48 protein-coding genes and 1 tRNA gene (1 of these 49 running past the window's edge) are annotated in these 57,671 nt (G+C 71.7%); 32 read left to right on the top strand and 17 right to left on the bottom strand.

The window, feature by feature from the left end; genetic code table 11:
• The 3 genes from IH50_RS0130400 to IH50_RS0130390 form a co-directional block, all read left to right on the top strand.
• Positions 1-861: the 3' portion of a LysR family transcriptional regulator gene (locus IH50_RS0130400; protein WP_030869400.1), read on the top strand. It extends 57 nt beyond the left edge of the window; 861 of the gene's 918 nt are visible here — the last part of the coding sequence; its start codon lies beyond the left edge, outside the window; its stop codon occupies positions 859-861.
• Positions 862-1,199: 338 nt separating this feature from the next.
• Positions 1,200-3,044 (top strand): glycoside hydrolase family 3 protein, encoded by a 1,845-nt coding sequence (locus IH50_RS0130395; RefSeq protein ID WP_030869398.1) that lies wholly within the window; start codon positions 1,200-1,202, stop codon positions 3,042-3,044.
• 145 nt (positions 3,045-3,189) lie between these two features.
• Complete coding sequence (locus tag IH50_RS0130390) at positions 3,190-3,831, top strand: hypothetical protein (protein ID WP_051767508.1); 642 nt, start codon at positions 3,190-3,192, stop codon at positions 3,829-3,831.
• Between the two features lie 16 nt (positions 3,832-3,847).
• Here the strand turns inward: IH50_RS0130390 and IH50_RS0130385 are convergent, their stop codons facing one another.
• From IH50_RS0130385 to IH50_RS0130370, 4 genes are all read right to left on the bottom strand, one after another.
• Positions 3,848-5,281, bottom strand: a complete 1,434-nt coding sequence (locus IH50_RS0130385) for a S28 family serine protease (RefSeq protein ID WP_030869391.1) — start codon at positions 5,279-5,281, stop codon at positions 3,848-3,850.
• Positions 5,282-5,377: 96 nt separating this feature from the next.
• Entirely contained in the window at positions 5,378-5,764 is a 387-nt protein-coding gene (locus tag IH50_RS0130380; RefSeq protein ID WP_030869388.1) for a hypothetical protein, read from the bottom strand.
• A gap of 110 nt (positions 5,765-5,874) precedes the next feature.
• Complete coding sequence (locus IH50_RS0130375) at positions 5,875-9,582, bottom strand: ABC transporter ATP-binding protein (protein WP_030869385.1); 3,708 nt, start codon at positions 9,580-9,582, stop codon at positions 5,875-5,877.
• Between the two features lie 77 nt (positions 9,583-9,659).
• Positions 9,660-10,703, bottom strand: coding sequence for an esterase-like activity of phytase family protein (locus IH50_RS0130370; RefSeq protein ID WP_030869381.1), 1,044 nt, complete (start codon positions 10,701-10,703; stop codon positions 9,660-9,662).
• A gap of 300 nt (positions 10,704-11,003) precedes the next feature.
• Here IH50_RS0130370 and IH50_RS0130365 point away from each other — a divergent pair, with 300 nt between their 5' ends.
• The 4 genes from IH50_RS0130365 (at position 11,004) to IH50_RS0130350 (ending at position 13,448) form a co-directional block, all read left to right on the top strand.
• Positions 11,004-11,543 carry a hypothetical protein gene (locus IH50_RS0130365; protein WP_234328264.1) on the top strand — a complete coding sequence of 180 codons (540 nt, stop codon included), beginning with the start codon at positions 11,004-11,006 and terminating at the stop codon, positions 11,541-11,543.
• 105 nt (positions 11,544-11,648) lie between these two features.
• A complete protein-coding gene (locus IH50_RS0130360) occupies positions 11,649-12,464 on the top strand; it encodes an endonuclease I family protein (protein WP_030869374.1) in 816 nt (271 codons plus the stop codon).
• Positions 12,465-12,509: 45 nt separating this feature from the next.
• Positions 12,510-12,878, top strand: a complete 369-nt coding sequence (locus IH50_RS0130355) for a hypothetical protein (protein WP_030869372.1) — start codon at positions 12,510-12,512, stop codon at positions 12,876-12,878.
• A 213-nt stretch (positions 12,879-13,091) separates the two neighbouring features.
• Entirely contained in the window at positions 13,092-13,448 is a 357-nt protein-coding gene (locus tag IH50_RS0130350) for a peptidase inhibitor family I36 protein (protein WP_030869369.1), read from the top strand.
• Between the two features lie 10 nt (positions 13,449-13,458).
• Here the strand turns inward: IH50_RS0130350 and IH50_RS0130345 are convergent, their stop codons facing one another.
• Together IH50_RS0130345 and speB are read right to left on the bottom strand one after the other, a co-directional pair.
• Positions 13,459-15,144 carry a thiamine pyrophosphate-binding protein gene (locus tag IH50_RS0130345; protein WP_030869366.1) on the bottom strand — a complete coding sequence of 562 codons (1,686 nt, stop codon included), beginning with the start codon at positions 15,142-15,144 and terminating at the stop codon, positions 13,459-13,461.
• A complete protein-coding gene (gene speB / locus IH50_RS0130340) occupies positions 15,141-16,109 on the bottom strand; it encodes an agmatinase (RefSeq protein WP_030869363.1) in 969 nt (322 codons plus the stop codon). The genes IH50_RS0130345 and speB overlap by 4 nt, the downstream gene beginning before the upstream one ends.
• Positions 16,110-16,261: 152 nt before the next feature.
• On the opposite strand from speB, the gene IH50_RS0130335 reads away from it, so the two are divergent.
• Both IH50_RS0130335 and IH50_RS0130330 read left to right on the top strand, forming a co-directional pair.
• Entirely contained in the window at positions 16,262-17,989 is a 1,728-nt protein-coding gene (locus IH50_RS0130335) for a PucR family transcriptional regulator (protein WP_030869361.1), read from the top strand.
• 100 nt (positions 17,990-18,089) lie between these two features.
• A complete protein-coding gene (locus IH50_RS0130330; RefSeq protein WP_030869358.1) occupies positions 18,090-18,881 on the top strand; it encodes a phosphatase in 792 nt (263 codons plus the stop codon).
• A 67-nt stretch (positions 18,882-18,948) separates the two neighbouring features.
• Here the strand turns inward: IH50_RS0130330 and IH50_RS0130325 are convergent, their stop codons facing one another.
• From IH50_RS0130325 to IH50_RS0130310, 4 genes are all read right to left on the bottom strand, one after another.
• Complete coding sequence (locus IH50_RS0130325; RefSeq protein WP_030869357.1) at positions 18,949-19,464, bottom strand: DUF4232 domain-containing protein; 516 nt, start codon at positions 19,462-19,464, stop codon at positions 18,949-18,951.
• Between the two features lie 283 nt (positions 19,465-19,747).
• On the bottom strand, positions 19,748-20,617 hold the full coding sequence (gene tesB, locus IH50_RS0130320) for an acyl-CoA thioesterase II (protein ID WP_030869356.1): 870 nt from the start codon (positions 20,615-20,617) through the stop codon (positions 19,748-19,750).
• 35 nt (positions 20,618-20,652) lie between these two features.
• On the bottom strand, positions 20,653-21,810 hold the full coding sequence (locus IH50_RS0130315) for an acyl-CoA dehydrogenase family protein (RefSeq protein ID WP_030869355.1): 1,158 nt from the start codon (positions 21,808-21,810) through the stop codon (positions 20,653-20,655).
• A gap of 186 nt (positions 21,811-21,996) precedes the next feature.
• On the bottom strand, positions 21,997-22,593 hold the full coding sequence (locus tag IH50_RS0130310; protein ID WP_030869353.1) for a TetR/AcrR family transcriptional regulator: 597 nt from the start codon (positions 22,591-22,593) through the stop codon (positions 21,997-21,999).
• A gap of 87 nt (positions 22,594-22,680) precedes the next feature.
• Here IH50_RS0130310 and IH50_RS0130305 point away from each other — a divergent pair, with 87 nt between their 5' ends.
• The 13 genes from IH50_RS0130305 (at position 22,681) to glmS (ending at position 38,714) form a co-directional block, all read left to right on the top strand.
• A complete protein-coding gene (locus tag IH50_RS0130305; RefSeq protein ID WP_030869351.1) occupies positions 22,681-24,297 on the top strand; it encodes a carboxyl transferase domain-containing protein in 1,617 nt (538 codons plus the stop codon).
• Between the two features lie 14 nt (positions 24,298-24,311).
• Complete coding sequence (locus tag IH50_RS0130300) at positions 24,312-26,321, top strand: acetyl/propionyl/methylcrotonyl-CoA carboxylase subunit alpha (protein ID WP_030869349.1); 2,010 nt, start codon at positions 24,312-24,314, stop codon at positions 26,319-26,321.
• On the top strand, positions 26,318-27,265 hold the full coding sequence (locus IH50_RS0130295) for a hydroxymethylglutaryl-CoA lyase (RefSeq protein ID WP_030869348.1): 948 nt from the start codon (positions 26,318-26,320) through the stop codon (positions 27,263-27,265). The genes IH50_RS0130300 and IH50_RS0130295 overlap by 4 nt, the downstream gene beginning before the upstream one ends.
• Positions 27,266-27,270: 5 nt before the next feature.
• Positions 27,271-28,431 (top strand): acyl-CoA dehydrogenase family protein, encoded by a 1,161-nt coding sequence (locus tag IH50_RS0130290; protein ID WP_030869346.1) that lies wholly within the window; start codon positions 27,271-27,273, stop codon positions 28,429-28,431.
• A 128-nt stretch (positions 28,432-28,559) separates the two neighbouring features.
• Positions 28,560-29,150, top strand: a complete 591-nt coding sequence (locus IH50_RS0130285) for a Uma2 family endonuclease (RefSeq protein WP_030869343.1) — start codon at positions 28,560-28,562, stop codon at positions 29,148-29,150.
• A 103-nt stretch (positions 29,151-29,253) separates the two neighbouring features.
• Positions 29,254-30,303, top strand: a complete 1,050-nt coding sequence (locus IH50_RS0130280; RefSeq protein WP_030869340.1) for an ABC transporter substrate-binding protein — start codon at positions 29,254-29,256, stop codon at positions 30,301-30,303.
• 192 nt (positions 30,304-30,495) lie between these two features.
• Positions 30,496-31,938 (top strand): lysine decarboxylase DesA, encoded by a 1,443-nt coding sequence (desA, locus tag IH50_RS0130275; protein WP_030869337.1) that lies wholly within the window; start codon positions 30,496-30,498, stop codon positions 31,936-31,938.
• Positions 31,922-33,214: a lysine N(6)-hydroxylase/L-ornithine N(5)-oxygenase family protein gene (locus tag IH50_RS0130270; protein ID WP_030869334.1), complete on the top strand. Its 1,293-nt coding sequence runs from the start codon at positions 31,922-31,924 to the stop codon at positions 33,212-33,214. Before desA ends, IH50_RS0130270 begins: the two co-directional genes overlap by 17 nt.
• A complete protein-coding gene (locus IH50_RS0130265; protein ID WP_030869331.1) occupies positions 33,211-33,750 on the top strand; it encodes a GNAT family N-acetyltransferase in 540 nt (179 codons plus the stop codon). Before IH50_RS0130270 ends, IH50_RS0130265 begins: the two co-directional genes overlap by 4 nt.
• Positions 33,747-35,519, top strand: coding sequence for an IucA/IucC family protein (locus tag IH50_RS0130260; protein WP_030869328.1), 1,773 nt, complete (start codon positions 33,747-33,749; stop codon positions 35,517-35,519). Before IH50_RS0130265 ends, IH50_RS0130260 begins: the two co-directional genes overlap by 4 nt.
• Before the next feature lie 143 nt (positions 35,520-35,662).
• Complete coding sequence (locus tag IH50_RS0130255; RefSeq protein ID WP_030869324.1) at positions 35,663-36,541, top strand: DUF4429 domain-containing protein; 879 nt, start codon at positions 35,663-35,665, stop codon at positions 36,539-36,541.
• A gap of 85 nt (positions 36,542-36,626) precedes the next feature.
• The gene (locus IH50_RS0130250) at positions 36,627-36,884 is read left to right on the top strand and encodes a hypothetical protein (protein ID WP_030869322.1); all 258 of its coding nucleotides are present in this window, start codon (positions 36,627-36,629) and stop codon (positions 36,882-36,884) included.
• A 12-nt stretch (positions 36,885-36,896) separates the two neighbouring features.
• Entirely contained in the window at positions 36,897-38,714 is a 1,818-nt protein-coding gene (glmS, locus tag IH50_RS0130245; protein ID WP_030869319.1) for a glutamine--fructose-6-phosphate transaminase (isomerizing), read from the top strand.
• Between the two features lie 141 nt (positions 38,715-38,855).
• Here the strand turns inward: glmS and IH50_RS0130240 are convergent, their stop codons facing one another.
• Positions 38,856-39,383, bottom strand: a complete 528-nt coding sequence (locus IH50_RS0130240; RefSeq protein ID WP_030869316.1) for a universal stress protein — start codon at positions 39,381-39,383, stop codon at positions 38,856-38,858.
• Between the two features lie 776 nt (positions 39,384-40,159).
• On the opposite strand from IH50_RS0130240, the gene IH50_RS0130235 reads away from it, so the two are divergent.
• From IH50_RS0130235 to IH50_RS0130220, 4 genes are all read left to right on the top strand, one after another.
• Positions 40,160-41,386 carry a helix-turn-helix domain-containing protein gene (locus tag IH50_RS0130235; RefSeq protein WP_030869313.1) on the top strand — a complete coding sequence of 409 codons (1,227 nt, stop codon included), beginning with the start codon at positions 40,160-40,162 and terminating at the stop codon, positions 41,384-41,386.
• 248 nt (positions 41,387-41,634) lie between these two features.
• Positions 41,635-42,237, top strand: coding sequence for an oligoribonuclease (gene orn, locus IH50_RS0130230; protein WP_030869311.1), 603 nt, complete (start codon positions 41,635-41,637; stop codon positions 42,235-42,237).
• Positions 42,238-42,355: 118 nt separating this feature from the next.
• Positions 42,356-42,428 (top strand) — tRNA-His (locus IH50_RS0130225).
• A gap of 136 nt (positions 42,429-42,564) precedes the next feature.
• A complete protein-coding gene (locus IH50_RS0130220; RefSeq protein WP_078914142.1) occupies positions 42,565-43,392 on the top strand; it encodes a hypothetical protein in 828 nt (275 codons plus the stop codon).
• Between the two features lie 4 nt (positions 43,393-43,396).
• Here the strand turns inward: IH50_RS0130220 and IH50_RS0130215 are convergent, their stop codons facing one another.
• Positions 43,397-44,452 (bottom strand): LacI family DNA-binding transcriptional regulator, encoded by a 1,056-nt coding sequence (locus tag IH50_RS0130215; protein WP_030869306.1) that lies wholly within the window; start codon positions 44,450-44,452, stop codon positions 43,397-43,399.
• 343 nt (positions 44,453-44,795) lie between these two features.
• Here IH50_RS0130215 and IH50_RS0130210 point away from each other — a divergent pair, with 343 nt between their 5' ends.
• The 4 genes from IH50_RS0130210 to IH50_RS0130195 all read left to right on the top strand — a co-directional run bounded on the left by IH50_RS0130210 (position 44,796) and on the right by IH50_RS0130195 (position 49,645).
• Entirely contained in the window at positions 44,796-46,154 is a 1,359-nt protein-coding gene (locus tag IH50_RS0130210; RefSeq protein ID WP_030869304.1) for an ABC transporter substrate-binding protein, read from the top strand.
• Positions 46,155-46,159: 5 nt separating this feature from the next.
• Positions 46,160-47,176, top strand: coding sequence for a carbohydrate ABC transporter permease (locus IH50_RS0130205; protein WP_030869301.1), 1,017 nt, complete (start codon positions 46,160-46,162; stop codon positions 47,174-47,176).
• Between the two features lie 12 nt (positions 47,177-47,188).
• Positions 47,189-48,094, top strand: a complete 906-nt coding sequence (locus IH50_RS0130200) for a carbohydrate ABC transporter permease (protein ID WP_030869297.1) — start codon at positions 47,189-47,191, stop codon at positions 48,092-48,094.
• Positions 48,095-48,205: 111 nt separating this feature from the next.
• Positions 48,206-49,645, top strand: coding sequence for a GH1 family beta-glucosidase (locus tag IH50_RS0130195; RefSeq protein ID WP_030869293.1), 1,440 nt, complete (start codon positions 48,206-48,208; stop codon positions 49,643-49,645).
• A gap of 110 nt (positions 49,646-49,755) precedes the next feature.
• Here IH50_RS0130195 and IH50_RS0130190 read toward each other — a convergent pair whose 3' ends face one another.
• From IH50_RS0130190 to IH50_RS0130180, 3 genes are all read right to left on the bottom strand, one after another.
• Positions 49,756-51,210 (bottom strand): cellulose binding domain-containing protein, encoded by a 1,455-nt coding sequence (locus IH50_RS0130190; protein ID WP_030869290.1) that lies wholly within the window; start codon positions 51,208-51,210, stop codon positions 49,756-49,758.
• A gap of 107 nt (positions 51,211-51,317) precedes the next feature.
• Positions 51,318-52,730: a sensor histidine kinase gene (locus tag IH50_RS0130185; RefSeq protein WP_030869288.1), complete on the bottom strand. Its 1,413-nt coding sequence runs from the start codon at positions 52,728-52,730 to the stop codon at positions 51,318-51,320.
• Entirely contained in the window at positions 52,727-53,455 is a 729-nt protein-coding gene (locus IH50_RS0130180) for a response regulator transcription factor (RefSeq protein WP_199822165.1), read from the bottom strand. Before IH50_RS0130180 ends, IH50_RS0130185 begins: the two co-directional genes overlap by 4 nt.
• A 110-nt stretch (positions 53,456-53,565) precedes the next feature.
• Between IH50_RS0130180 and IH50_RS0130175 the strand changes: the two genes are divergently transcribed.
• The gene (locus IH50_RS0130175) at positions 53,566-54,123 is read left to right on the top strand and encodes a hypothetical protein (RefSeq protein ID WP_030869282.1); all 558 of its coding nucleotides are present in this window, start codon (positions 53,566-53,568) and stop codon (positions 54,121-54,123) included.
• Between the two features lie 176 nt (positions 54,124-54,299).
• On the opposite strand, the gene IH50_RS0130170 is transcribed toward IH50_RS0130175, so the two are convergent.
• Both IH50_RS0130170 and IH50_RS0130165 read right to left on the bottom strand, forming a co-directional pair.
• Positions 54,300-55,169, bottom strand: a complete 870-nt coding sequence (locus IH50_RS0130170; RefSeq protein ID WP_030869277.1) for a spermidine synthase — start codon at positions 55,167-55,169, stop codon at positions 54,300-54,302.
• Between the two features lie 126 nt (positions 55,170-55,295).
• Positions 55,296-55,739, bottom strand: a complete 444-nt coding sequence (locus IH50_RS0130165) for a hypothetical protein (RefSeq protein ID WP_234328263.1) — start codon at positions 55,737-55,739, stop codon at positions 55,296-55,298.
• 235 nt (positions 55,740-55,974) lie between these two features.
• Here IH50_RS0130165 and IH50_RS0130160 point away from each other — a divergent pair, with 235 nt between their 5' ends.
• Complete coding sequence (locus IH50_RS0130160) at positions 55,975-57,423, top strand: hypothetical protein (protein ID WP_030869271.1); 1,449 nt, start codon at positions 55,975-55,977, stop codon at positions 57,421-57,423.
• Positions 57,424-57,671 lie beyond the last annotated feature (248 nt).

Below are 57,671 nucleotides of genomic sequence, written 5' to 3'. Positions count from 1 at the left end.
GGTGCCGCCGCCGTGGCGCTCGGCTACACCTCGTCCGCCGTCTCCCAGCAGATCGCCAAGCTGGAGCGGGAGACGCGGACGGTGCTGCTGGAGCGGGAGGGCCGGGGTGTGCGGCTGACCGACGAGGCGCATCAGCTCGTGCGTGCCGCGCGGGAGCTGCTCGCCATCGTGGAGCGGGCGGAGACCGAGCTGGAGGAGCGGCGCGGGGTGCCGGCCGGGCGGCTGACCGTCGCCGCGTTCGCGTCGGCGGCCCGCGGGCTGATGCCGCCCGTCCTGGCCGACCTGGCCCGCCGTCATCCCGCGCTCGACACGCGGCTCACCGAGATCGACCCCCATCTCTCCGTGGACCTGGTCGCCAAGGGCGCGGTCGACCTCGTCGTCGCGCACGACTGGGACATCGCGCCGCTGCCCGCCCCGGCCGGCGTGGAGCAGGCGGTCATCGGTGACGACCTGTGCGATCTGCTGGTGCCCGAGGGGCACCGGTTCGCGGGGCGTACGGCGGTACGGCGGGAGGAGCTGGGCGGTGAGCGGTGGATCTGCCAGCCGCCGGGGCGGGTCTGTCACGAGTGGCTGGTGCGCACCCTGCGCGCGGCCGGGCACGAGCCGGAGATCGTCCACCAGGCCGACGAGAACCCGACCCTGGTCGCCCTGGTCGCGGCCGGGCTCGGTATCGCGCTGATCCCCCGGCTGGGGCGCGGCCCGCTGCCCGCCGGGGTGGTGGAGGTGCCGCTGGACCCGATGCCCGTACGACGGCTGTACGCGCTGTGGCGCACCGGGGCGGCCCGTCGCCCGGCGATCGCGGAGACCGTCCGCACGCTGTGCGGGCACTGGCCCGAGGTGTCGGCGCACTCGCCCCGCTGACCCCGTCCGGCCCCCCGGTCCCGATTTCGGGGAATCCGGTCCGGCCGGGGAACCCGTCCCCGCCTCCGTCCGTCCCATGTGCGGCTGCCGGACGAGTCTCCGTGGCGCGGTGTCGGCCCTCGCTGCTGGCTGCGATCGCTGACCACCCCTCTCCGCCGTGCCGCGGCCGGCAGCACGCCGTCATCGGCGCGCCCCCTCCCTTTGCGCCGATGACGGCCCCTCCCGGTTGCCGCGCACGCCCTTGACTGGCAGAAACTTCCCGGATATTGGTGGCCTTCCGGCAGTTTCCTTCAAGCGGATCCCCGGTCCCCCGCGGATCACCTTCCAAAGGAGCGCACGTGCCCGACAGCAGCACCGGAAGCACGGGAAGCACCGCACGTCCGTCCAGACGTACCGTCCTCGCCGCGACGGCGGGCGTCACCACCGCCCTCACGGCCGGCGGCACCGTCCACGCGGCCGGCGGCCGGTCCGCGCACGACGACAGAAGGCTGCGCGCCCTCGTCTCCCGTATGACGCTGGAGGAGAAGGTCGGCCAGCTCTTCGTGATGCGGGTCTACGGCCACTCCGCCACCGACCCGGACCAGGCCGACGTCGACGCCAACCTGGAGGAGATCGGCGTCCGCACGGCCGCCGAACTGCTCGCCAGGTACCGGGTCGGCGGCATCATCTACTTCGCCTGGGCGCACAACACCCGCGACCCGCACCAGATCGCGGACCTGTCCAACGGCATCCAGAAGGCGTCCCTCGGTCTGGAGCGCGGGCTGCCCGTGCTGATCTCCACCGACCAGGAGCACGGCATCGTGGCCCGCGTGGGCGAGCCCGCCACCCTCTTCCCCGGCGCGATGGCCGTCGGCGCGGGCGGCTCCCGCTCCGACGCCCGCACCCTCGGCCGGATCGCGGGCCGCGAACTGCGCGCCCTGGGCATCCGCCAGAACTACTCCCCGGTGGCCGACGTCAACGTCGATCCGGCCAACCCCGTCATCGGCGTCCGTTCCTTCGGCTCCGACCCGGAGGCGGTCGCGGGCCTCGTCGCGGCGGAGGTCGAGGGCTACGAGTCGTCCCGCGTCGCCTCGACGGCCAAGCACTTCCCCGGGCACGGCGACACGGTCACCGACAGCCACGCCGAGCTGCCGTACATCCACCACACCCGCGAGCAGTGGGAGGAGCTGGACGCGCCGCCGTTCCGGGCCGCCGTCGCCGCGGGCATCGACTCCATCATGACCGCGCACATCGTCGTCCCGGCCCTCGACGCCTCCGAGGACCCGGCCACGCTCTCCCGCCCCATCCTCACCGGCATCCTGCGCGAGGAGCTGGGCTACGACGGGGTCGTGGTCACCGACTCCCTCGGCATGGAGGGCGTCCGCACGAAGTACGGCGACGACCGGGTACCGGTGCTGGCGCTGAAGGCGGGCGTGGACCAGTTGCTCAACCCGCCGTCCCTGGACGTCGCCTGGAACGCGGTGCTGAACGCCGTGCGCGACGGTGAGCTGACCGAGGAGCGGCTCGACGAGTCGGTCCTGCGGGTGCTGCGGCTGAAGGCGAGGCTGGGCCTGTTCGAGGACCCGTACGTCTCGCACGCCGGAGTCGACCGCACCGTCGGCACCCGTGCACACCTGGCCGCCGCCGACCGGATCGCCGAACGCACCACCACCCTGCTGGTCAACGAGGGCGGCCTGCTGCCGCTGTCCCGGCGCAGGCAGCGGAAGCTGCTGGTGGTCGGCGCCGATCCGGCCTCCCCGTCCGGCACGACGGGACCGCCGACCACCGTCCTCGCGGACGCCCTGACCGAGCTGGGCTTCACCGCCACCGCCCTGTCCACCGGCACCGCGCCGTCCGCCGCCGTCATCGCCGGGGCGGTGGAGGCGGCCCGGGACGCGGACGCGGTCGTCGTGGGGACGTACAACGTCACGGCGGCCGGCAGCCAGAAGACGCTGGTCGAGCGGCTGCTGGCGACCGGGAGGCCGGTGGTCGCGGTCGCGGTCCGCAACCCCTACGACGTGGCCCACCTGCCCGGCGTGACGGCGTGTCTGGCGACGTACTCCTGGACCGACGTCGAACTGCGGGCGGCGGCACGGGTGATCGCGGGCAAGGTGAACCCGCGCGGCACGCTGCCGGTGCCGGTGCAGCGGGCGGACGACCCGGCGACGGTGCTGTACCCGGTCGGACACGGGCTGAGGTACTAGGCGCACACGGCGCCCCCCTGCCGGACGTAGCGCGCGTACGTCACACATCCGACGCGCCTTCCCCGATGTGGTGAAAGCGCACCACATGTCTGGCGTGCCCCGGCGGACCGGGTCACGCTGGACGGGGGTGTCCGGGGGGATGACGATGCACGTGCGAAGTGGGTGGGGGACGCGCGCCGCGTTCGCGGCGGCGGTCGCGGTGCTGCTCACCGGCTGTCAGGGCGCGCCGGGCGGCGCCGGGAAGGAGGGCGGGCCGGACGGGCGGCGTACGGCGTCGCCGGCCCCGGCCCGGCAGTCCGGGTACGGGGCGGTGTTCCTCGCGATCGACGAGTGCAGTTCCTTCGGCCGGACCAGTTTCACCGAGGTGTCCTGCACGAGCGAACGGGCGGCGGCCCGGGTCGTCGCCCGTCACGACGGGACCGTGCGCGACGGGCCGCGCTGCCCGGCCACCACCGACTTCGTGCTGCACATCAGCGAGCGGCGCCCCTCCTCCGACGAGGACGGCGACGGCGCGGTGCCGCGCGGCTACGCCTGCATGCGCCATCTCCAGCCGCCGCACCCCGGTGATCCGGGCGGCGGGGGCGGGCCGCGCACCATCGTCGGCGACTGCGTCTACGACCTGGGCGACGGCAAGGTCCGCGAGACCGCGTGCGACGGCAGCGAGCAGCGGAAACCGGAGTTCAAGGTGGTGAGGGCCGTGGACGACCGGTCCGAGTGCCCGGCGTCCACGGCCCTCTATGTGCGGCTCGGCGGCACGTCACCGGTGGGCTGCGCCCGCCCGGTGTAGTCCCGCCCCGCCCCCGTCACGGGCGCAGCGTCCGCTCCTGCTCGACGTCCCGCTTGTCCAGCCTGGCGTCGAACTTCGCCAGCGGCTTCGCCGCCGCCGGGTTCTCCCGCACCGTGCTCGGGGCGACGTCCGCCCAGTCCAGGATGCGGGCCGTGGCCAGCGCCTTCTCCTCGGCGACCAGACCGGCCACGTTCGCACCGTGGTTCATGCCGGGCGCGGTGAACACGTACGAGTCACGCGCTCCCTTGCCGACACGGAACGGCTCGGCGCCCCACGGGTCGTTCTCGCCGTACACGAACAGCATGTGGTTCGCGTGGTGGCGGACCCAGGAGTCGACGTCCCGCATCACCCACGGCTCGAACTCCATGTCGATCGAGCGGGGCACGAAGTTGCGCGGCGGCTGGTAGCCGTAGCGGACGTACTTCCTCTCGATGTGCGGGAAGTGGATGGTCGGCGCGCCCATCTGCGTACCGGCCTGGTAGTAGTACGGCGTGTACGGGCTCAGGCCCTGGTCCGTGTAGAACGAGAACCCGGAGATCGTGTCGATCGAGGTCCAGATCTCGTCGTCGGTGGCGTTCTTCGCGTCCGCCGGGATCTGCTCGCAGTCGGCGAGGGTGCTGTACTGCCAGAAGCCCCACACGTAGTCGAGGACGACGGCCTCGTAGGCGCGGTCCAGGCTGCCGATGGTGTCGAAGGTGTAGCCGTTCTCGGCGGCGTACGCCTCGTACTTCTTCTCCAGTGGCGTCCGGCGCACCAGCGCCTCGCGCTGTACGGCGTTCAGCCGGTCGCGGCACTCCTTGGTGCCGACGGTGCGGAAGAAGCGGTCGTAGGCCGAGTCCTCCTTGTTCACCACGTCGTTGGGGGCGACGTAGGCGACCACGCCGTCCATGTCGCGCGGGTAGAAGCGCTCGTAGTAGGTGGCGGTCATGCCGCCCTTGGAGCCGCCGGTGGAGATCCAGTTCTCGGAGTAGATCTTCTTCAGCGCCTTGAAGATGCGGTGCTGGTCGCTGGCGGCCTGCCAGATGTCCAGCTTCGACCAGTCGGCCGGCTCGGGCCGGGACGGGGTGAAGAAGCGGTACTCCATGGAGACCTGGTTGCCGTCCACGATCTGGGTCGGCTCGGCGCGCCGCGGCGTCGTGGAGACGCTGTAGCCGCCGGTGTAGAAGACGGTGGGCCGCGCGGTGTCCTTGTGCAGCACGGTGATCCGCTGCTGGAACGTGCCCTTGGAGGGCCTGCGGTGGTCGACCGGCTGGGTGTAGTTGAGGACGAAGAAGCGGTACCCGGTGTACGGCTTCTCCTCGACCAGGCTCATGCCCGGTACGGAGAGCAGTCTCTCCTTGATGTCAGTGGTGCCGGTGGCCTCCGGCTCGGCGGCGGTGGCCGCCCCGGCCGTGCTCAGTGTGCCTATGAGCACCGTGAGCGCCAGCAGCCATCTGAGCGCCTTGCGCATGCGCACTCCCCTGTGAGACAGATGTGCGCCGGAAGCTACTGGACCAACTCCCCGCAGCACCAGGGGACATAGGGTTAACCCTCGGCCGGTGAGGGGTCAGCAGAGGATCCAGCCGGAGCTGACGGACCCCGAGCCGGTTCTCCCCTTCACCCATACGCAGCGGCGGCCTGCGTGCACGGTCACCGGTCCGGCGTGGTGCTTGTAGGTGCCCTCGTCGACGACCGGGCGGCCGCCGCGCGCCCGTACGCTCACCGACATCTTCCGTCTGGTGCCGGGCTTCTTGGCGAGGGTGACGGCGCAGACGTAGCCGCCCCGCTTGTAGACGACGACCGAGCCGGTGGAGAACGGCAGGGTGCGCACCTTGCGTCCGGCGCAGTACGTGGCGGCGTGCGCGTCCTCGGGCGCGGCGACGGCGAGCAGTCCCGAGGTGGTCAGCATCGCCAGGCCGAGCGCGAGTCGCCGGCGTATCGCTCCACTGCCCACAGTCGTCCTCCCGTACCGCGGCTGCCGCGCCAGGCGGCGTACGCGTGTACGGACGCATGACGTAGGTCGGATGGTTGCGCGCGCCCGCCCCCTGGGGGCGGGGCCGCTCCTCACGCCGGCGTCGGCACGTCCTCCCCGACGAACGTCCGCCACAGCGTGGCGTACGTGCCGCCGCGCCGCAGCAGTTCGTCGTGCGTGCCGTCCTCCGCGACCCGGCCGTGGTCCATCACGATCACCCGGTCGGCGCGGGCGGCGGTGGTCAGGCGGTGGGCGACGACCAGTGTCGTACGACGTCCTGCCAGGCGGTCGGTCGCCTGGTTGACCTGGGCCTCGGTGGCCAGGTCGAGCGCGGCCGTCGCCTCGTCGAGCAGCAGCACGTCCGGGTCGACGAGTTCGGCGCGGGCGAGCGCGATGAGCTGGCGCTGCCCGGCGGACAGGTTGCGGCCGCGTTCGGCGACCTCGTGGAGGTAGCCGCCGTCCAGGGTGGCGATCATCTCGTGCGCGCCGACCGCGCGGGCCGCCGCCTCCACCTCGGCGTCGGTGGCGTCCGGGCGGCCGTAGGCGATGGCGTCGCGGACGGTGCCGGGGAAGAGGTACGCCTCCTGCGGGACGACGCCGAGCCGGTGCCGGTAGGCGGTGAGGTCCAGGTCCCTCAGGTCGGTGCCGTCGACGGTGACCCGCCCGCCGGTCGGGTCGTAGAACCGGGCGACCAGCTTGACCAGGGTGGACTTCCCGGCGCCGGTCTCGCCGACGAAGGCGACGGTCTGCCCGGCCGGGATGGTGAGGTCGATGCCGTCGAGGGCCTCCTCGTCGTCGCCGTAGGCGAAGCGTACGTCCTCGAAGGCGATCTCGCCGCGCAGGGACGGCACGTCGAGCGGTTTCGCGGCGGTCCCCGTGGAGGCCGGCTCCCGCAGCAGTTCCTGGATGCGGCCCAGGGAGACGGACGCCTGCTGGTAGCCGTCGAAGACCTGGGAGAGCTGCTGGACGGGCGCGAAGAACAGGTCGATGTAGAGCAGGTAGGCGACCAGCGAGCCGATCGCCAGCGTCCCGTCGTCGACCCGGCCCCCGCCCACGACCAGCACGGCCGCGGCCGCGATCGAGGACAGGAACTGCACGAACGGGAAGTACACCGAGATCAGCCACTGGCCCCGTACGCGTGCCTCGCGGTAGTCGGCGCTGCGCTCGGCGAACCGGTGTCCGCCGTCCCGTTCGCGGCGGAACGCCTGCACGATCCGCAGCCCCGCCACCGACTCCTGCAGGTCGGCGTTGACCACCGACACCCGTTCCCGCGCCAGCTCGTAGGCCTTCACGCTGGCCCGGCGGAAGAAGTACGTGCCGACGATCAGCGGGGGCAGGGTGGCGAAGACGACGAGGGCGAGGCCGACGTCGAGGACCAGCAGGGCGGCCATGATGCCGAAGAAGGTGACCACCGAGACGAACGCGGTGACGAGGCCCGTCTGCAGGAACGTCGACAGCGCGTCGACGTCCGTCGTCATCCGGGTCATGATCCGGCCGGTCAGCTCGCGCTCGTAGTAGTCGAGGCCGAGCCGCTGGAGCTGGGCGAAGATCTTCAGCCGCAGCGCGTAGAGGACGCGTTCGCCGGTGCGTCCTGTCATCCGGGTCTCGCCGACCTGCGCCGCCCACTGGGCGAGCACGGTGAGCAGGCCCAGCAGGGAGGCCGCCCAGACCGCGCCGAGGGCGGTCTGGGTGACGCCCTCGTCGATGCCGTGCCGGATCAGCACCGGCAGCAGCAGGCTCATCCCGGCGTCCACGGCGACCAGGCCGAGGCTGATGAGGAGGGGGGTGCGGAAGCCGCGCAGGAGGCGGCGCAGACCGTAGGAGTCCTCGGGCCGGACGGCCTGTTCCTCGTCGACGTCGGGGACGTCGTCCGCCGGGGGCAGCGCCTCCACCTGGGCGAGGAGTTCCGGGGTGGCCGGAGTGCCGGCCAGCGCGGTGTCCTTGGGTTCGCGGTCGCCGGTCCACAGCCGGGGGGTGACCCCGCGTTCGGCGTCGAACTCGGCGTCCAGCTCGGCGCGGACCGAGGTGTCCTCCTCCCGCGGTCCGGCGGGCGGGGTGTGGCCCGGGGAGACGGCGCCGAGCTCGTCGGGGTCGGTGAGCAGCCTGCGGTAGAGGGCGGAGCGCCGCTGGAGCTCGTCGTGGGTGCCGATGTCGGCGAGCCGGCCGCCGTCGAGGACGGCGATGCGGTCGGCGAGGTTGAGGGTGGAGCGGCGGTGGGCTATCAGCAGGGTCGTACGGCCCCGCATGACGCTCTTCAGCGCCTCGTGGATCTCGTGCTCGACGCGGGCGTCCACGGCGGAGGTGGCGTCGTCCAGGACCAGCAGGCGCGGGTCGGTGAGGATGGCGCGGGCGAGGGCGACGCGCTGGCGCTGGCCGCCGGAGAGGGTCAGGCCGTGCTCGCCGACGGTGGTGTCGTAGCCGTCGGGCAGCTCGTCGATGAACCGGTCGGCCTGGGCGGCGCGGGCGGCGGCGGTGATCTGCTCGTCGGTGGCGTCCGGGCGGCCGTACGCGATGTTGTTGCGCACGGTGTCGGAGAAGAGGAAGGAGTCCTCGGGGACCAGTCCGATCGCGGCCCGCAGGGACTCGGTGGTCAGCTCGCGCACGTCGTGGCCGCCGACGAGCACGGCGCCGTGGGTGACGTCGTAGAAGCGCGGCAGGAGCAGGGAGACGGTGGACTTGCCGGAGCCGGAGGCGCCGACGACGGCGAGGGTCTCCCCGGGCCGGATCTCGAAGGAGAGGCCGTCCAGGACGGGCCGGCCGGGGTCGTAGCCGAAGGAGACGTCGTCGAACTCGACGGTCGCCGGGGCGTCGGCGGGCAGTTCCCTGGTGCCGTCGGTCAGGGACGGCTCGGTGTCGATCAGCTCCAGGACGCGTTCGGTGCCGGCGCGGGCCTGCTGGCCGACGGTGAGGACCATGGCGAGCATCCGGACCGGGCCGACGAGCTGGGCGAGGTAGGTGGAGAAGGCGACGAACGTGCCGAGCGTGATGTGCCCGCGTACGGCGAGCCAGCCGCCGAGGGCCAGCATCGCCACCTGGCCGAGGGCGGGTACGGCCTGGAGGGCGGGGGTGTACCGGGAGTTCAGCCGGATGGTGCGCAGCCGCCCGGCGTACAGCCGCCGTCCGACCTCGCGCAGCTTGCCGGTCTCCTGCTCCTCCTGTCCGAAGCCCTTCACCACGCGTACGCCGCTGACCGCGCCGTCGACCACCCCGGCCACGGCTCCCGCCTGCGCCTGCGCGTACCAGGTGGAGGGGTGCAGCCGGGTGCGGCTGCGTTTGGCGATCCACCACAGGGCGGGGGCGACGGCGAGGGCGACGGCGGTGAGCGGCAGCGACAGCCACGCCATGATCACGAGGGAGATCAGGAACAGCAGGAGGTTGCCGATGGTCATCGGCAGCATGAAGAGCAGGCTCTGGATGAGCTGGAGGTCGCTGGTGGCGCGTCCGACGACCTGCCCGGTGGACAGCTCGTCCTGGCGTCTGCCGTCGAGCCGGGTGATCGTCCCGTACATCTCGGTCCGCAGGTCGTGCTGGACGTCGAGGGCGAGCCGGCCGCCGTAGTAGCGGCGGATGTAGGTGAGGGCGTAGACGGCGAGCGCGGCGCCGACGAGGAGTCCGGCCCAGGTGGTCATGGACCTGGTCTTGTCGCCGATGACGTCGTCGATGATCACCTTGGTGATCAGCGGGACCAGCGCCATGACGGCCATGCCGCCGAGGGAGGAGCCCAGCGCGAGGACGACGTCCTTGGGATGCCGCCACGCGTATGCGGCCAGTCGCCGTGCCCATCCCCGTTGCGGTGTCACGCGGGTGCCCTCCGATCGTCCTGATCTGCCGGAAGGCACCAACGCGGCCGGCGGCGGATTTCATCCCGCCGCAACATTCAGAGGCGTACGCGGAGAGCGTAGAGGCGGGTGATCTGGTTCTCGTTCTGGTTGTCGTCGCTGACCAGGAGGAGGTTCAGGCGGCCCTTGGACCGGCCGGTGACGGTCATGCCCTCGATGTTGTCGAGGAGGGGGTTGACCTGGGGCTGCTTGGCGGTGGCGCCGAGGGTGGGGCAGTCGGCGAGGTCGGCGAGCAGGGTCTTGTCGTACGCGGTGCCGTGCCGGTCGGCCAGGTAGAGGCGGACGGTGTTGCCGACGCTGGAGGTGAAGCCGCGTTCCAGGACGAGCAGCCGTCCGTCGGGGGTGGCGGTGATCTCGGAGACGCCGTGGCCCGGGTCGATCCGGTAGGTGTACTGCGCGCCGGTGCGGAAGTCACCGTGGGCGGTGCGGCGCCAGGTCTGGAAGCGGACCTGGTCGTCGGGGTCGCCGGTGAGCGGGTACTCCATGGACGCGATCAGGGTGCGTCCGCCGGGGAGGAGGGTCAGGCCTTCGAAGGTGCCGTTGGCCCTGGCGGGGCCGTCGGGGGCGGTACGGAGGCCGTCGGGCACGGGGAGGCGGCCGAGGAGGGTGCCGTCGCGGGAGTAGCGGCGTACGGAGGGCTCGGTCTCGGAGGAGACGAGGTAGGTCCCGGTGGAGGTCCCCCCGTCCGAGCGGGGCCGGGAGGGGAGGAGGTCCACGACCAGTCCCTCCGCGTCGAGCGCGGCCCCGTTCTCGTCGGCGAGTTGGATCACGCTCTCGGGGCGCAGGGTGCGGGCGTCGAGCTGGAACAGGGCGGACCGGTCGGAGAGGGCGGCGACGGTGCCGGCGGGGGCGCTCGTGCGCGGGCGGAGCGGCGCGGGGGAGCCGTCGCCGGCGAGGGCGGAGAGGTTGCCGACGTAGGTGCCGCCGTACGTCGTCTTGTCGAGGGTGTCGGAGAAGCGGTCGACGGAGACGGACGGGGAGCAGACCCCGCCGCCGTGCGCGGCGGCGGGCCCGGTGGCCGCGAGGCAGGTGGTGGCCGCGAGGGCGGCGGTGAGGGTGACGAGGAGCGGTCGCAGACGCATGGGCGTCACCGTAGAACGGTTCGGTGACGCCCGAGGGGCCGAACCGTTAAAGATCCGCAGGGTCCGGTGGTGGCTCTCCCGGCGGCCGGCCGGGCCGCTTTCGTCGCCGCTGTCGGAACGGCCTCCCCTCACCCCTCTCACCAAAAAGCCTGAACATCTCACCCCTATCCGTCCTTTTATCACTCATTTGAGCGCAATCCGAACATTCACCCGCCAACTGCTCACGCTTTTTCTCACCATGGGGTCATGCTGCGCGACCCTCTTGCCACCGGACATGTAATCACCACCGTGCGTACGCTCATGCGCACCGATGGTCTGGACGTGTCCCTGACCGCGATCTCCCGCGCCTGCGGCACCTCCCGTAACTTCCTCTACGCGAACTGGAAGTCCGCTTCCGCTCTGCACCTGCTCGCCCTGGGAGCGGAACTCGCGAACACCCTCGACCTCACCCTCCGCAGGCATCCCGGCGACGGCACCGCCGCGGGGGTCACCCGGCATCTGACGCAGGCCGTGCGCGCCGTCCGACGGCATCCGACGACGGCCGCCGTCGCCCGGTCCTCCCGCGCGGCGATGGCGGCGGCGCACACGGCACCCGACGGTCCGCTGGTGCGGGTCGTGACGGAACACCTCAGCGATGTGCTCCACCCGCTGGTCCCGCACGGCGGGATCTGGGGTGACCCCGCGCTGCGGTCGCTGCCCTGGAAGATCCTCTGGATCGCCCGGCCCGCCGCTCTCTGCCCCGAAGCCGTCGGCGACCAGGAGCGGGAGGACACGCTGGACGGCGCCTTCGCGGAGCTGCTGCGGGATCTGCTCGCCCCCTGGACCGCCCCCACCCGGTGACAGCCGTCACGCAATCGCCACCTCCCGTCCATCCCTTCCGCCGCATGTGCATGTCACTCTCTGGGTTATCCACTTCGTGCAACCCGCGTAGATCGGACACCCCACATGCGCGCGATACGCATACGGCGCCGGAAGCCGCTGGCGCTCGCCACCGCTGTCGTACTCGCCGGCCTCACCGCTCCCGCCGCGACCGCGACCCCGGCCACGACCACGACAGCAGCAACAGCGACGAGCTACGACCCGACGTACTACGCCGACGCGATCGGCAAGACCGGCCCGGCGCTGAAGGACTCCCTGCACACGATCATCAGCGACCAGACGAAGATCTCGTACTCGGCGGTCTGGAACGCCCTGAAGGTCACCGACCAGGACCCGGACAACAGCAACAACGTGATCCTGCTGTACTCGGGCATCTCCCGCAGCAAGTCCCTCAACGGCGGTGACGTGGGCGACTGGAACCGCGAGCACGTGTGGGCCAAGTCCCACGGCGACTTCGGCACCTCCACCGGCCCCGGCACCGACCTGCACCACCTGCGCCCCGAGGACGTCCGGGTCAACTCCATCCGCGACAACAAGGACTTCGACAACGGCGGCAGCTCGTTCACCGACAGCGGCGGCAGCCTGACCGACTCCGACTCCTTCGAACCGCGCGACGCGGTCAAGGGCGACGTGGCCCGCATGATCCTCTACATGGCCGTCCGCTACGAGGGCACCGACGGCTGGCCCGACCTGGAGCCCAACGACTCCGTCACCAACGGCAGCGACCCGTACCACGGCCGCCTCTCGGTCCTGAAGCAGTGGCACGAGCAGGACCCGCCGAGCGCGTTCGAGAAGAACCGCAACGACGTCATCTACGACTCGTACCAGCACAACCGCAACCCGTTCATCGACCACCCGGAGTGGGTCGAGTCGATCTGGTAGCCGGACGCCGGTGTCACGACGGCCGGTACCGGGGCAGACTTCCTCATGGCTGACGCGACACCGAGCGATCACACACGGTCGGGGCGGCTGCTCGCCGCCCTCTGGACACTGCGGCTCCTCGCCACGCCGGAGGGACCACCTCCCGAACCCGGGGAGTTCCTCTCCAAGAAGGTCCCGGAGCATCTGCTGGACGAGGAGCTGTCCCGCCTCGCGGACCATCTCGTCCGGGCGAGGAACAGGGGAGGCGCACACTGGGAAGCTGCGGTGACCGTCTACCGGGAGCTGCCGGACCTCCTGCCGCCGTCCCGCCTGCCGCACGACACCATGAGCCCCCGCGAGCAGGCGGCGTTCTCCGCGGGCTACGCCGAGCGTCTCGCCCACGACAGGAAAGAGTTCGGCGAACTGCTGGGGTGAGGCGAGCCGGTCCGGTGGCGCCGGGCGCGTACGCCCCGCGTGAACGCGTTCGCCGCTCGCCGGAAGCACGCCGTCGGGCCTCCGGTTCGCTCCATCCGGTGGTGTGGACGGCGGCCGGGGCCGGTCGGCCCCGCCCCTCCACAACCATGGAACGGCCCCGGCGGATCCGCCGGGGCCGTTCCATGCCGTCACGCCGCCTTACTGGAGAGTGCCGTGAAGACTCGTTCCTGGTCCCTCGCCGCCGTCCTCGCCCTGACCGCGCTCCTGCTGCCCGCCCACACGGCGTCCGCCGCGCCGGCCGCGCCCCCGTCCTGCCCCGACGGGTCCGTGTGCTTCTGGAGCAAGGAGGGCTTCGGCGGCGACTACTGGGAGTGGACCGCGCGCAGCGGCTACCGCGACATGCCGCCCCGCCTCCACGACCACGTCGGCTCGGTCGTCGCGAGCACCCGGGCCTGCTTCGTGAACTGGCAGCCGGTCGAGAAGCGGGACGTCTTCAACGGTGACTGGCGCTCCCGCTACCTCGGCGACTTCGGCGGACGGATCGACGGGGTGGGCCCGGGCGCCTGCTGACCCACCGGACTCAGCCCAGGTGCGTCGGCGCGAACATCCGCAGCACGGCGGGGAGGACGACGACCGACGGACCCGGTGCGGCAAGCGCCCTGGCGAGGTCCTGTTCCAGGGTCTCGGGGCTGGTCCGCAGGCCCGGGACGCCGAAGGACTCCGCCAGGGCCACGTAGTCGGGGCGGGTCAGTTCCGTCGCCGTGGGCTCGCCGAAGGCGTCGGTCATGTACTCGCGGAGGATGCCGTAGCCGCCGTCGTCGACGATCAGCCAGGTGACGTCGAGGTCGTGCTGGCGGGCCGTGGCCAGCTCCGCGACGGAGTACAGGGCGCCGCCGTCCCCGGAGACCGCGAGGACCGGGCGGGTGGGGTCGGCGACCGCCGCGCCCAGGGCGGCCGGGAAGCCGTAGCCCAGGCCGCCGGCGCCCTGCGCGGAGTGCAGGTGGTTGGGGCCCATGGCGTCGAACGCGGACCAGGCCCAGTACGTCAGGATCGTCATGTCCCAGAAGGACGGCGAGCCGGTGGGCAGGGCGCGGCGGACCGCCGTCAGCACCTGCTGTTCCAGGGCGAGTTCCTGGGCGGCGAGGCGCTCGCGGACGCGGTCCAGCACTCCCCGTACACGCTCGGGCGCGGCCGCGTCCTCGCGGGTCTCCACCGTCTCCAGCAGTGCCTGGAGGGCGAGGCGGGCGTCGGCGTGAATGCCGAGGGCCGGGTGGTTGGACTCCAGTTTGCCGAGGTCGGCCTCGATCTGGACGACCCGGCCGCGCGGCTCGAACGTGTGGTAGTTGGAGGAGAGTTCGCCGAGGCCGGAGCCGACGACCAGCAGGACGTCCGCGTCCTGGAGGAAGTCGGTGGTGTGGCGGTCCTCCAGCCAGGACTGCAGCGACAGCGGGTGCGTCCAGGGGAAGGCGCCCTTGCCGCCGGGGGTGGTGACCACGGGCGCCTGGATCCGCTCGGCGAGCTGCCTCAGCTTGCCGGAGGCGTCGGAACGGACCACTCCCCCGCCCGCGATGATCGCGGGACGGGCGGCGTTCGCCAGCAGGTGGGCGGCGAGCGCGGTGAGTTCGGGGCGCGGGGGCAGCTCGTCGGGGGTGGCGTCCATCGCCGTCACCACCGGCAGGGCGGCCTCCGCGAGCAGGACGTCCTGCGGGATCTCCACCCACACCGGCCCGTGCGGGACGGTCAGCGCCGACTTCCAGGCCTCGGCGATCGCGGACGGGATCTGGGACTGCGTACGGACCGTGTGGACGGACTTGACCACGCCGCGGAACGAGGCCGCCTGGTCGGGGAGTTCGTGCAGGTAGCCGTGGCGGCCACCGCCGAGCCCCGGCGTCGGGACCTGGCTGCAGATCGCCAGCACGGGGGCGGAGGCGGCGGCCGCCTCCTGGAGCGCGGCCAGCGAGGTGAGGGCTCCCGGGCCGGTCGACAGCAGCAGCGGGGCGGCCTCACCGGTGATCCGGCCGTACGCGTCCGCCGCGAACCCGGCGTTGTTCTCCACCCGCAGGCCGACGTACCGCAGGCCGGAGCGGCGCAGGGCGTCGAACACGCCGAGGGCGTGCTGGCCGGGCAGGCCGAAGACGGTGGTCGCGCCGAGCCCGGCCAGGGTCTCCACGACCAGGTCTCCGCCGTTGCGGCCGGGGGGAGGGTTCAGCGCGGCCTCCGTCTGGGCGGCGGTCGGGCGGAGCACCAGGTCGTGGTCGTGGGTCACTGTGCGCGGGCCTCCGCGATCTGACGGGACATGATCGTGGTCAGCTCGTACGCCGTGTGGGACGCGGCGACCGAGGTGATCTCGGCGTGATCGTACGCGGGAGCCACCTCGACGACGTCCGCCGAGACCAGGTTGCAGGAGGCCAGTCCGCGCAGGATCTCCAGGAGTTCGCGGGAGGTCATGCCGCCGGCCTCGGGGGTGCCGGTGCCGGGGGCGTGGGCCGGGTCCAGGCAGTCGATGTCGATGGAGATGTACAGCGGGCGGTCGCCGATGCGCTGGCGGAGCTGGTCGGCGACCTCGTCGGCGCCCCGGCGGTAGACGTCCGCGGAGGTGACGATACCGAAGCCCATCTTCTCGTCGTCGGTGAGGTCCTGCTTGCCGTAGAGCGGGCCGCGGGTGCCGACGTGGGAGAGGGCGGAGGTGTCGAGGATGCCCTCCTCCACCGCGCGGCGGAACGGGGTGCCGTGGGTGTACTCGGCGCCGAAGTAGGTGTCCCAGGTGTCGAGGTGGGCGTCGAAGTGGAGCAGGGCGACCGGACCGTGCTTCTTGGCGACGGAGCGGAGCAGCGGCAGGGCGATGGTGTGGTCGCCGCCCAGGGTCATCAGGCGGGCGCCGGTGCCGAGGAGGTCGTCGGCGGCGGCCTCGACCGTCTCCACGGCCTCGTTGATGTTGAAGGGGTTCACGGCGATGTCGCCGCCGTCCGCGACCTGGGCGAGAGCGAAGGGGGAGGCGTCCTGCGCCGGGTTGTAGGGGCGCAGCAGCCGGGACGCCTCACGGATGGCGTTGCCGCCGAAGCGGGCGCCCGGCCGGTAGGAGACGCCCGAGTCGAAGGGCACGCCCACCACGGCGACGTCGGCGCGGCCGACCTCGTCGAGGCGGGGCAGCCGGGCGAAGGTCGCGGGGCCGGCGTACCGGGGGACACGGGAGGAGTCGACGGGACCGCGGGGCGTCTCGTTGCCGCTCATAGGACTGCCTTCTTTCCTGCTCTTCGCCTTGGCTCGTACATCCGCCCGCACCCGCGGGCTGCCGGTCTGTCCCGACCCTAGAGCGGCGGAAAGCACCTGCGAAGTGTACGTTTCCTCCATTCCCGCCGCACGGAATGGAGGAAGTGTCCAACATGCCGGACCCCATGGTTCCCCCCACGCCGCCCGTGCGCCTGGACGCACTCCTGGCACGCGAGGACCTCGGACTGCGCCGGGTCGCCGGGCCCGACGACCCCGGCACCGTCGTGCACTGGGCGCACGCCTCGGAGATGGCGGACCCGTACCCGTACCTGCTGGGCGGGGAGCTGCTGCTGTCGGCGGGGGTGCACATCCCGGAGGGGGCGGGCGCGGGGTACTTCGACGCGTACGTCTCCCGGATCGTGGCGGCGGGCGGGGCGGCGCTCGGGTTCGGCGTGGCACCGGTGCACGAGGCGGTGCCGGGGGCGCTGGCGGAGGCGTGCGAGATGCACGGGCTGCCGCTGCTGGAGGTGCCGCCGCGGACCACGTTCTCGGGGGTGGCGCGGGCGGTCTGGCAGCTCATGGCGCAGGCCCGTCTCGCGGAGCTGCGCCGGGTCACGGAGGCCCAGCAGAGCCTCGCCACCGCGGCGTCCCGCCCGGACCCGGTCCGCCCGGTCCTCCACCAACTGGCCCAGCGGATCGGCGGCTGGGCCGCCCTGTACACCCCGGACACCACCGAACTGGCCACCGCGGGAACCACCCCGCCCCCGAAGCCGAGACAGTCCCTGGCAGACCTGGCCAAAGTGCTACGCCCCGATACCCCAGCCGCGGGCAACCGCACCGCCCCAGCCGCGGGCAGTCGTGCCACCCCAGCCGCGGGCAGTCGTGCCGCCGCAGCCGCGGGCAATCGCGCCACCCCAGCCGCGGGCAGTCGTGCCACTGGGGCGATGGGGGTCCCCCCGCTCGAGCGAAGCCGAGAGTGGGGGAGGGTGGGCGCGGCGGCACCTGGCGAACGCCGGCGAGTGACACCCACCCCCGGCGAGCACCGACAGGCGGCGCCCACCCCCGGCAAGCACCGGCAAGCGGCACACGCACCCACCCCCACCTCCGCCAGTGACACAGTCGACGGCACCCACCTCGCCGCCTACGCCCTCGGCACCGGATACGTACTCGGCGTGGCCTCGCCACAACGCGACCCGGGCAACCACACCATCGCCTCCGTCGCAGCCGTCCTGCTCACCCTCCTCACCGCCCAGCAGCAGAGCGGCACCATCGCGGCCCGCTCCTCCGCCCTCGTACGGCTCCTGCTGGGCAGCCCACCCCAGGACGTGGCCCCGCTCCTCGGCGGAGAGCGGTGGCACGTGGTCCACGCCCGGCCGGACGGCCCCACCGCACCGGACCCCCTGGCCACCTCCGCGCTCGGCACGGCGCTCGGCTCCCCCCTGGTCGACCCGGCCGGCGAGGTCGTCCGCGTCCTGGTGCCCGCCGACCGCCCCGTGGAGCCGCTTCCCGGCTGGACCCTCGGCGTCAGCGCCGCCGCCGCCCCGCCCGACTGGCCGGACGCCGACACCCAGGCCGCCCGCGCCCTGGCCCGGGCCCGCGCCACCCGCGCCCCGCTGTTCCGGCACGGCGACCGTCCCGCCCTCGCCGACCTCGTCCCGCCGCACGACGCGGACGCCCACGCCCGGTCGCTGCTCGCGCCGATAGCGGCCGCTCCCGCCCTCACCGACACCCTGCGCACCTGGCTGTCCCTGCACGGCAGCTGGGACCGTACGGCGGTGGCGCTGTCCGTGCACCGCAACACCGTGCGGCAGCGCATCGCGCGCTGCGCGGCGCTGCTGGAGGCGGACCTGGACGACCCGGACGTACGGATGGAGCTGTGGTTCGCGCTGCGGCGGACGTGAGGGTCTGAGTAGCCGTACGGAGCCGGCTGAGTACGTGACGCACATTCCAGGAGGCGATACGCCGGAGACGCCCACAGGGCGCTGCTCCACAATGGTGGGCATGCCGATACCCGGGACACCCAGCCGCGCCGAACTCGTCGAGCACCTGGTCGCCACACGCATCGCGGGCGATGTCGCCACGCCGCGCGAGAACAACCTCTCCCACTACCGCAAGCTGGCGAACGGCGACCGCCACTTCTGGCTCGGTCTGGAGCTCGGCGACCGCTGGACCGACGAGCAGGACGTGCTCGCGGTGATGGCGGAGCGGGTCGGCGTCAACGACGACCCCGAGCACCGGTACGGGCAGGACACCATCGACCCGGAGCTGACCGTGACCGGGCTGGAGCGCATGGCCGGGCGGCTGCGCAAGGCGGCGGACGGGCAGCAGCGGGTGCTGTTCGCGACCGGTCACCCGGGCGGGCTGCTGGACGTGCACCGTGCGACGGCCGCCGCGCTGCGGGCCGTCGGCTGCGAGATCGTCGTCATCCCGGACGGGCTGACGACGGACGAGGGGTATGTGATGCAGTTCGCGGACGTGGCGGTGCTGGAGCACGGCGCCACGCTGTGGCACACCCATTCCGGTGAGCCGATGAAGGCCATCCTGACGGCCCTGGAGCGCGAGGGCCGCCCGCTGCCGGACCTGGTCGTCGCCGACCACGGCTGGGCGGGTGCGGCGGGACAGTACGGCGTCGACTCCGTCGGCTACGCCGACTGCAACGACCCGGCGCTGTTCCTCGCCGAGGCGGAGGGCACCGTCCAGGTCACGGTCCCCCTCGACGACCACGTCACCAGCCCCCGCCACTACGACCCGATGACGGCGTACCTGCTGGCGGAGGCCGGCCTGGCTCGGTGAGAACGCCCTCGCCGGCCGGGCGCGGGGGACACGCCCGGCCGACGGGGGCAGCCGGTGGACGCGAGCGTCAGCCGATGAACGGGACGGCGTCGGCGGCGTCGGCGTGCCAGTTGGTGGCGACGGGCAGGTCGACCGTGGCGGTGTCGGGGAGGCGGAGCGTGACGGCGTTCTCCTCGTCACCGGCGACCGAGAGGTGGAGCCGGTCGAACTGGATGCCGTCGTTGTTGTTGGTGCTCTTGGGGCTGATGCCGGCGTAGGCGGCGGTGGAGCCGCCGAGGACGATGTCGTCGCCGGCGCTCTGCTCGGCGGGCGAGACCGCGGTGTCGGGGGAGGAGCCGAAGGAGGCGGAGGGGAACACGCCCTCCAGGTGGCAGACGATGCCGGGCTTGGCCTTGGCGGTGATCAGGTAGTAGCCGCCCGCCTGCGTCTCGGACGTGACCTTGAAGTTCAGGTCGCTGGTCGCGCAGGGCCGGGTGGTGGAGCTGTCGGCGGTGGCCGTGGCGGTGGCGGCGCCGCCGAGGGCGAGCGCGGCGACGGCGGCCAGGGCGAGGCGGGCGGAGCGGGTGGCGAAACGAGCACGCATGGTGGTCTCCGTGGTGTGACGAGGTGGATCGGCCGGCGGGCTGCCGGGATGACCGCAGCTTGTGCCGTGGTCCGTCCCGCTCGCCACACCGGACGCCCAGCGCGGGACGCCGGAACGCTGGAACGGCCTCTGACCAGCACGGATACCGACCGCCTGGAACGGTCCGCCGGGACGCGGACCGCCGCCCGGCCCGTGCGTCGTGGAGAGGAAGAGGGCACCCGGAACCGGCTCGGAAACACGAGACCCATGCCGCACGGAGAGGAAAAAGGCGTCCGGAGCCGGCTCAGGCGCGCGGGACCCGGACCACGCCCTCCTGGATGACCGAGACCGCGAGGCGGCCGTCCTGGGTGTAGATGCGGGCCTGGCCGAGGCCCCGGCCGCCGTGGGCCGACGGGGACTGCTGGTCGTACAGGAGCCACTCGTCGGCGCGGAACGGGCGGTGGAACCACATCGCGTGGTCCAGGGAGGCGCCGACGACGTCGCCGACGGCCCAGCCGCCGCGGCCGTGGGCGAGGAGGACGGAGTCCAGGAGCGTCATGTCGGAGACGTACGTGGCGAGGACGACGTGCAGCAGGGGGTCGTCCGCGAGCTTGCCGTTGGTGCGGAACCACACCTGGGAGTGGGGTGCGCGGGGCTCGCCGAAGCGGCCGTAGGGCGGCTCGTCGACGTAGCGCAGGTCGACGGCGGCGCGGGCCTCCAGGAAGCGCTCCACGACCTCGGGGCCGAGGTGGGCGTAGCCGCGCAGGCGTTCCTCCGAGGTGGGGAGCGCGTCCGGGTCCGGGGACGGCGGCATCGGGGCCTGGTGGTCCAGGCCCTCCTCGTACGTCTGGAAGGACGCGGAGAGGTGGAAGATCGGCTTTCCGTGCTGGACGGCGACGACCCGCCGGGTGGTGAAGGAGCGGCCGTCGCGGATCCGGTCGACGGTGTAGACGATCGGGGCGCCGGGGTCGCCGGGGCGCAGGAAGTACGCGTGCAGGGAGTGGGCGGGCCGGTCCTCGGGGACGGTCCGCCCGGCCGCGACCAGTGCCTGCGCCGCGACCTGCCCGCCGAAGACGCGGGGGACGACGGCGCTGCGCGAGCTGCCGCGGAAGATGTTCTCCTCGATCTGCTCGAGGTCGAGCAGATCGAGGAGTTCCTGGAGTGCCTGACTCATGGGGTCAGTTGTATACGGCAGGGATTTCGGGCGGCTTACAGGCCCATGTCCTTGGCGATGATCGTCTTCATGATCTCGCTGGTGCCGCCGTAGATGCGGTTGACGCGGTTGTCCGCGTACAGGCGGGCGATCGGGTACTCGTTCATGTAGCCGTAGCCGCCGTGGAGCTGGAGGCAGCGGTCGATGACGCGGTGGGCGACCTCGGTGCAGAACAGCTTGGCGCTGGCGGCCTCGGCGGGGGTCAGCTCGCCGGCGTCCAGGGCCTCGGTGGCGCGGTCGGCGACGGCCTCGGCGGCGTCCACCTCGGCCTGGCAGGCGGCCAGCTCGAACTTGGTGTTCTGGAAGTGGGCGACCGGCTTGCCGAAGACGGTGCGCTCCTGCACGTACTGCTTGGCGAACCGGACGGCGGCCTTGGCCTGCGCGTAGGCGCCGAAGGCGATGCCCCAGCGCTCGGAGGCCAGGTTGTGGCCGAGGTAGGAGAAGCCCTTGTTCTCCTCGCCGAGCAGGTCCTCGACGGGGACCTTGACGTCGACGAAGGCCAGCTCGGCGGTGTCGGAGGTCTTCAGGCCGAGCTTGTCGAGCTTGCGGCCCACCGAGTAGCCCTCGGACTTGGTGTCGACGGCGAAGAGGGATATGCCGTGGCGACGGTCCTCGGCCGTCGGGGCGGCGGTGCGGGCGCAGACGATCACCTTGTCGGCGTGGACGCCGCCGGTGATGAAGGTCTTGGCGCCGTTGAGGACGTAGTGCGTGCCGTCCTCGCTGAGCTTGGCGGTGGTCTTCATGCCCGCGAGGTCGGAGCCGGTGCCCGGCTCGGTCATCGCGATGGCCCACATCTCCTCGCCGGTGACGAACTTCGGCAGGTAGCGCTTCTTCTGCTCGTCGGTGGCGAGCATCTTGATGTAGGGCAGGGCGAGCAGCACGTGGACGCCGGAGCCGCCGAACTGGACGCCCGCGCGGGCGGTCTCCTCGTAGAGGACGGCCTCGAACTTGTGGGTGTCCATGCCGGCGCCGCCGAACTCCTCGGGCACGCTGATGCCGAAGATGCCCAGCTCACCGAGCTTGTAGTAGAAGTCGCGGGGTGCCTGGCCCGCCGCGAACCACTCGTCGTAGACGGGGACGACCTCGGCCTCGATGAAGGCGCGGAGGGTCTCCCGGAACGCCTCGTGATCCTCGTTGAAAACCGTACGGCGCACTATTCGCCACCGCCCTTCCTTGCGCCTGAACCGGCGCCGCTCTCGCGTAGGTGGTTGCTCGCCGTGGGGGTCTCTCGATTGATGGCTGGGCTCCCCCCTGGCCAAGCGCTTGCTCACCCAAAATACCGGCGAGTATCCACAGCCGTCCAGAGCGCAGGCCCCGTAACGCTCGTCACTCCGCCGGGGTCACGGAGCGCCCGCCGCCGCGAACGCGCCCCGGGCCATCCGGTGCAGCAGTTCGGCGGTGCCGGTGCGGCCGGGCAGGGAGCCGGGGCGGGTCAGGTGGGGGGTGGAGTTGAGCAGGCCGAACACCGAGTGGACCGCCGAGCGGGCGGCCGGTTCGGCCAGCTCCGGGTACACCTCGCGCACCACCCCGACCCACAGCTCGACGTACTGCCGCTGCAACTGGCGCACCAGCTTGCGGTCGGTGTCCCGGAGGCGGTCCAGCTCACGGTCGTGCAAGGTGATGAGGGGGCGGTCGTCGAGCGCGAAGTCGATGTGCCCCTCGATCAGCGAGTCGAGGACCGCCTCGGGGGCCACCCCGCCGGCCTCCTTCAGGCGCCGCTTCGCACCGGTCAGCAACTGGCCGCTGATCCCCACCAGCAGCTCCGCGAGCATCGCGTCCTTGCCCGCGAAGTGCCGGTAGAGCCCGGGGCCGCTGATGCCGACCGCGGCGCCTATCTCGTCGACCCCGACGCCGTGGAAGCCGCGGTCGGCGAAGAGCCGGGCGGCCTCCTTGAGGATCTGCTCGCGGCGGGTGGGGGCGTCGGTTCTGGTGGCCATGAAGACGATTCTAGACAGCACGGTTAGCGGTCGTTAACCTGAAGGAAATGCGTTAACGCTCATTAACAAGTGAGGGGACCCGCGAGGATGCACGAGGCACCGGAGCTTCACAGCGCGGCCGATCCCGCGTCGGAGGCCTTTCGGGCCAACGAGGAGGCGCACCGCGCCCTCGTCGGGGAGCTGCGCGGCAAGCTGGCCGCGGCGGCGCTCGGCGGCGGCGAGCGGGCGCGGGCACGGCACACCGCGCGCGGCAAGCTGCTCCCGCGCGAGCGCGTGGACACCCTCCTCGACCCCGGCTCGCCCTTCCTGGAGCTGGCCCCGCTGGCGGCCGACGGGATGTACGAGGGGCAGGCCCCGGCGGCCGGCGTGATCGCCGGGATCGGGCGGGTCAGCGGCCGGGAGTGCGTGGTCGTGGCCAACGACGCCACCGTCAAGGGCGGCACGTACTACCCGATGACGGTGAAGAAGCACCTGCGCGCGCAGGAGGTAGCCCTCGACAACCGGCTGCCCTGCGTCTACCTGGTGGACTCGGGGGGTGCCTTCCTGCCGATGCAGGACGAGGTGTTCCCGGACCGGGACCACTTCGGGCGGATCTTCTACAACCAGGCCCGGATGTCCGGCGCCGGCATCCCGCAGATCGCGGCGGTGCTCGGCTCGTGCACGGCGGGCGGGGCGTACGTCCCGGCGATGAGCGACGAGGCGGTGATCGTCCGCGGCCAGGGCACGATCTTCCTCGGCGGTCCGCCGCTGGTGAAGGCGGCCACCGGTGAGGTGGTCACGGCGGAGGAGCTGGGCGGCGGCGAGGTCCACGCGCGGGTGTCGGGCGTGACCGACCATCTCGCGGAGGACGACGCGCACGCGCTGCGGATCGTGCGGAACATCGTCTCCACGCTCCCCGCACGGGGGGCTCTGCCCTGGGGGGTGGAGCAGGCGGTCGAGCCCAAGGTGGACCCGGCGGGGCTGTACGGCGCGGTGCCGGTCGACTCCCGCACGCCGTACGACGTGCGCGAGATCATCGCGCGGGTCGTGGACGGCTCCCGTTTCGCGGAGTTCAAGTCGGAGTTCGGGCAGACCCTGGTCACCGGTTTCGCCCGGATCCACGGCCACCCGGTGGGGATCGTCGCCAACAACGGCATCCTGTTCTCCGAGTCCGCGCAGAAGGGCGCCCACTTCATCGAGCTGTGCGACCAGCGCGGCATCCCGCTGGTGTTCCTGCAGAACATCTCGGGCTTCATGGTGGGCCGGGACTACGAGGCGGGCGGCATCGCCAAGCACGGCGCCAAGATGGTCACGGCGGTCGCCTGCACGCGCGTGCCGAAGCTGACGGTGGTGGTCGGCGGGTCGTACGGAGCGGGCAACTACTCGATGTGCGGGCGGGCGTATTCCCCCCGCTTCCTGTGGATGTGGCCCAACGCCAAGATCTCGGTGATGGGCGGCGAGCAGGCCGCCTCCGTCCTCGCGACCGTGAAGCGGGACCAGCTGGAGGGGCGCGGCGAGGAGTGGCCGGCCGAGGACGAGGACGCCTTCAAGGCCCCGATCCGCGCGCAGTACGAGCGTCAGGGGAACGCCTACTACGCGACGGCCCGCCTCTGGGACGACGGCGTGATCGACCCGCTGGACACCCGGCGGGTCCTGGGCCTGGCCCTGACCGCGTGCGCCAACGCGCCACTGAGTGACCCTCAGTTCGGCGTCTTCCGGATGTGAGGGGACGGACAACGATGTTCGAGACAGTGCTGGTGGCCAACCGGGGCGAGATCGCGGTGCGCGTCATCCGCACGCTGCGGTCGATGGGCGTGCGCTCGGTGGCGGTGTACTCCGACGCGGACGCCGACGCGCGGCATGTGCGGGAGGCCGACACGGCGGTACGGATCGGGCCGGCGGCGGCCTCGGAGAGCTATCTGTCGGTGGAGCGGCTGCTGCGGGCCGCCGCCCGCAGCGGCGCGCAGGCGGTCCACCCGGGGTACGGCTTCCTCGCCGAGAACGCCGCCTTCGCGCGGGCGTGCGAGGAGGCGGGGCTGGTGTTCATCGGGCCCCCGGCGGACGCGATCGCCCTGATGGGCGACAAGATCCGCGCGAAGGAGACGGTGAAGGCGGCGGGGGTGCCGGTGGTGCCCGGCTCCAGCGGCGGCGGGCTCACCGACGGGCAGCTCGCCGAGGCCGCCCGGGAGATCGGCGTGCCGGTGCTGCTGAAGCCGTCGGCGGGCGGCGGCGGCAAGGGCATGCGCCTGGTGCGGGACGTGGCGGCGCTGGCCGACGAGATCGCCGCCGCGCGGCGCGAGGCCCGCGCCTCCTTCGGCGACGACACGCTGCTGGTCGAGCGGTGGGTCGACCGGCCCCGGCACATCGAGATCCAGGTGCTGGCCGACGGCCACGGGGGCGTCGTCCACCTGGGCGAGCGCGAGTGCTCCCTGCAGCGCCGCCACCAGAAGATCATCGAGGAGGCGCCCAGCGTGCTCCTCGACGAGGAGACCCGGGCCGCGATGGGCGAGGCGGCGGTCCAGGCGGCCCGCTCCTGCGGCTACCGGGGCGCGGGCACGGTGGAGTTCATCGTCCCGGGCGGCGACCCGTCGTCGTACTACTTCATGGAGATGAACACCCGCCTTCAGGTGGAGCACCCGGTCACCGAGCTGATCACAGGGCTGGACCTGGTGGAGTGGCAGCTGCGGGTGGCGGCGGGCGAGCCGCTGCCGTTCGGGCAGGACGGCATCCGGCTCACCGGGCACGCGGTGGAGGCCCGTGTCTGCGCGGAGGACCCGGCGCGCGGCTTCCTCCCGTCGGGCGGCACGGTGCTGAGGCTGCGTGAGCCGCAGGGCGACGGCGTGCGCACCGACTCCGGGCTGAGCGAGGGCACGGAGGTCGGCAGCCTCTACGACCCGATGCTGTCCAAGGTGATCGCGTACGGCCCCGACCGGGCGACGGCGCTGCGCAGGCTCCGGGCGGCGCTGGCGGAGACGGTGACGCTGGGCGTGCCGACCAACGCCGGGTTCCTGCGGCGGCTGCTCGCGCATCCGGCGGTCGTGTCGGGCGACATGGACACCGGGCTGGTCGAGCGGGAGGTGGACGGGCTCGTACCGGACGGGGTGCCGGCGGAGACGTACGCGGCGGCGGCGCTGCTGCGCCAGGCCGCCCTCCGGCGGCCCGCCGGCGGATCCGGCTGGGCCGACCCGTTCGCCGCCGCCGACGGCTGGCGGATGGGCGGCGAGCGGGCGTGGACGGCGCACCATCTGCGGGTGGCGGGCCACGACCCGGTGACCGTGCGCGTGCGCGGCACGGCGGACGGCGGGACGGAACTGCTGCTGCCGGGCGCCGGCACCCCGGTGCGGGGGTCCGCGGGCCCGCTGGACGGGCACCGGTTCACCTGTGCGGTCGACGGCGTCACCCACACCTTCGCCGCCCTGCCGGACGGCACCTGGCTGGGGCGGGACGGCGACGCCTGGCACGTGCGCGACCACGACCCGGTCGCCGCGTCCCTCACCCGGGCGGGTCAGGCGGGCGCCGACTCGCTGACCGCGCCGATGCCGGGCACGGTGACGGTGGTGAAGGTCGCCGTCGGCGACGAGGTGGCGGCGGGCCAGAGCCTGCTGGTGGTGGAGGCGATGAAGATGGAGCACGTCATCTCCGCCCCGCACGCCGGCACGGTCACCGAACTGGACGTGGCCCCGGGCACGACGGTCGCCATGGACCAGGTGCTCGCGGTCATCGCACCGGTGGAGGAGGAGACGGCATGAACGCCTCGGAACTGGATCTGCCGATGGTCGTACCGGCTGAAGGGCTGCCCGCGCGGGTGCGGATCCACGAGGTGGGCGCGCGCGACGGACTGCAGAACGAGAAGGCGACCGTGCCGACGGCCGTCAAGGCGGAGTTCGTCCGCCGCCTGGCCGGCACCGGCCTGACCACGATCGAGGCGACGAGCTTCGTGCACCCGAAGTGGGTGCCTCAGCTCGCGGACGCCGAGGACCTGTACCCGGCGGTGTCCGACCTGCCGGTGTCGCTGCCGGTCCTGGTGCCGAACGAGCGCGGCCTGGACCGCGCGCTGGCGCTGGGAGCCCGGCGGGTCGCGGTGTTCGCCAGCGCCACGGAGTCCTTCGCCAGGGCCAACCTCAACCGCACGGTGGACGAGGCGCTGGCGATGTTCGAACCGGTGGTGCGGCGGGCGAAGGCGGAGGACATCCACGTCCGCGGCTATCTGTCGATGTGCTTCGGCGACCCGTGGGAGGGCGCGGTCCCGGTCGCCCAGGTGGTGCGGGTGTGCCGGGCCCTGCTCGACATGGGCTGCGACGAGCTGAGCCTGGGCGACACCATCGGGGTGGCGACTCCCGGCCATGTGACGGCCCTGCTCGCCGCGCTCGGCGAGGCGGACGTCCCGGTGTCCGCGCTGGCCGTGCACTTCCACGACACCTACGGCCAGGCCCTGGCCAACACGCTGGCCGCGCTCCGGCACGGCGTCACCACGGTCGACGCCTCCGCCGGCGGACTGGGCGGCTGCCCGTACGCGAAGTCCGCCACCGGCAATCTCGCCACCGAGGACCTCGTGTGGATGCTGCGGGGCCTCGGCATCGACACCGGGGTCGATCTCGACCGTCTGGTCGCCACGAGCGTCTGGATGGCCGCGCACCTGGGCCGACCCAGCCCGTCCCGCACCGTACGAGCCCTCTCCCACCAGGAGCAGTGAACGACATGGACCACAAGCTCTCCCCCGAACTGGAAGAACTCCGCCGCACGGTGGAGGAGTTCGCGCACGACGTGGTGGCGCCGAAGATCGGTGACTTCTACGAGCGGCACGAGTTCCCGTACGAGATCGTGCGGGAGATGGGCCGGATGGGCCTGTTCGGGCTGCCGTTCCCGGAGGAGTACGGCGGCATGGGCGGCGACTACTTCGCCCTCGGCGTGGCCCTGGAGGAGCTGGCGCGGGTCGACTCCTCGGTGGCGATCACCCTGGAGGCGGGCGTCTCGCTCGGCGCGATGCCGGTCCACCTCTTCGGCACCGAGGAGCAGAAGCGCACGTGGCTGCCCCGGCTGTGCTCGGGCGAGATCCTGGGCGCGTTCGGTCTGACGGAGCCGGACGGCGGCAGCGACGCGGGCGCGACCCGTACGACGGCCCGGCTGGACGAGTCGACGGACGAGTGGGTCATCAACGGCACCAAGTGCTTCATCACCAACTCGGGCACGGACATCACGGGCCTGGTCACGGTCACGGCGGTGACGGGCCGCAAGCCCGACGGCAGGCCGCTGATCTCGGCGATCATCGTCCCGTCGGGCACGCCGGGCTTCACGGTGGCGGCCCCGTACTCGAAGGTCGGCTGGAACGCCTCGGACACGCGGGAGCTGTCCTTCCAGGACGTGCGCGTCCCGGCGGCGAACCTGCTGGGCGAAGAGGGCCGCGGGTACGCGCAGTTCCTGCGCATCCTGGACGAGGGCCGCATCGCCATCGCGGCGCTGGGCACGGGTCTCGCGCAGGGCTGTGTGGACGAGTCGGTGAAGTACGCCAGGGAGCGGCACGCCTTCGGCCGGCCGATCGGCGCCAACCAGGCGATCCAGTTCAAGATCGCGGACATGGAGATGAAGGCCCACACGGCCCGTCTCGCCTGGCGCGACGCGGCCAGCCGGCTGGTGGCCGGGGAGCCGTTCAAGAAGGAGGCGGCGCTGGCGAAGCTGTACTCGTCCACGGTCGCCGTGGACAACGCCCGCGACGCCACGCAGATCCACGGCGGGTACGGCTTCATGAACGAGTACCCGGTGGCCCGCATGTGGCGCGACTCCAAGATCCTGGAGATCGGCGAGGGCACGAGCGAGGTCCAGCGCATGCTGATCGCACGGGAGTTGGGGCTGGCGGGCTGAACCCCCGGCGCCGGCCCGCGTCCAGCGTGCACGCGGGCCGGCCGCCCCGTCGACGAGGGGCCGGCACCGGATTGATCACGTGACGAACACGAGCGGCCACTGTGCGAAGTCGTCAGTACCCTGGAGTCATGGACTACGCGAAGATGCGCGCGATCGCCGAGCAGCTCGGTGCCCATGCCGAACAGCTCGAAGGTTCCTGGAGCGTGGAGATCGGACCGTCAGGCCCGATACTGGCCATGATGTGCCCCTCGAAGCGTCACGAGGGCACCATCCGGCGCATCCGCAACCAGCTCGATGAGCAGCTTCCCGCGACCCACCCCGGCTACATCTGCGAGAGCGGCCCGGAGATCGAGCACCCCGCGATCGGCCGCATGCGCCGCCCGGACGCCGTCGTCATCCCCGAGTCCGTCCTCGACGAGGAAGGTCTCGCCGTCGACGCCACGCAGGTCCTGGCGGTGGTCGAGATCGTCTCCCCGTCCAACCCGAACAACGACTACATCGAAAAGCTCTGCGAATACCCCGCGATGGGCATTCCCCACTACATGATCGTCGATCCACGCACCGGCACGATCGAGGTGCACTCGGTCCCGTGCGGGAACCGCTACAGCGACAAGGACCCGTACATCTTCGGGGACATGGTCCCGTTCGGCCCCTGGACGGTGGACACTTCCGCGTTCCGTCGCTACGGCAAGGACCGGGACGCCGGCTCTCCTGTGTGAGGGGATGCATACGGAGCCCCCTCTGGACAGATCATGAGGTTAGGCTAACCTAAGCCTGTTTCCGGCCGAGGCCGGCTCCGTACGCACGAAAGCAGACTCGCCCATGTCGAACGCCAGTACCGCCCGCTTCTCCCGTCGGGGACTGCTCGCCGCCGGTGGCGTCCTCGGACTCGGCGCCGTGCTCACCGCCTGCGGGGACGACGACGCGAAAAGCGGCGGCTCGGACGCCTCGGGGTCCGGCGAGCCCAAGTCCGGCCCCTGGTCCTTCAAGGACGACCGCGGTACCACCGTGAAGCTCGACAAGGTGCCGACGAACATCGTCGCGTTCACCGGTGTCGCCGCCGCGCTGTTCGACTACGGCATCGAGGTGAAGGGCGTCTTCGGACCGACCAGGACGACGGACGGCAAGGCCGACGTCCAGGCCGGCGACATGGACGTCAGCAAGCTGACGATCTTCGGCAACAAGTTCGACAGCTTCAACGTCGAGCAGTACGCGGCCTTCCAGCCCGAGGTGCTCATCTCCACGACGTTCGACGAGGCCGGGACGCTCTGGTACGTGCCCGAGGCCTCCAAGGACAAGATCGCCAAGCTCGCCCCGAGCGTCGCGATCTCCGTCTACGACCTCCAGATGCCCAAGCCGCTGCAGCGCATGGCCGAGCTGGCCGAGTCGCTGGGCGCCGACATGAAGGCGACGAAGGTCGTCGAGGCGAAGAAGAGGTTCGAGGCCGCCGCCGAGCGGCTGCGCAAGGCCGCGAAGGCCCGCCCGGAGATCAGGGTGCTGGCCGGTTCCGCCGCGCAGGACGTCTTCTACGTCTCCGGCTCCAACTACTCCATCGACCTGGAGTACTTCAAGGCCCTCGGCGTGAACCTGGTGGAGCCCCCGGAGGAGGCGAAGAAGGACACCGGCGGCTGGTTCGAGACGCTGAGCTGGGAGAACGTCGACAAGTACCCGGCCGACGTCATCATCATGGACGACCGCGCCTCGACCATCCAGCCCGCCGACATCACCGAGGCGACCTGGAAGCAGCTCCCCGCGGTCAAGGCCGGCCAGGTCATCGCCCGCTCCCCCGAGCCGATCCTGTCCTACGACAAGTGCACGCCGCTCCTCGACAACCTCGCCGAGGCCATCGAGAAGGCCAAGAAGGTCGGCTGACCCTCCGCCTCCCCCTGACCGCCCGGACGAGGGCGGTGGGCAACGGATGTGACGACCGGTCACTCCCGGTGCGGGAGTGATCACGGTCACGGCACGGCCCGGTGTCGCGGCGCGTTATTTAGGTTAGGCTAACCTAAGTAATGCGCCACCGGCCTTTTCCCCGCACCGGATCGTCCCCACCGGAGGACCCCCATGCGCTCGCACCTGCTCAACGACACCACCGCGGAGCACTACCGCCGCTCCGTGACCGAAGGGGTCGAGCGGGTGGCGGCCAAACTCGCCACCACCGAACGGCCGTTCACCGGCGTCACCGTCGACGCGCTCTCCCCCCGCATCGACGGCATCGACCTCGACCGGCCGCTGCACGACACCACCGCCGTGCTGGACGAACTGGAGGACGTCTACCTCCGGGACGCCGTCTACTTCCACCATCCCCGCTACCTCGCCCACCTCAACTGCCCGGTCGTCATCCCGGCCGTGCTCGGCGAGGCCGTGCTCTCCGCCGTCAACTCCTCCCTGGACACCTGGGACCAGTCGGCCGGCGGCACCCTCATCGAGCGGAAGCTCATCGACTGGACGGCGGGCCGCATCGGCCTCGGCCCGGCCGCCGACGGCGTGTTCACCTCCGGCGGCACCCAGTCCAACCTCCAGGCCCTGCTGCTGGCCCGCGAGGAGGCCAAGACCGGCGACCTGGCGAAACTGCGCGTCTTCGCCTCCGAGGTCAGCCACTTCAGCGTGCAGAAGTCCGCGAAACTGCTCGGCCTCGGCCCCGACGCCGTCGTGTCCGTCCCCGTCGACCACGACAAGCGCATGCGGACCGTCGCCCTCGCCCGCGAGCTGGAACGCTGCGCCGAGGCCGGCCTGGTCCCCATGGCCGTCGTCGCCACCGCCGGCACCACCGACTTCGGCTCCATCGACCCGCTGCCGGAGATCGCCGGACTGTGCGAGCGGTACGGCGTGTGGATGCACGTGGACGCCGCCTACGGCTGCGGACTGCTCGCCTCCCTGAAGCACCGGGACCGCATCGACGGCATCGAGCACGCCGACTCCGTCACCGTCGACTACCACAAGTCCTTCTTCCAGCCGGTCAGTTCGTCGGCCGTGCTGGTGCGCGACGCGGCCACGCTGCGGCACGCCACCTACCACGCCGAGTACCTCAACCCGCGCCGCATGGTGCAGGAACGCATCCCCAACCAGGTGGACAAGTCCCTGCAGACCACCCGCCGCTTCGACGCGCTCAAGCTGTGGATGACGCTGCGCGTGATGGGCGCCGACGGCATCGGGGAGCTCTTCGACGAGGTGTGCGACCTGGCCGCCGAGGGCTGGAGACTGCTGGCCGCCGACCCCCGCTTCGACGTCGTGGTCGAGCCGAGCCTGTCCACCCTGGTCTTCCGCTACGTCCCGGCCGCCGTCACCGCCCCCGCCGAGATCGACCGCGCCAACCTCTACGCCCGCAAGGCCCTGTTCGCCTCCGGTGACGCGGTGGTCGCGGGCACCAAGGTGGGCGGGCGCCACTACCTGAAGTTCACCCTGCTCAACCCCGAGACCACCACCTCCGACATCGCCGCCGTCCTCGATCTGATCGCCGGCCACGCCGAGCAGTACCTGGGAGAGTCCCTTGACCGCGCTTCCTAAAGCCCCCGACACCGTCCACGACTTCGTGGGCATCGGCCTGGGCCCCTTCAACCTCGGCCTCGCCTGCCTCACCGAGCCCATCGACGAGCTGAACGGCGTCTTCCTGGAGTCCAAGCCGGACTTCGCATGGCACGCCGGCATGTTCCTCGACGGCGCCCACCTGCAGACCCCGTTCATGTCGGACCTGGTCACCCTGGCCGACCCGACCTCCCCGTACTCCTTCCTCAACTACCTGAAGGAGAAGGGGCGGCTGTACTCGTTCTACATACGGGAGAACTTCTACCCGCTGCGGGTCGAGTACGACGACTACTGCCGCTGGGCCGCGGGGAAGCTGAGCAGCATCCGCTTCAACACGACGGTCGCCGAGGTGACGTACGACGAGGGCGACGGGCTGTACGCGGTGGCGACGGCGGACGGCGGGACGTACCACGCCCGGCACCTGGTGCTCGGCACCGGCACCGTGCCGTTCGTCCCGGAACCCTGCCGCGGACTGGACGGCGGCCTCTTCCACAACGCGCAGTACGTACACCGCAAGGCGGAACTGCTGAACAAGGAGTCGATCACGGTCGTCGGCAGCGGGCAGAGCGCCGCCGAGATCTACTACGAGCTGCTCTCCGGGATCGACGTCCACGGCTACCGGCTCAACTGGGTCACCCGCTCCCCGCGGTTCTTCCCGCTGGAGTACACCAAGCTGACCCTGGAGATGACCTCCCCGGACTACATCGACTACTTCCGCGCGCTGCCCGAGGAGACCCGCTACCGGCTGGAGAAGCAGCAGAAGGGCCTCTTCAAGGGCATCAACTCGGAGCTGATCGACGCGATCTTCGACCTGCTGTACCAGAAGAACGTCGAGAGCGGCGGCCGCGGCGTCCCCACCCGGCTGCTCACCAACTCCTCGCTCACCACCGCCCGTTACGAGGACGGCGGCTACACGCTCGGCTTCCACCAGGACGAGCAGGACAAGGACTTCGAGATCCGCACCGAGGGTTTGGTGCTGGCCACCGGCTACCACTACGAGCCGCCGGCCTTCCTCGACCCCGTCCGCGACCGGCTCCGCTTCGACGGGCACGGCCGCTTCGACGTGAGCCGTGACTACGCCATCGACGTCACCGGCCGCGGCATCTTCCTGCAGAACGCCGGCGTCCACACCCACAGCGTCACCAGCCCCGACCTGGGCATGGGCCCGTACCGGAACGCGACCATCATCCGCGAGCTGCTCGGCACCGAGTACTACCCGGTCGAGAAGAGCATCGCGTTCCAGGAGTTCTTCGTATGAGCATCGGTACGTTCACCGTCCGCCCCCTGGACCCGCTGCGGGACGCCGAGCTGGTGCACCGCTGGGTGACCCACCCCAAGGCGGCGTTCTGGATGATGCAGGACGCGGAACTCCAGGACGTCGAGCGCGAGTACCTGCGCATCGCCGCCCACGAGCACCACCACGCCCACCTCGGCCTGCACGACGGCGAACCGGCCTTCCTGATGGAGACGTACGACCCCCGGTACGTCGAACTGACCGGCCTGTACGACCCCGAGCCCGGCGACGTCGGCATGCACTTCCTGGTCGCCCCCACCGACCGGCCGGTGCACGGCTTCACCCGGGCCGTCATCACCGCCGTGATGGAGGAGCTGTTCGCCGACCCGGCCACCCGGCGGGTGGTGGTCGAGCCGGACGTGTCCAACAAGGCCGTGCACGCGCTGAACGAGGCCGTGGGCTTCGTACCCGAGCGTGAGATCGACAAGCCGGAGAAGCGCGCGCTGCTGAGCTTCTGCACGCGCGCACAGTTCGAGGCCGCCCGAGGAGCAACCGTATGACCCTGTCCGACGCCGTGGCGCACCTGTCCCCCCACCGCTGGGCGCGGGCCAACCGCCTGCTCATCCGCAAGGCACTCGCCGAGTTCGCCCACGAGCGGCTCGTCACACCGGAGGCCACCGGCGACGGCGGGTGGGTCGTCCGCAGCGACGACGGCCTGACCCGGTACGCCTTCACGGCGACGCTCCGCGCCCTGGACCACTGGGTGATCGACGCCGACTCGATCACCCGCCACCGGGACGACGCCGAACTCGAGCTCGCGGCCCTGGACTTCTTCATCGAGCTGCGGAAGTCGCTGGGCCTGAGCGACGAGATCCTGCCGGTGTACCTGGAGGAGATCTCCTCCACCCTCTCCGGCACCTGCTACAAGCTCACCAAGCCGCAGGTCCCGGTCGCCGAGCTGGTCGACGCCGGCTTCCAGGCCGTCGAGACCGGGATGACCGAGGGCCACCCCTGCTTCGTCGCCAACAACGGGCGGCTCGGCTTCGGCGTCCACGAGTACCGGGCGTACGCGCCGGAGACGGCGAACCCGGTGAGGCTGGTGTGGCTGGCCGCACACCGCTCGCGGGCCGCGTTCACGGCCGGGGCGGGGATCGAGTACGAGTCGTTCATCCGGCAGGAGCTGGGCGAGGAGACCGTCGAGGGCTTCCACGCCGTCCTGCGCGGGCGGGACCTCGACCCCGCCGACTACCTCCTCGTCCCCGTCCACCCCTGGCAGTGGTGGAACAAGCTGTCCGTCACCTTCGCCGCCGAGGTGGCGCGCGGGCACCTGGTCTGCCTGGGCGAGGGCGACGACGAGTACCTGGCCCAGCAGTCCATCCGCACCTTCTTCAACACCTCGCACCCCGAGAAGCACTACGTGAAGACGGCCCTGTCCGTCCTCAACATGGGCTTCATGCGCGGTCTGTCCGCCGCCTACATGGAGGCGACCCCGGCGATCAACGACTGGCTGGCCCGGCTCATCGACGGCGACCCGGTGCTGAAGGCGACGGGGCTGTCGGTCATCCGGGAGCGGGCCGCCGTGGGCTACCGGCACCTGGAGTACGAGCAGGCGACCGACCGCTACTCGCCGTACCGCAAGATGCTGGCCGCGCTGTGGCGGGAGAGCCCGGTGCCGTCCCTGGCGGACGGCGAGTCGCTCGCCACCATGGCCTCCCTGGTCCACGTCGACCACGAGGGGAGGTCCTTCGCGGGCGCGCTGATCGCACGCTCGGGGCTCGCCCCGGCCGAGTGGCTGCGGCACTACCTGCGGGCGTACTACGTCCCGCTGCTGCACAGCTTCTACGCCTACGACCTGGTGTACATGCCGCACGGCGAGAACGTGATCCTCGTCCTGGAGGACGGGGTGGTGAAGCGCGCGATCTACAAGGACATCGCCGAGGAGATCGCGGTGATGGACCCGGACGCGGTGCTGCCGCCGGAGGTGTCCCGCATCCGGGTGGAGGTCCCGGAGGACACGAAACTCCTGTCGATCTTCACGGACGTCTTCGACTGCTTCTTCCGCTTCCTCGCGGCGAACCTCGCCGAGGAGGGCATCGTGGCGGAGGACGCCTTCTGGGGCACGGTCGCGGAGATCACCCGCGAGTACCAGGCGTCGGTCCCCGAACTCGCCGACAAGTTCACCCGGTACGACATGTTCGCCCCCGAGTTCGCCCTGTCCTGCCTCAACCGCCTCCAGCTCCGCGACAACAGGCAGATGGTGGACCTCACGGACCCGTCCGGCGCGCTCCAGCTGGTGGGCACCCTGAAGAACCCGATCGCGGGGTTCTGAGCCGATAGCCGACGGGCGCTCCGGAGTACGGTCCCCGGAGCGCCCGTCACTGAAAACCCCCTCAGGGCAAACCCCTTGAGGGGCGCGGGGAACTGCGCGACCAACCCCCACCGGCCCGCGGATCCGATGAAACAATCGGTCCCATGGCGGAAATCATCCAGAAGGACGGCACCTGGACCTTCGACGGAGACACCCTGCGACTGACTCCCGGGCGGGACAAGAACGTCGGACTGCTGCGCAGGACCCTGGGTGAACTGGTGCTGCCGCTAAGGGCGTTGGCGGGAATATCGTTCGAGCAGGGCAAGAAGTCGGGACGGCTCAGGTTGCGGTTGCGCGACGGCGCCGATCCTCTGCTGCACACGGCCGGCGGCCGGCTCACCGAGCCGCACGACCCCTACCAGCTGATCGTCGACTCCGACCGCTACGGCGTCGCCGAGTACTTCACGGAGGAGGTCCGCACCGCCCTGCTGCTGGACCAGATCCCCGCCGACCCGGTCACCGAGTACCTGCTGCCCGGCCCGTCCGTGCCGCTGTCCGTCTCCGCCGGGGACGGCACGGTCAGCTTCGACGGCGAGCGCGTCCGGCTGGAGTGGAACTGGAAGACGGAGGACGCCAAGGCCGCCGCCGGCACCCGCACCCTCGCGCTGGCGGACCTGACCGGCGTGGAGTGGCAGCCGGCGGTCGGGCTGGAGAACGGCCACATCCGCTTCCTCGTACGGCACTCCCCCACCAAGGCCCCCGCCAAGTACGACCCGCACTCGGTGGAGCTGTGGGGCTTCAAGAAGGACCCGCTGATGGCGCTCGTCGCCGCCGCCGTCCAGGCCCGTCTGCCGCACCCGTCCGCGCCCGCCGACGAGCGCCCGCGGGAGCCGGAGGCCGCACCGTCGCAGGCGGCCCCGGCCGAGGACGACCACGACGCCCTGCTGCGCCGACTGCGGGAGCTGGGCGAGCTGCACCGGTCCGGGGTGCTGACGGACGAGGAGTTCACCCTCGCCAAGCAGGCGATCCTCAGGCGCATGTGAGCCGAACCCGGGCCCCGACGGTGAGCCCTGCCCGAAATCGGGCAGAATTCTTGCGAAAGCATGGCCGGTACCCCAGGATCATCGAGTGCACGACGAACTTGTTGATCATCTGACGCGGTCCACGCCCCTCAGCCGGGGCGAGGCGCTGCGCGTGATCCAGGACGTGCTCGCCTACTTCGACGAGACGACCGAGGAGTACGTCCGTCGCCGCCACCGCGAGCTCCAGGCCCAGGGCCTGGTGAACGCGACGATCTTCGAACGGATCGAGGCGGACCTCAGATACCGCGCGGTGGCCCCGCCCGAGCTCTCGCTCCGGCAACTGCGCCGCATCGTCTACGGCTAGGAACATACACATATGTGCGGAATCGTCGGATACATCGGCAGGCGCGAGGTCGCCCCCCTGCTGCTGGAGGGCCTGCAGCGTCTGGAGTACCGCGGCTACGACTCGGCGGGCATCGTCGTCACGTCCCCGAAGGCGGCCGGCCTGAAGATGGTCAAGGCCAAGGGCCGGGTGCGCGACCTGGAGGCGAAGGTCCCGGCGCGCTTCAAGGGCACCACCGGCATCGCCCACACCCGCTGGGCCACCCACGGCGCCCCCTCCGACGTGAACGCCCACCCGCACCTGGACGCCGAGGGCAAGGTCGCCGTCGTCCACAACGGCATCATCGACAACGCCTCCGACCTGCGCCGCAAGCTGGAGGCGGACGGCGTCGAGTTCCTCTCCGAGACGGACACCGAGGTCCTCGTCCACCTGATCGCCCGCTCGACGGCCGAGAAGCTGGAGGACAAGGTCCGCGAGACCGTGCGCCTCATCGAGGGCACGTACGGCATCGCCGTGCTGCACGCCGACTTCCCGGACCGCATCGTGGTGGCCCGCAACGGCTCGCCGGTCGTGCTCGGCATCGGCGAGAAGGAGATGTTCGTCGCCTCGGACATCGCCGCGCTGGTCGCCCACACCCGCCAGATCGTCACGCTGGACGACGGCGAGATGGCGACGCTGAAGGCCGACGACTTCCGCACCTACACCACCGAGGGCACCCGTACGACCTCCGAGCCGACCACCGTGGAGTGGGAGGCGGCCTCGTACGACATGGGCGGCCACGACACCTACATGCACAAGGAGATCCACGAGCAGGCCGAGGCCGTGGACCGCGTGCTGCGCGGCAGGATCGACGACCGCTTCTCCACCGTGCACCTGGGCGGCCTCAACCTGGACGCCCGCGAGGCGCGCCGGATCCGCCGGGTGAAGATCCTCGGCTGCGGCACCTCGTACCACGCCGGCATGATCGGCGCGCAGATGATCGAGGAGCTGGCGCGGATCCCCGCCGACGCCGAGCCGGCCTCCGAGTTCCGCTACCGCAACGCGGTCGTGGACCCCGACACCCTGTACGTGGCGGTCTCCCAGTCCGGTGAGACGTACGACGTGCTGGCGGCGGTGCAGGAGCTGAAGCGCAAGGGCGCGCGGGTGCTGGGCGTGGTCAACGTCGTCGGCTCCGCGATCGCCCGCGAGGCGGACGGCGGCGTCTACGTGCACGCCGGGCCCGAGGTGTGCGTGGTGTCCACCAAGTGCTTCACCAACACCACGGTCGCCTTCGCCCTGCTCGCCCTGCACCTGGGCCGCACCCGTGACCTGTCGGTGCGCGACGGCAAGCGGATCATCGAGGGCCTGCGCCGGCTCCCGGGCCAGATCGCCGAGATCATGAAGCAGGAGGAGGAGATCAAGAAGCTGGCCCTGCGGTACGCCGAGGCCCGCTCGATGCTCTTCATCGGCCGCGTCCGGGGCTACCCGGTGGCCCGTGAGGCCTCCCTGAAGCTCAAGGAGGTCTCCTACATCCACGCCGAGGCGTACCCGGCCTCCGAGCTGAAGCACGGCCCGCTGGCCCTGATCGAGCCGGCCCTCCCCACGGTCGCGATCGTCCCCGACGACGACCTGCTGGAGAAGAACCGAGCGGCCATGGAGGAGATCAAGGCCCGCAGCGGCCAGATCGTGGCCGTCGCCCACCAGGACCAGGAGAAGGCCGACCACACGATCCTCGTCCCCAAGAACGAGGACGAACTCGACCCCATCCTCATGGGCATCCCCCTCCAACTCCTCGCCTACCACACGGCCTTGGCCCTCGGCAGGGACATCGACAAGCCGAGGAACCTCGCCAAGTCGGTGACGGTGGAGTAGCAAGCGCCCCACAGGGGCGCGGGGCGTACCGATCTGCGGCCCCGCCGCGCGGGCGCGACCAGCCCCCACGCGCCCGCACAGGCCGAAATACGGGTACGGGCCCCGCGTGTTGCCAACCAGCACACGGGGCCCGTGGGCGACTTACGGAATCACGACAACCGGCCGCTTCGCCCGCTTGGCCAGCCTTCCCGCGACGGACCCGAAAACCCGCCCCACGAGCCCGTGGGTGGAACCCACGACGATCGCGTCGGCGGCATACTCCCGTCCCACCTCCTCGAGCTCATGGCAGATGTCCCCACCACGCTCGACGAGGATCCACGGCACTTCGGCCAGATAGTCCGCACAGGCCAGCTCGAGTCCGAGCACCTCCGTACGGTGGTCCGGGACGTCCACGAAGACCGGCGGCTCGCAGCCCGCCCACACGGTCGTGGGCAGCCGGTTGGCGACGTGGACGATGATCAGGCCCGAGCCGAAGCGCCGGGTCATACCGATGGCGTAGGCGAGGGCCCGTTCGCTGGAGGTGGAGCCGTCGAAGCCGACGACCACACCGTGCCGGAACGCGGGGTCGCAGGGATGGCGTGGCTCCTCCGCCGCCAGGGGTTCGGCCGCCGTGGGATCGGCGACCGGCCGCTTGCGGTCCGCGGGTTCGAAGAATTCGTGACCGGCCATGGCTGTCTCGGGGTTGTGATCCTTTGTGGGGGACGACAGTGTGCGGCGGAGCTGTGTCCGGGAAGTATCTTCCCAACCCCATACCCCCAAGGGTACGGCGGCACGCCTCCTGAGCCCAGATCCCGCACGTACCGGCAGGCGGGTCCCCCGGAGCATGCACGAGGGGCCGCCCGTCACGCAATGGTCGCTGTGCTGTACAGGTGATTTGCACAGGGTTCACTTGCCGGTGGGAGTGAACCGTCGCGGACCCGCGGCGGCCGACACCCCCGGGCCCCCGGGCCGGGCGTCGAACCCCGTGGGCCACGCCGCGGAAGTACTCCGCGGCGGCGGCCGTCCGGCAGGATCCGGAACCTTTGCGGAGCCGGCACGGGCGGTGGCGGGGATACACCGGTCAACTGACCGGTTTCCGTGCCCCCGCCCGTATCTTTTCAGCCAACTTCCGGCCGGTGTGCATCCCCCACCGCGACCACCCCCCAACCCCCGTTCGACCTGCACGAAAAGGGGTCGGCCGGCCCCGCGCACCCTACGTGGATTGGCCACTGCGACAAGGCGCACTTCCCCACACGGCCCACGAGTGCAACGCTTCGTGATCGAATGCTTCACGCCAAGTTGCCAAGTCGACAATGCGCCGGGTGGCGAACCGGCCAACGGCGCGCGACGGGACGCAGTAGATTCGATCTTGATGTCTTACGGCGGGGGACTCGTGCAGGACCGAGGGGAAACGTGCAGGAGCGACACAACCGAGGAGCCGCGACCACCGAGGGGGGCTTAGCAGTATGAGCCACGACTCCACCGCCACGCCGGAAACGGCGGTCCGGAAACTCTCCGGCCGCCGCCGCAAGGAGATCGTCGCGGTGCTGCTGTTCAGCGGCGGCCCCATCTTCGAGAGTTCCATACCGCTGTCGGTGTTCGGGGTTGACCGCCAGGACGCCGGCGTACCGCGCTACCGCCTGCTCGTCTGCGGCGGCGAAGAGGGCCCGCTGCGGACCACAGGGGGCCTGGAACTCACCGCGCCACATGGCCTGGAGGCGATATCCCGGGCGGGCACCGTCGTGGTGCCGGCCTGGCGTTCGATCACCTCGCCGCCACCGGAGGAGGCCCTGGACGCACTGCGCCGGGCCCATGAGGAGGGCGCCCGCATCGTCGGGCTGTGCACCGGCGCCTTCGTCCTCGCGGCGGCGGGCCTGCTGGACGGCCGTCCCGCGACCACACACTGGATGTACGCGCCGACGCTGGCGAAACGCTATCCGTCGGTGCACGTCGATCCGCGGGAGCTCTTCGTGGACGACGGCGACGTGCTGACGTCCGCGGGCACCGCGGCCGGAATCGACCTGTGCCTGCACATCGTGCGCACGGACCACGGCAACGAGGCGGCCGGCGCGCTGGCCCGCCGCCTGGTGGTGCCGCCGCGCCGCAGCGGAGGCCAGGAACGCTACCTGGACAGGTCTTTACCCGAGGAGATCGGCGCCGACCCGCTCGCCGAGGTCGTCGCCTGGGCGCTGGAGCACCTCCACGAACAGTTCGACGTGGAGACGCTGGCGGCACGCGCGTACATGAGCAGGCGTACGTTCGACCGCCGGTTCCGTTCGCTGACCGGCAGCGCGCCGCTGCAGTGGCTGATCACGCAGCGGGTGCTCCAGGCACAGCGCCTGCTGGAGACGTCGGACTACTCGGTGGACGAGGTCGCCGGCCGCTGCGGGTTCCGCTCGCCGGTCGCGCTGCGCGGCCACTTCCGGCGCCAGCTGGGTTCGTCCCCGGCCGCCTACCGGGCCGCGTACCGCGCGCGGCGTCCGCAGGCCGACCGGAACCAGGACGCCGAGGGCGTCCCGAGCACCGTGGGAGCCCTCCCACCGGGCCAGCCGGGCCACACGGGGCCTCAGGCCCCGCCCGCCCTGCACCCGGACAGCCCGCTCCCGCACCAGTCCCGCCGCACGGCGGCGGCCAGCGCCCTGGGCCCGTCCCTGACGGCCTCGGCCCTCCCGGGCCAGCGCAGCGCGCCGTGAGGTGAGGAACCGCGAAGCGGAACCGGACGGGACGGAGGCACCAGCCTCCGGCCCGTCCGGCCGGGACGGGTCGGCCCGACCCCCGGCCCGCGCGTGGCGAGGCTGCCTGAGCCGCGACCAGCCCGTCCGGCGATTGAGGACGAGGCCCGTCCGGGGCCGAAGCGGGGGGCCGGGGGCGGCAGCCCCTGTGACGTTCACACGAACACCGGCACGTCGCCGGAGGCGCAGCGCCCCGTAAGGTTAGACACATGAACGATCGCATGGTGTGGATCGACTGCGAGATGACCGGCCTCTCGCTGTCGGACGACGCGCTCATCGAAGTGGCCGCCCTCGTCACCGACTCCGAACTGAACGTGCTCGGCGAGGGTGTGGACATCGTCATCCGCCCGCCGGAGCGGGCCCTGGAGACGATGCCGGAGGTGGTGCGGGAGATGCACACCGCGTCCGGGCTGCTCGCCGAACTGGAGGGCGGCACGACGCTCGAGGACGCCGAGCGGCGGGTCCTCGACTATGTACGGGAGCACGTGAAGGAGCCAGGCAAGGCCCCCCTGTGCGGCAACTCCGTCGGCACCGACCGCGGTTTCCTGCTGCGGGACATGCCGTCCCTGGAGGACTACCTCCACTACCGCATCGTGGACGTGTCCAGCATCAAGGAGCTGGCCCGCCGCTGGTACCCGAGGGCGTACTTCAACAGCCCCGAGAAGAACGGCAACCACCGCGCCCTCGCCGACATCCGCGAGTCCATCGCGGAGCTGCGCTACTACCGCGAGGCCGTCTTCGTACCGCAGCCGGGGCCCGACTCGGACACCGCGAAGAAGATCGCCGCGAAGCACGTCCTGCCTGCTCAGTAGGCGGATCGGGGGGTCGTCGGGGGCCGCCGCGGAAAGCGTGCGCGAGCACCCCTTCGGACCCTGTACACTTTTTCTCGGCCGGTCGGAGAAGTCACTGACCTGAACCGACAAGGCCATGGTGGGTGTAGCTCAGCTGGTAGAGCACCTGGTTGTGGTCCAGGATGCCGCGGGTTCGAGTCCCGTCACTCACCCTCACCAGTCAGCCGGTGACCTCGTACGAGGTCACCGGCTGTACTCGTTTCCGCCACCGGGATGTCAGTGGGCCGCCCTAGGGTCGTCACCGGACGCGGGCAGGGGGTCTGCCCGTCGCGCCGCAGGGGAGGGCACGTGAGCGACGGTGTGCAGTGGATGGCCGGCATGGTGACGAGTTCCGGGTGGATGTTCGACGTGCACTTCGCGCGCGGCATCGACGCCGAGGAACTGGCGGTGCGCATGGGGGCGCGGCGCGGAGCGGCCGCCGGGCCGATGACCGACGACGAGATCGCCGGCCTCGAGTTCGACTCCTACGACGGACCGGACAGTGCCGTGGTCCGCGTCGGCGAGCACGCGGGCTGGGCGTTCGCCGTCCTCTACGGTTGCTACCTCGACCGGCTGAAGGAGGTCTCGCGCGGCGGCGTGGAGGCCGTCCACTACCACTACAACTCGGAGCACCCGCCCACCACCGTCCTGTACGCGCGCGACGGCCGCACCGTCTGCGGGTACGGGCTGTGCGAGGAGCGGATCCGCTGGGGCGAGGAATGCGACCTGTTCCTGCCGGACCTGGTGGACGCCGGAATCCTGCACCCCGACGGAGAGACGTACCAGCACACCGGCGACTACGACTACGACGAACGCAGGCGCCGCGGCCTGGCCGTCTTCGAGAAGCGCCTCGGCCTCTCCCTGCCCCGCACCGTGCTCACCGACCCCCTCCCCGTGTACGCGGTCGAGGGCTCACCGGCGGACGACTTCGAGGAGATCAGCGCGTGGGCCGGGGCCAACGGCAGACCGCTGCCGGACCGGCGCCTGGGCCTGGTCCCGGCCGGTCTGCGCAGGGACTACGAGCGGGCCACCGACCCCCGGTGGTGGGAGCGCGGGACATGGCACCGCGTCACCGCCCCCACGCTCCACGCCGAGGCGGTCCTGAAGGCCCCGGACCCCGACGGCACGGAGCACTGAGGCGTCACGACGAGGCGCGGCCCACCAGTTCCGTCGCCAGCACCATCTGGCGCCGCCCCAGTTCCCGGGAGACCGACGGGCGGCGGTCGGCGACCTCGGCGAGGAGGAGGTCGATCATCGCGCGGCCCATCTCCTCTATCGGCTGGCGCACGCTGGTCAGCGGCGGATCCATGTGGCGGGCGATGGCGGAGTCGTCGTAGCCGACCAGGGCCACGTCGTCGGGGATGCGGCGGCCCGCGTCGCGCAGGGCGTACCGGGCGCCGGCCGCGGTGACGTCCGAGGCGGCGAAGACGGCGTCCAGGTCGGGGCGGCGCTCCAGCAGGGCCGCCATCGCGTGCCGGCCGCCGTCCTCGGAGAAGTCGCCCGGTTCGATCAGCAGCTCGTCCACCTCGTGGCCCGCCTCGCGCAGGGCGTCGCGGTAGCCGTCGACGCGCCGCTGGGCGCCGTACACGTCGAGGCGGCCGGTGATGTGGGCGATGGTGCGCCGGCCCCGGCCGATGAGGTGTTCGACGGCCTGGCGGGCGCCGCCGTAGTTGTCGGAGTCCACCGAGGCGAGCGTCTCGGCGGCCGAGCGGGGGCCGCTGATCACGGCCGGGATCTCCAGCTGGGACAGCATGTCGGGCAGCGGGTCGTCGGCGTGCACCGAGACCAGCAGCACGCCGTCCACCCGGTGGGCGGCGAGGTACTCGGCGAGCCGCTGCCGCTCCCGGTCGCTGCCCGCGAAGATCAGCAGCAGCTGCATCTGGGTGTCGGAGAGCGCCGCGCCGACGCCCCGGAGCATGTCGGAGAAGTACGGCTCGGCGAAGAACCGGGTCTCCGGCTCGGGCACGACCAGGGCGATGGCGTCCGTGCGGTTGGCGGCCAGGGCGCGGGCGGCCGTGTTCGGGACGTAGCCGAGCTCGGCGACCGCGGCCTCCACGGCGGCGCGTGTGGCGTCGCTCACCCGGGGCGAGCCGTTGATCACCCGGGAGACCGTGCCGCGGCCCACACCGGCGCGCGCGGCCACCTCTTCGAGGGTGGGGCGGCCGCCGCTCCGGCTCCGCGCTCCGTGGCTTGCCATCGGCCCCGCCTTCCGTCGTATGTCACGCTGGCCTGGAATCTAACAGCCCCGTCGGTGACGGTGGCCGCCGCCGGGAGGGCGGTGTGCGGACTACGGGCTTCCGGGGGTGGATCTCCGGCGTCAAGTTAACAGGCAGATAACTGAAGGCACTTTGCGTCGTCTGTTCCCTTGACACCCCCGCCCGGACCCGCGACTCTTCAACACATCACTTGTGGGAGCGCTCCCACAGTACCTGGTACATACACAACCCGCACGTTCCCCGCCCGAGCCGCAGCGAGCAAGATACGGGACCAACAATGCCGTTGGCCGGGGGGTCGGCACGTCAGGGCAACAGGAGGACGCAATGCGAGCACGTACCCTCCCCCTCTCCCGTCAGCGGTCGGGCGGGGGGAAGCCCATCGCCCGTAAGGCGCTGGCCATCGCGGCCGTGGTGTCGCTGGGCACCGGGCTGCTGGCCGGCTGTGCCGACGACGGCGGTAGCGACGGCGACGGATCCTCGTCCGACAGCGAGGGCAAGACCAAGATCACGATGGGCCTGTTCGGCACCATGGGCTTCAAGGAAGCCGGTCTCTACGACGAGTACGAGAAGCTGAACCCGGACATCAAGATCGAGCAGACGGTCGTCGAGCGGAACGAGAACTACTATCCCGCTCTGCTGAACCACCTCACCACCAACAGCGGTCTGATGGACGTCCAGGCCATCGAGATCGCCAACATCGCCGAGATCGTCGGCACCCAGGCGGACAAGTTCGTGGACATGTCCAAGGCCGAGGGCGTGGACAAGGCCAACTGGCTCGACTGGAAGTGGGCGCAGGCCACCACCAAGGACGGCCAGACCGTCGGTCTCGGCACCGACATCGGCCCGATGGCCATCTGTTACCGCAAGGACCTCTTCGAGAAGGCCGGCCTGCCGACCGACCGCGAGGAGGTCGGCAAGCTGTGGGCCGGTGACTGGAACAAGTTCATCGAGACCGGTGAGAGGTACCAGAAGAAGGCCGGCAAGGACACCTTCTTCATGGACTCCCCCGGCGGCCTGCTCAACGCCGTCCTCAGCAGTGAGAAGGAGAAGTTCTACGACTCCTCCGGCGAGGTCATCTACAAGACCAACCCGGCCGTCAAGAACGCCTTCGACCTGACCGCCAAGGCCGCCGAGAAGGGCCTGGTCCAGTCGCAGACGCAGTTCCAGCCGGCCTGGGACACGACGATCGCCAACAGCAAGTTCGCCACCGTCGCCTGCCCGCCGTGGATGCTCGGCACCATCAAGGGCAAGGCGAAGCCGGAGGACGCCGGCAAGTGGGACGTGGCCGTCGCGCCGAAGTCCGGCAACTGGGGCGGTTCCTTCCTGGGCGTGCCGAAGAGCGGCAAGAACGTCGAGGAGGCGCAGAAGCTGGTGGCCTGGCTGACCGCGCCCGAGCAGCAGGCGAAGCTGTTCAAGGTGCAGGGCAGCTTCCCGAGCACCCCGGGCGCGTACGACAGCCCCGAGGTGACCGGCGCGAAGAACGAGATGACCGGCGACTCCCCGATCGGTGAGATCTTCTCCGAGGCCGCCAAGCAGATCCCGACCCAGGTCATCGGCCCGAAGGACCAGATCATCCAGCAGGGCCTGACGGACAACGGCGTCATCCTGGTGACCAAGGGCAAGTCCGCCAAGGACGCCTGGGAGACGGCCACCAAGACCATCGACAACAACCTGGACCAGTGACCGAAATGGCCACCCGCCACGACACCGCCGCGCTCCCCTCCAAGGAGGGGGGCGCGGCCCCGGGCCGTCCGCCCGGGAGCTCCGCTCCCGCGGACAAGGAACAGCGACGCCGGGCCAAGCTGTCCCGGCGCTGGCAGCGCGACATGCGCTGGAGCCCGTACGCGTTCGTCTCGCCGTTCTTCCTGCTCTTCCTCGCCTTCGGCCTGTTCCCGCTGATCTACACGGGCTGGGCCTCGCTGCACCAGGTGGAGCTGACCGCCCCGACCGACATGAACTGGGTCGGGATGAAGAACTACACCCGGATCTTCGACGACGAGTTCTTCTGGAACGCGGCGCGGAACACCCTGACCATCGGCATCATCTCGACCGTTCCGCAGCTGTTGATGGCGATGGGCATCGCCCACATCCTCAACTACAAGCTGCGGGCCTCGACCTTCTACCGGGTCGCGATGCTCGCGCCGTACGCCACCTCGATCGCCGCCGCCTCCCTGGTGTTCGTGCTGCTGTTCGGCCGTGACTACGGCATGATCAACTGGGCGCTGGACTTCGTCGGGATCGACCCGGTCGACTGGCAGGGCGAGAAGTGGCCCTCGCAGTTCGCCGTCTCCTCGATCATCATCTGGCGCTGGACCGGCTACAACGCGCTGATCTACCTGGCCGCGATGCAGGCGATCCCCCAGGACCTGTACGAGTCGGCGGCACTGGACGGCGCCAGCCGCTGGCAGCAGTTCCTCCACGTGACCCTGCCGGCGCTGCGTCCGACGATCCTGTTCACCGTGGTGGTCTCCACCATCGGCGCCAGCCAGGTCTTCGGCGAGCCGCTGCTGTTCGACGCCAACAAGGGCGCGTCCGGCGGCGCGGAGCACCAGTTCCAGACGCTCGGCCTGTACCTGTACGAGCAGGGCTGGGTCAACCAGCACCTGGGCCGCGCCTCGGCGATCGCCTGGACGATGTTCGCGATCCTGATCGTCATCGGCATCATCAACCAGCTCATCTCGCGCCGGCTGCGCGCCAGCAGTTAAGGAGTTGTGGCCGTGACGACGACTGTGACGCCCCCCGAGACCACACCCGCCAAGGAGTCCAGGCGCCCGCGCCTGCCGAAGTCGGCGCGGGCCGGCGGGACACTGCACGGCGGTCCGATCGCGTACGCGATCCTGATCGTGTTCACGATCGTGTCGCTGTTCCCGCTGGTGTGGACCGCGATCGCCGCCTCCCGGGACAACCAGCGGCTGGCGGAGAACCCGCCGCCGTTCTGGTTCGGTTCCAACCTGTTCAAGAACCTGGAGATCGCCTGGAAGGACGCCAACCTCGGTGAGGCCTTCCTCAACACCACGATCGTGGCGGGCATCTCGGCGGTGACCATCGTCGTGCTGTCGACGATCGCCGGCTTCGCCTTCGCCAAACTGCGGTTCAAGGGCCGCAACGCGCTGATGCTGATCGTGATCGGCACGATGATGGTGCCGCCGCAGCTCAGCATCATCCCGCTGTACATGATGGTCGCCAAGCTCGACTGGTCCGACCAGCTCCAGGCGGTCATCTTCCCGTCGCTGGTGAGCGCGTTCGGCGTGTTCTTCATGCGGCAGTACCTGCTCCAGGCGCTGCCGGACGAGGTCATCGAGGCCGCCCGGGTGGACGGCGCGAGCAGCTGGCGCGTGGTGTGGCACGTGGTGTTCCCGGCCGCGCGGCCGGCGATGGCCGTGCTGGGCATGCTGATGTTCGTGCAGACCTGGAACGACTTCCTGTGGCCGTTCCTGGTGCTGACCCAGACCGGCAGCCCGACCGTGCAGGTGGCGGTCGCGGGCCTCGGCCGCGGGTACACCCCGGACCAGTCCCTGATCATGGCGGGTGCGCTGCTGGGTACGCTGCCCCTGCTGCTGGTCTTCACGATCTTCGGCAAGCAGATCGTGGGCGGCATCATGCAGGGTGCCGTCAAGGGCTGACGCCCGCTTCACGTTCGTACCCCTGGGGGCCGGGTCACCGCCGCCTCGGCCCCTCCCCCTCCTTCTTTTCGTACTCGTCGGTCTTCCACGACCTCCTATGGGAGCGCTTCCATGTCTGACTCCGCAACGCCGGCGACCCCGGTGACCTTCCCTCCCGCCTTCCTCTGGGGCGCCGCGACCTCCGCGTACCAGATCGAGGGAGCGGTGCGGGAGGACGGGCGCACGCCTTCCATCTGGGACACCTTCAGCCACACGCCGGGCAAGACGGCCGGCGGCGAGACCGGTGACATCGCCAACGACCACTACCACCGCTACCGCGACGACGTGGCGATGATGGCGGACCTCAACCTGAACGCCTACCGGTTCTCCGTCTCCTGGTCGCGGGTGCAGCCGACCGGCCGCGGCCCGGCCGTGCAGCGCGGTCTGGACTTCTACCGCCGCCTGGTCGACGAGCTGCTGGCGAAGGGCATCAAGCCGGCCGTCACCCTCTACCACTGGGACCTGCCGCAGGAGCTGGAGGACGCGGGCGGCTGGCCGGAGCGCGACACCGCCTACCGCTTCGCCGAGTACGCGCAGATCATGGGCGAGGCGCTCGGCGACCGCGTGGAGAACTGGATCACGCTCAACGAGCCCTGGTGCAGCGCCTTCCTCGGCTACGCCTCCGGTGTGCACGCCCCCGGCCGCACCGACCCGGCGGCCGCGCTGAAGGCCGCCCACCACCTCAACCTGGCGCACGGCCTGGGCGCCAAGGCGCTGCGCTCGGTGATGCCGGCCCGCAACACCGTCGCGCTCAGCCTCAACACCTCGGTGGTCCGGCCGCTCTCGCCGGGCGACCCGGCGGACGTGGCGGCGGCGCGCAAGATCGACGACCTGTCCGGCGGCATCTTCCACGGCCCGATCCTGCACGGCGCCTACCCGGAGACGCTGCTGGAGGCGACCTCGTCGCTCACCGACTGGTCGTGCATCCAGGACGGCGACCTGGACCTGATCCACCAGCCGCTGGACGCGCTCGGCCTCAACTACTACACGCCCACCCTGGTCTCGGCGGCCGACCCGGACGCCGAGGGCCCGCGGGCCGACGGCCACGGGGCGAGCGAGCACTCGCCGTGGCCCGCCGCGGACGACGTCGCCTTCCACCAGTCGCCGGGCGAGCTGACCGAGATGGGCTGGTCCGTCGACCCGACGGGCCTGTACGACCTGATCATGCGCTACAACCGTGAGGCGCCCGGACTGCCGATCTACATCACCGAGAACGGCGCGGCCTACGACGACAAGCCGGACGCCGACGGCAAGGTGCACGACCCCGACCGCGTCGCCTACCTGCACGGCCACCTCTCGGAGGTGCGCCGGGCCATCGCCGACGGCGCGGACGTGCGCGGCTACTACCTGTGGTCCCTGATGGACAACTTCGAGTGGGCGTACGGCTACGACAAGCGCTTCGGCGCGGTGTACGTCGACTACGTGACCCAGCAGCGGATCCCGAAGTCCAGCGCCCTGTGGTACGCGCGGGCCGCGAAGACCGGAACGCTTCCGGAGCCGGAGGGCATCTGACCGGACCCGGTTCCGGGGGAACGGGGGAACGGGGGAACGGGGGAACGGGGGAACGGAAGGCGGGGCGCGGCACCCTAGGGGAGTGCCGCGCCCCGCCTTCCCGCTTCCGCCTACTTGTAAGCGGCGAACGCCTTCGAGAAGGCGAACTTGTCCTGGAGGATCGAGCTGCAGGTCGGGTCGGCGGCCGGCTTGGTGCCGCCGGCGCACTGCTGGTCACGGGTGCCGGACCACATGGACAGCCAGCCGAGGCCCTTGGACTTCGCGAAGTTCACGAGCTGGGTGGCGTCGTCGACTGTGAAGACCTCGGTGACGACGTCGTTGACGCCGATCATCGGGGTGACGGCGACCGTCTTCCAGGCGTCGGCGTCGCTCAGCCCGAGGACGCCCTTGATCTGGGCCTGGGTGGCGGTGGCGGCCTGCTCGGCGTAGGTGCCCATGTCGCCGCTGTACGCCGGTCCGTAGTCCATCGCCATGATGTTGACGGCGTCGATCCGCACGCCGTTCTTCTTGGCGTCGGCGAGCAGGTTCACGCCGTCCTGGGTGAGGCCCTCCGGCATCACCGGGAGGGTGAAGGAGACGTCCAGGCCGGGGTGGGCCTTCTGGAGCGTGGCGATCGCCTGGGCGCGGCGGGTGTTGGCCGCCGTGTTGGGCAGGGCGCCGCCCTCGACGTCGAAGTCGACCTTGGTGAGCTTGTAGGTGTCGACGACCTTGGTGTAGGCGGCGGCGAGCGCGTCCGCCGAGGCGCAGGTGGTGCCGAGTTCGCTGCCGGACGCGCCGCCGAAGGAGACCCGGACGTCGCCGCCCTGGGCGCGCAGCGCGCCGATCTGGTTGGCCACCGCGTTGCCGCCGAGGTCGCTGACGCCGCCCCACTTGGGGGTGCAGCCGCCGCCGTCGGTGATGAAGGCGAGGTTGTAGTTCTTCACGCCGGTCGCCTCGGCGCTCGCGGCCAGGTCGAAGGCGGGGAAGAGGGAGGTGTCGACGTAGGGCGCGAAGCCCGCGTCGGTGCCGTTGCCGGTGCCGGTGCTCTGGGTGGGTTCGGCGGTCGGCTCCTCGGGCTCGGTGGGCTCCTCGGTGGGGGTCGGCCGGGTGGTGGGGGTGGGGGCGTCGGTGGGACGGCCGCTGGGTTCGGGCGTGGGGGCGCTGTCCGTACCGCACTTCGCGCCGTCGACCAGGCAGCCGGTCGGGTCGCCGGTGCCCTTGGCGACGAAGCCGACGGTGACGGACTCGCCGGCGGCCAGGCCGTCGGTGTCCCACTTCGCGGACCGCACGGTGACGTGCCGGCCGCTCACACGGGATTCGGCGTTCCACAGCGAGCCGAGCTCGGTGCCGGCGGGCAGGTCGAACTCCAGCTTCCAGTCCTGGTTCCGCTCGCCGCTGTTGTTGGTCACCACGTACTGGGCGGTGTACCCGGTCGACCACTCGCTGGTCCTGGTGTACGCCGCGCCGACACCGGCCGCCTGGGCGGTGCTGGTGAACAGGAACGCCCCGCCGCCGGCCACGGCCGCGGCGGTCACCGCGCCGATCGCCTTGTTCCTGCCGCTGATCCTGCGCCGGTGCGTGCTCATCGCGTGCCTGCCTTCGTTGCCGTTCGGGGGTGTGCGGCAGCACGCTAGCGAGCCGGATTCGGACAAAGTTCCTGATCCGGGAGGCCGTTGGGGATCTTAGGGTGCGCTTAAGGAAGGGATCGGGGACGGTTAAAGGAGGCGACCAGGCGGCCCGGTCCGCGACGGCGGCGCACGGTCCCCCGGTGCCCGCGCCGCCGGGGTTCGCGCTCCCGTCCGTCGACCTGGATCCAGATCCGCACCTCGGTCCCGCCGAGCACCGACGAGCCGATCCGTACGTCCCCGCCGGTCGACTCCGCGAGCCGGCGCACGATGTCCAGGCCGAGCCCGGTCGAGCCGTCGTTGCCGGAGCCCCGGCCGCGGGCCATCGCCGCCTCGGGGTCGGGTATGCCGGGGCCCGCGTCGGAGACCAGCACGATCACCGCGTCCTCGCCGTTGTGCACGTCGACCGCGAACGCGGTGCCCTCGGCGGTGTGCCGGAAGACATTGCCGAGCAGCGCGTCGAGGGCGGCGGCCAGGTCGGTGCGGGCCACGGGTATGCGCACCGGCCGGTCGGCGCCGGCCACCCGCCACTTGCGGCCCTCGTCCTCGGCGAGCGCCGACCAGAACGCCATCCTCTCCCGCACCACTTCGGCCGCGTCGCAGCCGGCGCCGGGTCCGGCGGCGGCCGTCTGCGGCTTGGCGTCGCGGGCGGTGCGGATGATGGTGTCCACCTCCCGCTCCAGCTGTTCGACCGCCGCCCGGGTCTGCTCGGCGGCCGGACCGTCCCCGAGGGAGGCGGCGTTGAGCCGCAGCACGGTCAGCGGCGTACGCAGCCGGTGGGACAGGTCGGCGGCCAGTTCCCGCTCGTTGGCGAGCAGTTGGACGACCTGGTCGGCCATGGAGTTGAACGCCACCGCCGCCAGCCGCAGTTCGGTCGGCCCGTCCTCGGGCACCCGGGCTCCCAGCTTGCCCTCCCCCAGTTCGTGCGCCCCCTCCACCAGCCGCTGCGCGGGCCGCACCATCCGTACGCCCAGCCGGTCGGCGACCGCGACCGAGCCGAGGATCAGCGCGACCCCGACCCCGGCGAGCACCGCCCAGGCCGTGTCGACGCCGTTGGTGACCTCGGACTCGGGCACGAACACCTCGATGACGGCGATCTCGCCGCTGCTCAGCGCGACCGGCTGGAGCAGGGCCGAACCGCCGGTGACAGGGGAGGTGGAGACACGCCCCAGTTCCCGCACGGCCGCGATGTCCTCCTCGGTGGCCCGCCGCTCCCCCATGTCGTGGGCCTCGCCGCCGTCGCCGGCCGGGATGTGCACGGCCATCGCGGCGTCGGAACCGACGGAGGCGACGACGCGTTCGAGCTGGTCGCGGTCGGTGGTGATGGACAGCGCGGGGGCGACGGCCGCCGCCTCCCGCTCGGCGTTGGAGAAGGCACGGTCACGGGCCATCTCCCGGATGACCAGACCGAGCGGCACCGCGAAGGCGACCACGACCATCACGGTCACCGCCAGCGACACCTTCACCAGGGCCCATCTCATCGCGGCGGCTCCGCTCCGGGCGTGTGCGGCACCTGCGCGGCCGGAGGCTCCAGTTTCACGCCGACGCCCCGCAGGGTGTGCAGATAGCGGGGACGGGCGGCGGTCTCCCCCAGCTTCCGGCGCAGCCAGGACAGATGGACGTCGATGGTCTGGTCGTCGCCGTAGGACTGCTGCCACACCTCGGCGAGCAGCTCCTTGCGGGGGACGACCACGCCGGGCCGTCCGGCGAGGAAGGCGAGCAGGTCGAACTCGCGCCGGGTCAGATCGAGCCGCATGCCGTCCAGTTCGGCCTGGCGGCGCAGCGGATCGACGGTCAGGCCGCCGACCCGGATGACCGGGGAGGGCGCCGCCTCCCCTCCGCCGGCCCGGGCCCGGCGCAGCACGGCCGCCATCCGGGCCGAGAGGTGCTCCACCGAGAAGGGCTTGGTCAGATAGTCGTCCGCGCCGGCGTTGAGCAGCCGGACGATCTCGGTCTCGTCGTCCCGTGCGGTCGCGATGATCACCGGTACGTCGGTGATGCCGCGCAGCATCTTCAGGGCCTCGGAGCCGTCGAGATCGGGCAGTCCGAGGTCCAGCACGACCACGTCGAAACGATGGTGGGCGACCTCGCGCAGCGCCTCCAGCGCCGTGCCCACGCTGCGCACGGTGTGCGAGGCGTCGGTGAGCTGCCGGATGAGCGCCGAGCGGACGAACTGGTCGTCCTCGACCACGAGAACACTTGCCATGCGCCGCACCGTACGCCATGCCGGGCGGACCGGGTGCGGGCCTGTGGACAACTCCGGAAACCTCCGCGGCCGCGACACTCCCGAGGTGGATGAGGCAGTATGGCCCGACGATGCGCAGAGGACTCGTACATGTACTGGCCTGGCTGCTCGCCACGGGCGCGGCGGTCACGCTGTCGTGGTGGGGTGTCAGCACGGTGATGGAGGGCACCGCCTACGACCCGCCCCGTGCCCTGCCCATCGCGGCGGCCGGGGAGAAGTCGCAGGCGGTGTCGTCCTCGACGCGGCGGCCACCGGAGGCGGAGCGGCGTTCGGAGGAGCCCGCGAAGACGCGGAAGCCGTCGGCGAAGCCCGACGGGGCGTCGTCCCCCGCACCGGCTCCGAAGCCGTCCCGGACCGCCACGCCCCCGCCCTCCCCCTCCCCCTCCTCCGCCGATCCGGCCGCCTCCGGCCAGGTGAAGGGCTATGACACCAAGGGCGGCCGGGCGGTGTTCGACCTCGGTGAGACCTCCGCGTCGCTGGTGTCGGCGACACCGGGGGCCGGCTGGTCGATGCAGGTGTGGAAGACGGAGTCGTGGATCCGGGTGGAGTTCACCTCGGGCGCGGACCGGGTGTCGGTCTTCTGTACCTGGCACGACGGGCCGCCGCGGGTGGAGATCGGCACGTACTGAGGGGTTCCGTCACGGGTGACGCGGACAGGTGGTCCCCGCCCCGTACGAACCTGTCTCCGTACGCACTTGTCCCGTACGGACCTGTCTCGTACGGCCCTGTCCCGTCACCGGGCCTCAGGCGTACGCGACACCGATGGCACGACCGCCCCGGGGCCCGTACGCGCCGGCCGGTCCGGTCACCCGAACACGGACGCGGGTGGCGCCGGTGAGGCGACCGCCGACCGGTCCGTCACGGGGGCGGCCCCGCCGGTGAAGTCGATGAGGTCCCTGCCGTGCTGGACGCGGGCCGGGTGCGGGTCGGAGGCGGCCCGGCGGGTCAGCTCGGCGATCGGCAGGGGCGCGTCGGAGGCGACCAGGACGGCGTTGCCGAAGCGTTTGCCGCGCAGTACCGCGGGGTCGGCGATCAGCGCGAGTTCGGCGAACCGGGCGGCGGCGGTGGCGATCTGGCCGCGCAGATGCGCGAGGGGCGGCCCGTCGGCGAGGTTGGCGGCGTAGACCCCGCCGGGGGCGAGGGCCCTGCGGACGTCGTCGAGGAACTCGATCGAGGTGAGGTGGGCGGGGGTACGGGCCCCGCTGAAGACGTCGGCGACGACGAGTCCGGCCCAGCCGTCCGGCACCTTGGCGAGCCCTTCACGGGCGTCCACCGAACGCACCCGGACGCGGGCCTTCGGGTCCAGCGGCAGTTCCCGCCGGACCAGGCGCACCAGCGCCGCGTCCCGTTCGACGACCTGCTGGGTGGAGCGGGGCCGGGTGGCGGCGACGTACCGGGCGAGGGTGAAGGCGCCACCGCCGAGGTGCACGGCCTGCAGGGGCTTGCCGGGCGGGGCGGCGAGATCGACGACATGGCCGAACCGGCGCTGGTACTCGAAGGACAGGTGCGCCGGGTCGTCGAGGTCGACGTGCGACTGCGGCGCCCCGTCGATCGACAGTGTCCAGCCCCGCGCCCGGTCCCGGTCCGGAACGAGCCGGGCGACCCCGCCGTCGACCTGCTCGACGACACCCTCGACGGCTGCCTGTCTACGCCCGCTGTTCCTGGCCCTTCCCATTCCCCCATTGTCCCAGGCCCCGTTCCCGGCCCCTCAGGCGCTTGAGGAGCAGGGGTACGGGGGCAGCGTCCCCGGGGCGGGACGGGTGAGGGCTGCGAGGGCGGAAACCCTCCCCGGCCCCGGACCTCACGCACCCCCGTCCGCGGCCTCGATCATCCGCTGGGCCTCGTCCAGCGCCTCCCGCAACGCCTCGGGATCCGTCGCCGGTTCCGCCTCCCCCGGAGGAAGCAGCCAGTCCGTCCCCGTCCCCGAAGGTTCCGGCGGCAGCGTCAGACCGCACCCGTCGGTCTCCGTACAGACACTGCCCGGCACGTCCCACGCGGCCGCCGTCCCCGGAGGCACCAGAAACCCCAGCGTGTCGCACCCGCCGTCATGCAGCACCGGCCCCACCGCGTCCCCCACCGCCCGCCGCAGGATGTCGACCGCCTCCAGACCCTGCCGAGCCGGAACCGTGACCACGTCACAGTCCGCGCTCGGCGGCTCAGGCAGCCCTGCCGGCCCTGCCGGTTCCGTCAGCTCTGAAGAATCCCTGCTCCGACTGGTCGTCATCCCGGCCTCCACCGCACGCATAGGGCCCCCGGTACACAGGGCCCAACGAGCCGTCACGTCAACGGCTACGACGAAAGTCCGCCGCAAAGGATGGCAGTTCATGGCAGATCACGGATGACATATCCGGATTGTTGCCAAACTCCGCGTAGTGACTCCGTCACAACAGGTACGTTCTAGCCCGCCGGAAACAGGGCAGCACACACGCAAATCGCCCCGATCCCGGCATGGTTCGACGGTTCGCAGAGAGGACCCGGCCATGGCGTCGTCAACGGTGCCCTCGTCCCAGCCCCCCCGGCCCCCGCGGCCGAACCTCGTCTTCCGGCAACTGCGCGGACCGCGCTCGCCGGCCGAGTTCGCCGCGGTGGTCCGGCGGGCCGCCCGCGAGATCGGCGAGCGGGTGAGCTGTGACGCGCGGTACGTGCACCGGGTGGAGGCGGGCGAGATCCGCTGCCCCAACTACGCCTATGAGCGGGTGTTCCTGCACATGTTCCCCGGCCGCACGCTGACCGACCTGGGCTTCGCGCCCCGCTCGTCGGTGCGCGGGCGCGGAGCGCGGACCGCCGGGGGCACTCCCCCGGCCCCCACCGAGAACCCGGCGAACGCCACGACTGAGAACAGCGGGGCGTACGAGCCGTATGAGACGCAGGACCGGTACGACACGTACGACACGCACGACCACGAGGAGAGCGACGTGCTGCGTCGCGCATTCATGACCGGCGGGGGCGCCACCGTGGCCTCCGCCTCGCTGGGCCCGTACGGGTTCGCCTCCGACGCCTCGGCGCCACAGCGCGCCGTGCGCCGCGCGGGGGCGAGCGACGCGGGTGCCCTGGAGGAGGCCGTCCGCCGCATCCGGCTGCTGGACGACCGGCACGGGGCGGACGGACTGTACCGCCGCGCGGCGGCACCCCTGCGCGCCGCCTACGCGCTGCTGGACGCGGGGACGACCCGGCAGCGGACGGCGGACCGGCTGTACTCGGGCGCCGGGGAGCTGGCCATCTCGGTGGGCTGGCTGGCGCACGACTCGGGCCGCTTCGACGACGCGCGCTCGCACTACGCGGAGGCGCTGGCGACCGCGCGGGTGACCGGGGATCCGGGTGTGGAGGCACACGCCTTCTGCAATACGGCGTTCCTCGCGCGGGACGCGGGCCGGCCCCGGGAGGCGGTACGGGCGGCGCAGGCCGCGCAGCGGGCCGCGCGCCCGCTCGGCTCCCCGCGGCTGATGTCGCTGCTGGCGCTGCGGGAGGCGGGCGGCTGGGCGGGGCTCGCCGACCGTACGGGCTGCGAGCAGGCGCTGGCCCGGGCGGGGGCCTACTTCGAGCGCGGGCCGTCGGAGGCGGACCCTGAGTGGATGAGCTTCTACGGGGAGGCCGAACTGGAGGGCCTGGAAGCGCAGTGCTGGTCGACGCTGGGCGACTGGCCGCGCGCGGCCCGGCACGCACGGCGGGCGGCGGAACTCCAGGATCCGCACTTCACCCGCAACATCGCGTTGTACACGGCGGAGCTGGCGGACGACCTGGCCCGCGGGGGCCACCCGGACGAGGCGGCGGAGGCCGGAATGCGGGTCCTGGACCTGCTGACCGAGGTCCAGTCGTCCCGGGTCCGCACCATGCTGGCGGGCACATCCCGCGTCCTGCTCCCCCACCGCCGGGCGTCAGGCGTATCGGCCTTCCTGGACCGCCACGAATCCTTCCCCCGCGCGGTATGAACAACCCGCCCCCCACCCCATAACTGCGGGCAACCGTGCCGCCGCAGCTGCGGGTAACCATGCCGCCGAGGCAACACCCCCACCCCGGCAGCTGCGGGCAGTCGTGCCGCCGCAGCTGCGGGCAGTCGTGCCTCCCCCAGTGCCTTAAGGGCCTGGGAGGTACCCCCAGGGCGGCACGGGTGGGCGATGGGGGTCCCCCCGCTCATGGGGGTCCCCCCGCTCGAGCGAAGCCGAGAGTGGGGGAGGAG

The organism is Streptomyces sp. NRRL S-37, from assembly GCF_000721605.1.
GTDB lineage: Bacteria > Actinomycetota > Actinomycetes > Streptomycetales > Streptomycetaceae > Streptomyces.
This window is presented reverse-complemented; position numbering and strand designations above follow the sequence as displayed.

What these genes read in the sequence shown, in the direction of transcription:
- orn (WP_030869311.1), top strand. Translation starts at nt 41,635, where the DNA reads ATGAACGATCGCATGGTGTGGATCGACTGCGAGATGACCGGCCTCTCG.
- glmS (WP_030869319.1), top strand. Translation starts at nt 36,897, where the DNA reads ATGTGCGGAATCGTCGGATACATCGGCAGGCGCGAGGTCGCCCCCCTG.
- IH50_RS0130195 (WP_030869293.1), top strand. Translation starts at nt 48,206, where the DNA reads ATGTCTGACTCCGCAACGCCGGCGACCCCGGTGACCTTCCCTCCCGCC.
- IH50_RS0130300 (WP_030869349.1), top strand. Translation starts at nt 24,312, where the DNA reads ATGTTCGAGACAGTGCTGGTGGCCAACCGGGGCGAGATCGCGGTGCGC.
- IH50_RS0130260 (WP_030869328.1), top strand. Translation starts at nt 33,747, where the DNA reads ATGACCCTGTCCGACGCCGTGGCGCACCTGTCCCCCCACCGCTGGGCG.
- IH50_RS0130330 (WP_030869358.1), top strand. Translation starts at nt 18,090, where the DNA reads ATGCCGATACCCGGGACACCCAGCCGCGCCGAACTCGTCGAGCACCTG.
- IH50_RS0130290 (WP_030869346.1), top strand. Translation starts at nt 27,271, where the DNA reads ATGGACCACAAGCTCTCCCCCGAACTGGAAGAACTCCGCCGCACGGTG.
- IH50_RS0130305 (WP_030869351.1), top strand. Translation starts at nt 22,681, where the DNA reads ATGCACGAGGCACCGGAGCTTCACAGCGCGGCCGATCCCGCGTCGGAG.
- IH50_RS0130185 (WP_030869288.1), bottom strand. Translation starts at nt 52,730, where the DNA reads ATGAGATGGGCCCTGGTGAAGGTGTCGCTGGCGGTGACCGTGATGGTC.
- IH50_RS0130385 (WP_030869391.1), bottom strand. Translation starts at nt 5,281, where the DNA reads ATGCGCAAGGCGCTCAGATGGCTGCTGGCGCTCACGGTGCTCATAGGC.
- tesB (WP_030869356.1), bottom strand. Translation starts at nt 20,617, where the DNA reads ATGAGTCAGGCACTCCAGGAACTCCTCGATCTGCTCGACCTCGAGCAG.
- IH50_RS0130265 (WP_030869331.1), top strand. Translation starts at nt 33,211, where the DNA reads ATGAGCATCGGTACGTTCACCGTCCGCCCCCTGGACCCGCTGCGGGAC.
- IH50_RS0130325 (WP_030869357.1), bottom strand. Translation starts at nt 19,464, where the DNA reads ATGCGTGCTCGTTTCGCCACCCGCTCCGCCCGCCTCGCCCTGGCCGCC.
- IH50_RS0130295 (WP_030869348.1), top strand. Translation starts at nt 26,318, where the DNA reads ATGAACGCCTCGGAACTGGATCTGCCGATGGTCGTACCGGCTGAAGGG.
- IH50_RS0130180 (WP_199822165.1), bottom strand. Translation starts at nt 53,455, where the DNA reads ATGGCAAGTGTTCTCGTGGTCGAGGACGACCAGTTCGTCCGCTCGGCG.
- IH50_RS0130370 (WP_030869381.1), bottom strand. Translation starts at nt 10,703, where the DNA reads ATGCGTCTGCGACCGCTCCTCGTCACCCTCACCGCCGCCCTCGCGGCC.
- IH50_RS0130255 (WP_030869324.1), top strand. Translation starts at nt 35,663, where the DNA reads ATGGCGGAAATCATCCAGAAGGACGGCACCTGGACCTTCGACGGAGAC.
- IH50_RS0130285 (WP_030869343.1), top strand. Translation starts at nt 28,560, where the DNA reads ATGGACTACGCGAAGATGCGCGCGATCGCCGAGCAGCTCGGTGCCCAT.
- IH50_RS0130210 (WP_030869304.1), top strand. Translation starts at nt 44,796, where the DNA reads ATGCGAGCACGTACCCTCCCCCTCTCCCGTCAGCGGTCGGGCGGGGGG.
- IH50_RS0130240 (WP_030869316.1), bottom strand. Translation starts at nt 39,383, where the DNA reads ATGGCCGGTCACGAATTCTTCGAACCCGCGGACCGCAAGCGGCCGGTC.
- IH50_RS0130310 (WP_030869353.1), bottom strand. Translation starts at nt 22,593, where the DNA reads ATGGCCACCAGAACCGACGCCCCCACCCGCCGCGAGCAGATCCTCAAG.
- IH50_RS0130215 (WP_030869306.1), bottom strand. Translation starts at nt 44,452, where the DNA reads ATGGCAAGCCACGGAGCGCGGAGCCGGAGCGGCGGCCGCCCCACCCTC.
- IH50_RS0130205 (WP_030869301.1), top strand. Translation starts at nt 46,160, where the DNA reads ATGGCCACCCGCCACGACACCGCCGCGCTCCCCTCCAAGGAGGGGGGC.
- desA (WP_030869337.1), top strand. Translation starts at nt 30,496, where the DNA reads ATGCGCTCGCACCTGCTCAACGACACCACCGCGGAGCACTACCGCCGC.
- IH50_RS0130165 (WP_234328263.1), bottom strand. Translation starts at nt 55,739, where the DNA reads ATGCGTGCGGTGGAGGCCGGGATGACGACCAGTCGGAGCAGGGATTCT.
- IH50_RS0130190 (WP_030869290.1), bottom strand. Translation starts at nt 51,210, where the DNA reads ATGAGCACGCACCGGCGCAGGATCAGCGGCAGGAACAAGGCGATCGGC.
- IH50_RS0130160 (WP_030869271.1), top strand. Translation starts at nt 55,975, where the DNA reads ATGGCGTCGTCAACGGTGCCCTCGTCCCAGCCCCCCCGGCCCCCGCGG.
- speB (WP_030869363.1), bottom strand. Translation starts at nt 16,109, where the DNA reads ATGAGCGGCAACGAGACGCCCCGCGGTCCCGTCGACTCCTCCCGTGTC.
- IH50_RS0130335 (WP_030869361.1), top strand. Translation starts at nt 16,262, where the DNA reads ATGCCGGACCCCATGGTTCCCCCCACGCCGCCCGTGCGCCTGGACGCA.
- IH50_RS0130235 (WP_030869313.1), top strand. Translation starts at nt 40,160, where the DNA reads ATGAGCCACGACTCCACCGCCACGCCGGAAACGGCGGTCCGGAAACTC.
- IH50_RS0130360 (WP_030869374.1), top strand. Translation starts at nt 11,649, where the DNA reads ATGCGCGCGATACGCATACGGCGCCGGAAGCCGCTGGCGCTCGCCACC.
- IH50_RS0130390 (WP_051767508.1), top strand. Translation starts at nt 3,190, where the DNA reads ATGCACGTGCGAAGTGGGTGGGGGACGCGCGCCGCGTTCGCGGCGGCG.
- IH50_RS0130355 (WP_030869372.1), top strand. Translation starts at nt 12,510, where the DNA reads ATGGCTGACGCGACACCGAGCGATCACACACGGTCGGGGCGGCTGCTC.
- IH50_RS0130175 (WP_030869282.1), top strand. Translation starts at nt 53,566, where the DNA reads ATGCGCAGAGGACTCGTACATGTACTGGCCTGGCTGCTCGCCACGGGC.
- IH50_RS0130365 (WP_234328264.1), top strand. Translation starts at nt 11,004, where the DNA reads ATGCGCACCGATGGTCTGGACGTGTCCCTGACCGCGATCTCCCGCGCC.
- IH50_RS0130170 (WP_030869277.1), bottom strand. Translation starts at nt 55,169, where the DNA reads ATGGGAAGGGCCAGGAACAGCGGGCGTAGACAGGCAGCCGTCGAGGGT.
- IH50_RS0130280 (WP_030869340.1), top strand. Translation starts at nt 29,254, where the DNA reads ATGTCGAACGCCAGTACCGCCCGCTTCTCCCGTCGGGGACTGCTCGCC.